Source organism: Phreatobacter sp., assembly GCF_022843985.1.
Taxonomy (GTDB): domain Bacteria; phylum Pseudomonadota; class Alphaproteobacteria; order Rhizobiales; family Phreatobacteraceae; genus Phreatobacter.
Genome location: NZ_JALHMP010000036.1, coordinates 1 through 41,268 on the forward strand (window position 1 = coordinate 1; position 41,268 = coordinate 41,268).

At 68.9% G+C, this 41,268-nt stretch carries 40 protein-coding genes; 19 read left to right on the plus strand and 21 right to left on the minus strand.

Translation table 11 applies throughout. The annotated features are described in order from the left end of the window. The coding region (locus tag Q0C57_RS18900; RefSeq protein WP_296578812.1) for a phosphonate C-P lyase system protein PhnH at window positions 1–204 on the minus strand (204 nt) is incomplete at its 3' end. After that, a complete protein-coding gene (phnG, locus tag Q0C57_RS18905) occupies window positions 204–665 on the minus strand; it encodes a phosphonate C-P lyase system protein PhnG (RefSeq protein WP_296578814.1) in 462 nt (153 codons plus the stop codon). The genes phnG and Q0C57_RS18900, both read right to left, overlap by 1 nt. Window positions 666–809: 144 nt before the next feature. Here phnG and phnF point away from each other — a divergent pair, with 144 nt between their 5' ends. Further along, window positions 810–1,529, plus strand: coding sequence for a phosphonate metabolism transcriptional regulator PhnF (phnF, locus tag Q0C57_RS18910; protein WP_296578816.1), 720 nt, complete (start codon window positions 810–812; stop codon window positions 1,527–1,529). Window positions 1,530–1,536: 7 nt separating this feature from the next. Here phnF and phnE (Q0C57_RS18915) read toward each other — a convergent pair whose 3' ends face one another. From phnE (Q0C57_RS18915) to phnC, 5 genes are read right to left on the minus strand one after another with little or no spacing between them, the layout of a single operon-like run. Beyond that, complete coding sequence (phnE, locus tag Q0C57_RS18915) at window positions 1,537–2,355, minus strand: phosphonate ABC transporter, permease protein PhnE (RefSeq protein WP_296578918.1); 819 nt, start codon at window positions 2,353–2,355, stop codon at window positions 1,537–1,539. 59 nt (window positions 2,356–2,414) lie between these two features. Then, complete coding sequence (phnE, locus tag Q0C57_RS18920) at window positions 2,415–3,311, minus strand: phosphonate ABC transporter, permease protein PhnE (RefSeq protein WP_296578818.1); 897 nt, start codon at window positions 3,309–3,311, stop codon at window positions 2,415–2,417. Window positions 3,312–3,321: 10 nt separating this feature from the next. Then, on the minus strand, window positions 3,322–3,558 hold the full coding sequence (locus tag Q0C57_RS18925; protein WP_296578821.1) for a hypothetical protein: 237 nt from the start codon (window positions 3,556–3,558) through the stop codon (window positions 3,322–3,324). Between the two features lie 26 nt (window positions 3,559–3,584). Next, window positions 3,585–4,502, minus strand: a complete 918-nt coding sequence (phnD, locus tag Q0C57_RS18930; protein WP_296578823.1) for a phosphonate ABC transporter substrate-binding protein — start codon at window positions 4,500–4,502, stop codon at window positions 3,585–3,587. 39 nt (window positions 4,503–4,541) lie between these two features. Next, complete coding sequence (phnC, locus tag Q0C57_RS18935) at window positions 4,542–5,348, minus strand: phosphonate ABC transporter ATP-binding protein (RefSeq protein WP_296578826.1); 807 nt, start codon at window positions 5,346–5,348, stop codon at window positions 4,542–4,544. Window positions 5,349–5,570: 222 nt separating this feature from the next. On the opposite strand from phnC, the gene Q0C57_RS18940 reads away from it, so the two are divergent. From Q0C57_RS18940 to Q0C57_RS18985, 10 genes are all read left to right on the plus strand, one after another. Further along, window positions 5,571–6,185, plus strand: a complete 615-nt coding sequence (locus tag Q0C57_RS18940; RefSeq protein ID WP_296578828.1) for a chloramphenicol acetyltransferase — start codon at window positions 5,571–5,573, stop codon at window positions 6,183–6,185. Window positions 6,186–6,359: 174 nt separating this feature from the next. Further along, a complete protein-coding gene (locus tag Q0C57_RS18945) occupies window positions 6,360–9,065 on the plus strand; it encodes a bifunctional acetate--CoA ligase family protein/GNAT family N-acetyltransferase (RefSeq protein ID WP_296578830.1) in 2,706 nt (901 codons plus the stop codon). A gap of 284 nt (window positions 9,066–9,349) precedes the next feature. Then, window positions 9,350–9,691 carry a DUF4258 domain-containing protein gene (locus tag Q0C57_RS18950; RefSeq protein WP_296578832.1) on the plus strand — a complete coding sequence of 114 codons (342 nt, stop codon included), beginning with the start codon at window positions 9,350–9,352 and terminating at the stop codon, window positions 9,689–9,691. Beyond that, window positions 9,678–10,313 (plus strand): hypothetical protein, encoded by a 636-nt coding sequence (locus Q0C57_RS18955; RefSeq protein WP_296578835.1) that lies wholly within the window; start codon window positions 9,678–9,680, stop codon window positions 10,311–10,313. The genes Q0C57_RS18950 and Q0C57_RS18955 overlap by 14 nt, the downstream gene beginning before the upstream one ends. Before the next feature lie 258 nt (window positions 10,314–10,571). After that, entirely contained in the window at window positions 10,572–10,883 is a 312-nt protein-coding gene (locus Q0C57_RS18960; RefSeq protein ID WP_296578836.1) for a GNAT family N-acetyltransferase, read from the plus strand. Between the two features lie 91 nt (window positions 10,884–10,974). Continuing rightward, entirely contained in the window at window positions 10,975–11,364 is a 390-nt protein-coding gene (locus Q0C57_RS18965; protein WP_296578840.1) for a hypothetical protein, read from the plus strand. Between the two features lie 129 nt (window positions 11,365–11,493). Next, window positions 11,494–13,131, plus strand: a complete 1,638-nt coding sequence (locus tag Q0C57_RS18970) for an acyl-CoA dehydrogenase family protein (protein ID WP_296578846.1) — start codon at window positions 11,494–11,496, stop codon at window positions 13,129–13,131. 156 nt (window positions 13,132–13,287) lie between these two features. Next, complete coding sequence (locus Q0C57_RS18975) at window positions 13,288–14,496, plus strand: efflux RND transporter periplasmic adaptor subunit (RefSeq protein ID WP_296578849.1); 1,209 nt, start codon at window positions 13,288–13,290, stop codon at window positions 14,494–14,496. A gap of 10 nt (window positions 14,497–14,506) precedes the next feature. After that, window positions 14,507–17,641, plus strand: a complete 3,135-nt coding sequence (locus Q0C57_RS18980) for an efflux RND transporter permease subunit (protein WP_296578852.1) — start codon at window positions 14,507–14,509, stop codon at window positions 17,639–17,641. Between the two features lie 96 nt (window positions 17,642–17,737). Continuing rightward, window positions 17,738–18,379: a response regulator transcription factor gene (locus Q0C57_RS18985; protein ID WP_296578855.1), complete on the plus strand. Its 642-nt coding sequence runs from the start codon at window positions 17,738–17,740 to the stop codon at window positions 18,377–18,379. 11 nt (window positions 18,380–18,390) lie between these two features. Here Q0C57_RS18985 and Q0C57_RS18990 read toward each other — a convergent pair whose 3' ends face one another. Both Q0C57_RS18990 and Q0C57_RS18995 read right to left on the minus strand, forming a co-directional pair. Next, entirely contained in the window at window positions 18,391–20,700 is a 2,310-nt protein-coding gene (locus tag Q0C57_RS18990) for an ATP-binding protein (protein WP_296578857.1), read from the minus strand. Between the two features lie 94 nt (window positions 20,701–20,794). Next, on the minus strand, window positions 20,795–22,906 hold the full coding sequence (locus Q0C57_RS18995) for a TonB-dependent receptor (RefSeq protein WP_296578860.1): 2,112 nt from the start codon (window positions 22,904–22,906) through the stop codon (window positions 20,795–20,797). A gap of 221 nt (window positions 22,907–23,127) precedes the next feature. Between Q0C57_RS18995 and Q0C57_RS19000 the strand changes: the two genes are divergently transcribed. Then, window positions 23,128–23,526 (plus strand): hypothetical protein, encoded by a 399-nt coding sequence (locus Q0C57_RS19000; protein ID WP_296578863.1) that lies wholly within the window; start codon window positions 23,128–23,130, stop codon window positions 23,524–23,526. 3 nt (window positions 23,527–23,529) lie between these two features. Here the strand turns inward: Q0C57_RS19000 and Q0C57_RS19005 are convergent, their stop codons facing one another. The 7 genes from Q0C57_RS19005 to Q0C57_RS19035 all read right to left on the minus strand — a co-directional run bounded on the left by Q0C57_RS19005 (window position 23,530) and on the right by Q0C57_RS19035 (window position 31,247). Continuing rightward, the gene (locus Q0C57_RS19005) at window positions 23,530–24,537 is read right to left on the minus strand and encodes a 4-hydroxyproline epimerase (RefSeq protein WP_296578866.1); all 1,008 of its coding nucleotides are present in this window, start codon (window positions 24,535–24,537) and stop codon (window positions 23,530–23,532) included. A gap of 65 nt (window positions 24,538–24,602) precedes the next feature. Then, a complete protein-coding gene (locus Q0C57_RS19010) occupies window positions 24,603–25,820 on the minus strand; it encodes a GGDEF domain-containing protein (RefSeq protein WP_296578869.1) in 1,218 nt (405 codons plus the stop codon). 133 nt (window positions 25,821–25,953) lie between these two features. Further along, window positions 25,954–27,183 (minus strand): diguanylate cyclase, encoded by a 1,230-nt coding sequence (locus Q0C57_RS19015; protein WP_296578872.1) that lies wholly within the window; start codon window positions 27,181–27,183, stop codon window positions 25,954–25,956. 97 nt (window positions 27,184–27,280) lie between these two features. Beyond that, entirely contained in the window at window positions 27,281–28,210 is a 930-nt protein-coding gene (locus Q0C57_RS19020; RefSeq protein WP_296578875.1) for a dihydrodipicolinate synthase family protein, read from the minus strand. A gap of 132 nt (window positions 28,211–28,342) precedes the next feature. Continuing rightward, the gene (locus Q0C57_RS19025) at window positions 28,343–29,326 is read right to left on the minus strand and encodes a TRAP transporter substrate-binding protein (RefSeq protein WP_296578877.1); all 984 of its coding nucleotides are present in this window, start codon (window positions 29,324–29,326) and stop codon (window positions 28,343–28,345) included. Between the two features lie 32 nt (window positions 29,327–29,358). After that, complete coding sequence (locus tag Q0C57_RS19030) at window positions 29,359–30,624, minus strand: TRAP transporter large permease (RefSeq protein WP_296578880.1); 1,266 nt, start codon at window positions 30,622–30,624, stop codon at window positions 29,359–29,361. Then, the gene (locus Q0C57_RS19035) at window positions 30,624–31,247 is read right to left on the minus strand and encodes a TRAP transporter small permease (protein ID WP_296578882.1); all 624 of its coding nucleotides are present in this window, start codon (window positions 31,245–31,247) and stop codon (window positions 30,624–30,626) included. The genes Q0C57_RS19030 and Q0C57_RS19035 overlap by 1 nt, the downstream gene beginning before the upstream one ends. A 196-nt stretch (window positions 31,248–31,443) precedes the next feature. Between Q0C57_RS19035 and Q0C57_RS19040 the strand changes: the two genes are divergently transcribed. From Q0C57_RS19040 to Q0C57_RS19055, 4 genes are all read left to right on the plus strand, one after another. After that, window positions 31,444–32,145 carry a GntR family transcriptional regulator gene (locus tag Q0C57_RS19040; protein WP_296578885.1) on the plus strand — a complete coding sequence of 234 codons (702 nt, stop codon included), beginning with the start codon at window positions 31,444–31,446 and terminating at the stop codon, window positions 32,143–32,145. 166 nt (window positions 32,146–32,311) lie between these two features. Further along, entirely contained in the window at window positions 32,312–32,698 is a 387-nt protein-coding gene (locus Q0C57_RS19045; RefSeq protein WP_296578888.1) for a DUF6481 family protein, read from the plus strand. A 194-nt stretch (window positions 32,699–32,892) separates the two neighbouring features. Next, window positions 32,893–33,828, plus strand: a complete 936-nt coding sequence (locus Q0C57_RS19050) for a diacylglycerol kinase family protein (protein ID WP_296578891.1) — start codon at window positions 32,893–32,895, stop codon at window positions 33,826–33,828. A gap of 10 nt (window positions 33,829–33,838) precedes the next feature. After that, on the plus strand, window positions 33,839–34,660 hold the full coding sequence (locus tag Q0C57_RS19055) for a metallophosphoesterase (RefSeq protein ID WP_296578894.1): 822 nt from the start codon (window positions 33,839–33,841) through the stop codon (window positions 34,658–34,660). Between the two features lie 11 nt (window positions 34,661–34,671). On the opposite strand, the gene Q0C57_RS19060 is transcribed toward Q0C57_RS19055, so the two are convergent. Then, window positions 34,672–35,808 (minus strand): alpha-hydroxy acid oxidase, encoded by a 1,137-nt coding sequence (locus tag Q0C57_RS19060; protein ID WP_296578896.1) that lies wholly within the window; start codon window positions 35,806–35,808, stop codon window positions 34,672–34,674. Between the two features lie 95 nt (window positions 35,809–35,903). Then, window positions 35,904–36,398 (minus strand): CYTH domain-containing protein, encoded by a 495-nt coding sequence (locus tag Q0C57_RS19065; RefSeq protein WP_296578899.1) that lies wholly within the window; start codon window positions 36,396–36,398, stop codon window positions 35,904–35,906. A 205-nt stretch (window positions 36,399–36,603) separates the two neighbouring features. Between Q0C57_RS19065 and Q0C57_RS19070 the strand changes: the two genes are divergently transcribed. Beyond that, on the plus strand, window positions 36,604–37,539 hold the full coding sequence (locus Q0C57_RS19070; protein WP_296578902.1) for an SMP-30/gluconolactonase/LRE family protein: 936 nt from the start codon (window positions 36,604–36,606) through the stop codon (window positions 37,537–37,539). A gap of 206 nt (window positions 37,540–37,745) precedes the next feature. Here the strand turns inward: Q0C57_RS19070 and Q0C57_RS19075 are convergent, their stop codons facing one another. Genes Q0C57_RS19075 through Q0C57_RS19085 form a run of 3 tightly spaced genes read right to left on the minus strand, consistent with a single transcriptional unit; the run spans window position 37,746 to window position 40,029 of the window. After that, a complete protein-coding gene (locus tag Q0C57_RS19075; protein WP_296578905.1) occupies window positions 37,746–39,050 on the minus strand; it encodes a long-chain fatty acid--CoA ligase in 1,305 nt (434 codons plus the stop codon). Continuing rightward, window positions 39,050–39,733 carry an SDR family oxidoreductase gene (locus tag Q0C57_RS19080; RefSeq protein ID WP_296578908.1) on the minus strand — a complete coding sequence of 228 codons (684 nt, stop codon included), beginning with the start codon at window positions 39,731–39,733 and terminating at the stop codon, window positions 39,050–39,052. Before Q0C57_RS19080 ends, Q0C57_RS19075 begins: the two co-directional genes overlap by 1 nt. Then, a complete protein-coding gene (locus Q0C57_RS19085) occupies window positions 39,730–40,029 on the minus strand; it encodes a hypothetical protein (RefSeq protein WP_296578911.1) in 300 nt (99 codons plus the stop codon). Before Q0C57_RS19085 ends, Q0C57_RS19080 begins: the two co-directional genes overlap by 4 nt. 120 nt (window positions 40,030–40,149) lie before the next feature. Between Q0C57_RS19085 and Q0C57_RS19090 the strand changes: the two genes are divergently transcribed. Together Q0C57_RS19090 and Q0C57_RS19095 are read left to right on the plus strand one after the other, a co-directional pair. Beyond that, window positions 40,150–40,971: an SDR family NAD(P)-dependent oxidoreductase gene (locus tag Q0C57_RS19090; RefSeq protein ID WP_296578914.1), complete on the plus strand. Its 822-nt coding sequence runs from the start codon at window positions 40,150–40,152 to the stop codon at window positions 40,969–40,971. A gap of 14 nt (window positions 40,972–40,985) precedes the next feature. Beyond that, on the plus strand, window positions 40,986–41,268 hold a 283-nt coding region (locus Q0C57_RS19095), incomplete at its 3' end, for a hypothetical protein (protein WP_296578915.1).

Here is a 41,268-nt window from a genome sequence, read left to right on the forward strand (position 1 = left end):
GAGCGGCGCGTCCAGCCAGAGCGGGGTCTCGTAGTCGGCGAGCGCGACGGCGACGGCGCCGGCCACCGGCGACAGCGGCGCCGGCGCCTCGGCCAGCCCGTCGACCGGCTGCAGGGTGCCGGGCCGGGCCAGGGCGTTCATCACGGCGCGGAAGGTCTGCTGGGCGCCGTGGACGGGATCGGCGAAGGCGCGGGCGAGGGCCATCAATTGTCTCCGCGGACCATGGTGAAGAAGTCGACGCGGGTGGCGGCGGCGCGCTCGCGCTTCACGGTGGCCTCGGCGGCGATGCGGTCGCGCACCGGGCGCAGCAGGGCCTCGACGGCGTCGCGGGTGGCGGGCGCCTGCCACAGGGCGTCGGCAAGGGCGGCGAGGCGCGCCTTGTCCTTGTCGCGGCCGAGCACGTGGCCGAATCCGATGGTCCCGTCCGGCAGCGCGACGGCGGCGCGGGTGACCGTGGCCTCGCCGAGATTGAAGGGCGCTCCGTCGCCGCCGACGCGGCCCCGCACCATGACCAGGCCGATCTCGGGGGCGCGCAGGACACGCACGGCGTCGCCGGCCAGGGCGTCGAGGCCCGCGAGCTCGGCAATGGTCGCGCGGGAAACCGCCGCCATGATAGCCTTGCGGGCGGTCTCAGAGGAATCGGGCACGTTGGCAATCGCTGTCATGATTTGTATATTGATCTATACAATTACGGTTTTATGACAGTTGGCGCGGCCCGGCAAGTGTGAAATTGACGGAGGCGGCGCACGAGGGGTGGGCGGTTCCGCATATCGGTCGCGGGCCGTGACAGGCGAATGACGGGAGAGGGCATGCTGGCGAGGGGCAGGGGGGTCACGGTCTGGCGGCAGATCGCCGAGGTGATCGAGGCGGAGATTGCCGGCGGCGGACTCGTGCCGGGGACGCGGCTGCCGACCGAGGCGGCGCTGACCGAACGCTTCGGCGTCAACCGCCATACGGTGCGGCAGGCGATCAAATCCCTGGTCGACAAGGGCCTGATCCGCGTCACGCAGGGCTCGGGTACCTATGTGGAGGCCAAGCCCCTGACCTATCCGATCAGCACGCGCACGCGCTTCTCGGAGATCGTGGTTGGCCAGGCGCGCGATCCCGCCGGCCGGCTGCTCGGCCATAGCCAGGCAGGTGCGAGCCTGGAGATCGCCGAGGCGCTGGACCTCTCGCCGGAGGATCCGGTGGTGATGGTCGAGAGCGCGCATTTCGCCGACGGGGTGCCGATCTCCTGGGCGGTCACTGCCTTTCCGCTGCCGCGCTTCGCCGAGGTCCCCGGCGTCTATGCCGCGACCGGATCGATCACCGCCGCGCTCGCCGCCTGCGGCGTGAGCGATTACCGGCGGGCCTCCACCAAGGTCGGCGCGGCCGTCGCCGATGCGACCGATTCGGCCCGGCTGGAAATCGCCGAGGGCCGGCCGGTGCTGGTCATCGACAGCATCAATGTCGATCCCGACGGAGTGCCGATCCAGTGGGCGCGGTCGCATTTCTGCGCCGACCGCGTGCGGCTGACGGTCGGCGGCTAGAGCCGGCTCAGGGCGCGGCGCGCTCGCCGATCAGGGCGAAGCGCAGCCGCGTCGAGACCTGGTCGATGATGGCGACCGTCACCAGGATCATCAGGATCAGCGCCGAGACATGCTGGTATTCCAGCACGCGGATCTGCTCGGCGAGATGCAGGCCGATGCCGCCGGCACCGACAATGCCGATGATGGTGGCCGAGCGCGTGTTGCTCTCGAAGAAGTAGAGAACCTGGCTGCCGAAGATCGGCAGGACCTGCGGCAGGATGCCGAAGCGGATGCCATGCAGCTTGCCGCCGCCGGAGGAGGCGATGCCTTCCGAAGCCTTGCGGTCGGCGGCCTCGATGGCCTCGGAGAAGAGCTTGGAGAACAACCCGAAATTGGAGCAGAGCAGGGCGAGGACGCCGGCGAAGGGGCCAAGACCGACGACGCCCACCCAGATCAGCGCCCAGATCAGTTCGTCGACGCCGCGGATCGTGTCGACGATGCGGCGCGACAGGAAATGGATGACGACATTGGGAACGATGTTCTTCGCCACGAGGAACCCGACCGGCAGCGCGAGAATGGCCGCCGTGAAGGTGCCGAGGAAGGCGATGGCCACGGTCTCGGCGAGCGCGTGGAGATAGACGAAGAATTTCGCCCAGGTGCCGGTGGAGGGCGGCAGCATGAACCAGAGGAAATGGCCGAGCTTGCCGATGCCGGAGACGAGGCGGGCGGGATCGAAGTCGAGGACGACGAGGCCATAGCCGAAGAGCCCGACCAGCAGGGCGATGATCAGTCCGGCGCGGATCCGCCGCGCCGGTGAGGGATGGAAAATGGCGGGATGGCGCTGCATGAGGCCGTCGCGGTCGGCGCGGGCGGCACTGCGCAGCGGATGTTCGGCGGCGGGCATGGTCATGAGCGTTGATCCAGGCCGATAAGGCGATGACGCAGCCACTCGGTGGCGAGATCGATGATCATGACCGTCGCGATGATCAGCACGAGAATGGCCGAGACGTCGGAATAGTAGAACTTGCGGATGGCCTCGACGAGATCCTGGCCGATGCCGCCGGCGCCGACGAAACCCATCACCGCGGCGCCGCGCACATTGACCTCGAAGCGCAGCAGCGCATAGCTCGCATAGTTCGACAGGACCTGCGGCACCACGGCGAAGCGCATGCATTCGCTCCAGGTGGCGCCGGTGGCGGTCAGGCCGTCCACCGGCTTCATGTCGATGTTCTCGGCGACCTCGGCGAACTGCTTGCCGAGGGCGCCGAAGGTATGCAGGGCGATGGCGAGGACGCCGGGCACCGGGCCGAGGCCGAAGGCGACGACGAAGATCAGTGCGAAGACGATTTCCGGCACGGTGCGGAAGAATTCGAGCCAGCGCTTGGCCAGGAAACCGATGGTGGAATTGGGCGTCAGGTTCCGGGCGGACAGGAAGGAGAAGGCAAAACCGCCGATGGCGCCGATCAGCGTGCCGACATAGGCGATGAGCAGCGTCTCCCAGAGGAGCTTCATCCACTTGTCGAAGCCCCACATCCATTCGACGACGTCGAAGAGAACGAAGCGGCCGGCGGCGGCCCCCTGTTCGAGGGTGAAGATGCGGCCGATATAATCAGTGAACCGCCACAGGTTGGTGAAGAAGGTCGTGGGACGGACCTCCGCGACGATCCCGGCGATGATGTAGGCGAGGATGAAGAGCGCGAGGCCGATATAGAGCTGGCGCCGCTTGGCGGCGACCGCCTCGGCATAGGCGCCGGCCAGGGCCGAGAGCTGGTGATCGGGCAGGCGGGGAACGGCGGTGGACATCGGGTCCTTCTCAGCTCCGCCGGCGGCGCGTCTGGTCGATGAAGCGCGCAAGATCGATCATCACCTGGTACTCCTCGGGCTTCACGGAAACATAAGGGGTGGCATTGCCATTGCTGATGCGCAGGAAGGCCTCGCGGTCGGCTGGCGCGGCGTCGATAGAAGCGCGGCGGACGGTGTCGCGAGCCGGCACGCGACCATGGCACTGATGTCCTGAACGGGCGCGGAACGATGAATGAGGCTCCCGCATGACGGCGGGAGCCTCTGATGATGCCGTCAGGAGCGGGCGCGGCGCATCTGGTCGACGAACTTCTGCAACTCGACGACGGGGATGTAGTCCTGATGCGTCACCTTCTGGAAGCCGCGATCCTTGCCGTCGGAGAGACGGTCGAAGGCGGCCTTGTCCTTCTGCGGGGCCTCGAGGAAGGCCTTCAGGATGGCGGCTTTGGCGTCAGCCGGCAGCGCGGTCAGCCAGGCATAGGGCGACCCGGCGATCAGCTCGGACTTGAAGATGATCTTGAAGTCCTCGAACTTGACCATGCCCTTGTTGACCATGCGCGAGAAATTCGAGTCCTGCTCGGAATTCCACCAGTTGAAGGCGGCGTCGCAGGTGCCCTGGGCGACGGCCGTGATCGCATTCTCGTGGCTGCCGGCATAGACGACCCGGGAGAAATGCTGGTCAGGATTGGGAATGCCCATGCGGCTCATGGCATAGCGCGGCACGTTGTTGCCCGAGGTCGAATTGGGGTCGACGAGGCAGAGGTTCTTGCCCTTCAGGTCCTGGATCGAGGTGGCCGGATTGTTGGCGCGCGTGTAGAGCACCGAAAAATAGCCGATGGAGCCGTCCGAGTTGATCGTCGTGACGAAAGGCTCGACAGCGCCGTTGGTGACAGTGTGGGCGCGCACATAGGACGAGGGGCCGTAATAGGCGAGATGGATCTGGCCGGAACGCTGGCCCTCGATCACCGCGGCATAGTCGTTGGCGATGCGCAGCGTGACCCTCACCCCGAGCTCCCGGGCGAGATAGGCGTTGAAAGGCGCCATACGCTCGGTGAGGCCCGACGCGTTCTCGGCCGGAACGACGGCGAAGACGAGTTCAGGAAAGCGCGTCTGCCAGGCGCCCTGGGCGGAAGCGGCGGCGGAGGCGAAGGGCAGGCCGGCAAGGCCGGCGACGATCGTACGGCGGTCGAGCATGGTGGTGGTCTCCGGGACCTCGGGTGAAAGGGCGGGCTGTCAGGCGAAGGCCGCCGCCGGCAGGGCCGGAGCGGGGGCGGGAACGGGCGTATGGCCGTCGAGGACATCGCCGGATTCGATGCCGTAGAGGTCGCGCGCGACCTCGTCGGTGAGGGCTGCCGGGGGGCCGTCGAAGACGATCCGGCCCTGCGCCATGCCAACCAGGCGGTCGCAATAGGACTTGGCGAGGTCGAGGGAGTGCAGGTTGCAGATGACGGTGATGCCGTAGTGCCGGTTGATCCGCTGCAGCGCGTCCATGACGATGCGGGTGTTGCGTGGGTCGAGGGAGGCGATGGGCTCGTCGGCGAGGATGATATTGGGCTCCTGCACCAGGGCGCGGGCGATGGCGACGCGCTGCTGCTGGCCGCCCGAGAGGCTTTCGGCGCGCTGCGAAGCGAGGGAGGCGATGTCGAACTGCTCGAGGGCGGACAGGGCGATGGCCTTGTCCTCGGCGCTCCACAGCTTGAGCAGGGAGCGGGCCTGACCGACATGGTTCAGACGGCCCATGAGCACGTTGGTCAGCACGTCCAGGCGGCCGACCAGATTGAACTGCTGGAAGATCATGGCGCAGGACTGGCGCCAGTCGCGCAGGGCCTGGCCCTTGAGGTCGGTGACGTCCGTTCCGTCGCAGATGATCCGGCCGGCAGAGGGCTCCTGCAGGCGGTTGACCATTCGCAGCAGTGTCGACTTGCCGGCACCGGACCGGCCGATGACGCCGACGAAGGCGCCCCGGGCGACCTCGAGCGAGACATCGTCGACCGCCGTCTTCGCACCGAAGCGTCGCGATATCCTGTCGATCGTCAGCATGCACCAGCCCTCGTCGCGCATAGGCATTCGGCGAGGGGACCAGACCCCTGCCTTCCTGCGCTCTAGGGCAGCCCAATTACAGTCGTGTGACAGTCGTCATTCAAAAGCGACTCGCGGATATTGGCGGGGATACATGGCCGATGTCGCGAAACCGTCATCACGCCGTCATCTGCCGTGACCACGTGCGGCGGGCGCCGCATGAACCATCAGGATGCCGTTCCCATGAGCAAGCTGGGCCTCGAACCCGCGATCCACGCCACCGCCACCGTGCGCGACAGCCGCCTCGGCGCCTATACGGAGGTCGGCGCCCGGACGGTGATTTCCGAAACGGTGATGGGGGACTACTCCTACATCGTGCAGGACGGGCAGATCGACATGTCGACCATCGGCAAGTTCTGCTCCATCGCCTCCCATGTGCGGATCAACCCCGGCAACCACCCGATGGAGCGGGCGAGCCAGAGCCATTTCCTCTACCGGGCGTCGCGCTATTTCGACGGCGAGCCCGACGAGGCCGGGTTCTTCGACTGGCGGCGTTCCCATGCCGTGACAATCGGCCACGACGTCTGGATCGGCCATGGCGGTGTGGTGCTGGCGGGCAAGCATGTCGGCACCGGCGCCGTGGTCGCGGCGGGCGCCATCGTGACCAAGGATGTCGCGCCCTACACCGTCGTCGGCGGCAACCCGGCGCGGGTGATCAAGCGCCGCTTCACCGAGGCGGTTGCCGAAAGGCTGGAGGCCCTGGCCTGGTGGGACTGGGATCACGCCCGGCTGCGCCTCGCCCTGCCGGATTTCCGGACCCTGCCGGTGGAGGCGTTCCTGGAGCGGCATGGCGGCTGAGCCGGCGCGGGGGCGTCCGTCTCCTTACCGTCACGGGTGCGATGCAACATTGATCCATGTCGTCGCAGCGCCGGGGCCTTCGCGGCGACATGGCGCCGCCGGCCTTCCAGCGCCTTCGTCCGACGCCTAGAGTGTGGCCCCGGCCTCTGCCCCCTGCACCGACGGAGACCTTCCATGTCCCTCTATCGCCTCGACCGGCTTTTCGCGCCGCGCTCGGTCGCCGTGGTCGGGGCCACCGACCGGCCGCATTCGATGGGGCAGGCGCTGATGGCCAACATGGTCAGGGCGGGCTTTGCCGGTCAGCTGCTGCCCGTCAACCCGAAACACCGGACGGTGGCGGGCCGCGAGGCCTTCGCCTCGCTGTCCAGCCTGCCGGCCGTCCCCGATCTCGTGGTCATGGCGACGCCGGGCGCAACCATTCCCGCACTGGTCGAGGAGGCGGCGCGGCTCGGCGTGCCGGCGGCGGTGGTCATCTCGGCGCTCGACCGGCAGGGCTATGAGACGGCGACCGGGCGTCTCGATGCCGCCGTGCGCGGCAAGGGGATCCGGCTCGTCGGGCCCAATTGCTTCGGCGTCATCGCCCCGCATGGCGGGGTGGATGCGAGCTTCGCCTCGCGCCAGACGCGGCCGGGCTCGCTGGCGCTGGTGTCGCAGTCGGGCGCCATCGCGGCAGCCCTGCTCGAATGGGCGGAGGTGCGCCGCATCGGCTTTTCCGGCGTCGTGACGCTGGGCGACCAGCTCGACGTCGATATCGGCGACTGCCTCGACTATTTCGCCGCCGACTACCGCACGCGCGCGATCCTCGTCTATATTGAGGCGATCAAGGATGTGCGCAAGTTCATGGCCTCCGCGCGTGCGGCCGCGCGCTCGAAGCCGGTCATCGTGCTGAAGGCGGGCCGCAGCCTCGCGGCGGCGAGCGCGGCGAAGTCGCATACGGGCGCGCTCGCGGGCGCGGATGACGTCTATGCCGCCGCCTTCGCGCGCGCCGGCCTGGTGCGCGTCAACGATCTCGACGAGCTCATCGCCGCCGCCGAGACGCTGTCGCGCTATCCCTCCTTTGCCGGTGACCGGCTGGGCATCGTCACCAATGGCGGCGGGCTCGGCGTGCTGGCCGTCGACGCCCTGGTCGACCATGGCGGCCGGGTTGCCGCGCTGGCGGCGGCGACGAAGGCCAAGCTCGACGCCGCCATGCCGCCGACCTGGTCGGGCGGCAATCCCGTCGACATCATCGGCGATGCCGATGCCGCCCGTTATGCAGCGGCCATGGAAGCGGTCTTCGAGGACCGCGACATCGACGCCGTGCTGGTGATGAACTGCCCGACGGCGCTCTTGCCGAGCCTCGATGCAGCCCAGGCGGTGGCGACGGTGGTGACCGACCGCAGGAGTCGCGGCGGCCGCATGAAGCCGGTCTTCACCGTCTGGCTCGGCGACCAGGAGGCGGCCACCGACCTCTTCGCGAAGGCGGGACTGCCGAGCTACCCGACCGAATCGGAGGCGGTGCGCGGCTTCATGCACATGGTGCGCTACCGGCGCGGCCAGGATGCGCTGATGGAGACGCCGGAAAATGCCGCCATCGTCTCGCCGGAGGACCTCGCCACCCTGCGCGCCGAACTCGACGCGGCGGTCAAGGCCGAGAAGCGCTGGCTCGATCCGCTGCTCGTCGACCGCATCCTCACCGCCTACGGCATCCCGACCGTGCCGATCGCCGCCGCCGCGACGCCGCAGGAGGCCGTCGCCTTTGCCGCGCCCTTCCTCGCCGCCGGCCAGGCCATCGCGGTGAAGATCCTGTCGCCCGACATCACCCACAAATCCGATGTCGGCGGGGTCCGGCTCGGGCTCGCCAGCCGCGAGGCGGTGGAGGCGGCGGTCACCGAAATGCTGGCGCGGGTGGCCAAGGCGATGCCGCAGGCGCGCATCGACGGCGTCATGGTGCAGCCGATGGTCTATCGGCCCGGCGCCATCGAGCTCATTGCCGGCCTCGCCGACGATCCGACCTTCGGCTCGGTGATGCTGTTCGGCCGCGGCGGCAAGGCGGTGGAACTGATCAAGGACCGCGCGCTGGCGCTGCCGCCGCTGGACATGCGCATCGCCCGCGACATGATCGCCCGCACCCGGATCGCGAAGCAGATGGCCGGCTACCGCGACGTGCCGCCGGTGGACACGCCGAAGGTCGCGGAAATCCTGGTGCGGCTGTCGCAGCTCGCCGCCGACCTGCCGCAGGTCGCCGAGATCGACATCAACCCGCTGCTGGCGGATGCCGCGGGGATCCTGGCACTCGACGCCCGCATCGCCGTCGGCGCGCCCAAGGCCAGGGGCCTGGTGCGCGGCGGCCATCCGCGCTTCGCCATCCGTCCCTATCCGAAGGAATGGGAGCAGGACCTCGTCACCGACAGCGGCTTCGCCTGCAAGGTGCGCCCGGTCCGTCCCGAGGACGAGCAGCTGTTCCGCAGCTTCTTCGAGCGGGTCGACCCCGACGATATCCGCCAGCGCTTCTTCGCCCCGGTGAAGGAGTTCTCCCACGCCTTCATCGCCCGCCTGACCCAGATCGACTATGCCCGCTCGATGGTCCTGGTGGCCCTCGACCCGGCCGGCGGCGACATGCTGGGTGCCGTCCGTCTCCATGCCGACCCGGACAACGAGAATGCCGAATATGCCATCTTCGTGCGTTCCGACCAGCAGGGCCGCGGCCTCGGCCTGTCGCTGATGCAGCTCATCATCGCCTATGGCCGCCGGCAGGGCACCCGGCGCATCTATGGCCAGGTGCTGGCGGAGAATGTCCGGATGCTGGCCCTGGCCCGCGAGCTCGGCTTCCGGGTCGGCACCGATCCTGATGACCCCGCGCTGCAGAAGGTGGTGCTGGACCTGGGCGAGGCGGGATAGATTTCGGCGCAAGGCCAGGCGTCGCCTGGGTCGGGGCGGAAAGTTATCCCCAGCGTCACGCTGCATGGCAGGATTTCGGTCAGGTTGGGGAAATGCGCCGGGAGGCAAAGAGGCGGACCATCACGCGGCCTTGGGGCGTGTGTCGAGGAGTAAGCGACGTTCCCCGAAAGCCCGCTTAACCCAGGCTCGCCCGAACGGACGATATCGCGTTGATCAAGGGTCATGTAGATATTGATCTTAGATCAATGATCTGTTAACGATCTCCTGCTAACAGGAGGCGTCGAATGCCGAGCCAGAGCCCGCGTATTCTGGAGTTCGAGACAAACTGGATCCGGGCGTATGCGGAAACGTATATGCCCTCAGATGCGCCTTTCAGCTTCAGGCCGGCTCAGCTGCGAGCGACAGGGTTGTCGCTGGTGGACATTCGAAACGTTCTGCGCTCCGGCCTCGTTGTCTTCAGCGAGAAGCACGATGGCCCGGGAGCGAGATGGGTTGTGGAGGGACACGACGACGATGGCCGACGCATCAGAGTCTGGTTGGAAGTCGAGTCATCATTGGTTCGTGTCGAGCTCCGCAAAATTGAAGTAGTGGCATCGAAAGAGGACGACAGCGATGGCGCGGCGTGAAAAGCACCTGAATACGGGGATCGTCGAAAGGTACGACATCGATACCCTAGGCGCGCCCTTCAAGGTTTCGCTCATCAACAGTGTTGAGGTTAAGTTTGACCCAGCCACCGGTGAGGAAATTGTGGAAATCCCCGATCTGTGTGGGCTTATCAATGCGGTGGTCAGGACACGTGTAATGCACCCGCGGAAGCTTAACGGGGCAGAGTTGAAATTCGTCAGGAAGTCCTTGGACTTGAAGTCGAAGGATATCGCGCGCTTTTTGGATGTGTCACTGGAGCATTGGTCGCGCTGTGAATCGAACGCGAAGGTGCTTTCCGGTGCCAGCGAGAAGCTATTCCGCTTGTTTGCGTTCATGGCCTCCTATTTTAGGAAGCCCAACGATACGCTTATTGCGGTTATGAACCAGCAAGCTAGCAAGGGGATGGACAAGGAGGAGCGGACTAAGATGGAGAATGAATTCGCTAACTTCTTTATCCGGATGAAGATAGAGTCCGTTTTCTCCGCGGACGATGACCTGGAATTTTCGTTTGTGCGACAGGTTCGCTCTAACGACAATAAATCGCCTCTGGGGAAGGGATCTCCTAATAGTGACGGGTGGAGCCCAAATCAAAAAGCAGCCTAAGCTTTTTGGCCGTCATTTCCGGGGTTGAATTTGTCCAGTCCACCCAATCCGGGTGGGCTGGGCTTTATTGTTGCGGTGCAGCCTCGCATCGTTGGTCGCTCTCCGGGGGCGTGGCATTGAGCGTGCAGAGGTTGCACTCTTTTACCCTCCGGTTCCCTTGCATCGGCGCAAGCCCGGCTTGGGCGCCGGCTGCTTGTCCCGGCGGGTCGATGGGAGGAGGTTTCATCCCACACCGTGTCCCCCGAAGAGGAGCCTCCCATGACCACCGCCGCCATCGCCGTCGTCGACAACCCCGAGGCGCAGCAGTTCCAGGCCCGCGTCGACGGCCACCTTGCCTTTGCCGAATACCGGCTGATCAAGGGCGCGATCATGTTCACCCACACCGAGGTGCCCGAAGCCCTCGGTGGCCGCGGGATCGGCTCGGCGCTGATCCAGGCCGGGCTGAAGGCGGCGCGGGAGCGCGACCTCAAGGTCATGCCGGTCTGCCCGTTCTTCGCCGCCTGGTTCGGCAAGCATCCGGAGGATCGCGACCTCCTGCATCCCTCCTACAGGACGGCCCTCGGACTGTGATCGCCCGCGGGCCAAGACGGCTCTGCGGCTGCTTTGCCAACGGACGTTCCACCCTCTAGGCTTCCCGTGCGACCTGAGCGGGGGCCTGGCCATGGTCTACATCGCAGTATTCGGTGTCACCGCCATCCTGTTGTTGCAGGCGACTGGCATGATCCCTCTGGCCAGTGTGGGCGGGCCGCTCACGATCGGCGCAGTCATCCTGGGGATCATTCTGGCCGTGGGGATCCACGAGGCCTGGACCAGGCGGCGCGGTCCTTTCGGCTGGCTCGTCAACCTCCTCGTCGCGACGATTGGGGGCCTGTTGGGCGCCCAGCTCGGCGGCTTCGCCGCAGCCATGTCCCTTCCCTATACGGGTTCGCTGGCGGCCGCCGGTGGTGTCGTCTTCGCCGTCGCGCTGGTGGCCAGCGTCCTGTGCGCCATTGCCGGGGCATGGGCTGCCATCGAACTCGTCAATCGCTGGCGCCAGGTCCCGGGCCGCTGACGGCCTCGGCGCCGGGCATCGGCCGAAGGACTTCAGGCGGCTCGCGTTTCGTACCATTCCTTCGGCCGATGGCCGGGGGGAGCCGCCCGTGGCAGTGTCGCCGGCCCGGACACCCGTCGGAGAGCCACCATGCCCCGTCACGCGCCGTCGACCCGCCTCGCCACCCACGAGGTGACCAACCAGCCGCCGGATTTCGCCGGCCGCAATCTCTTCACCGCCGATCCGGTCCTGCGCCACTGGGCGCTGCGCGAGGGTGGCGCCTGGCTGGACGCGCCGCTGACCGCGCTCGGCGCCGCGGTCGGGTCGGAAGAGGTGCTGGCCTGGGGCGAGGAGGCGAACCGCCATCCGCCGGAGCTGACGGTGTTCGATCGTTATGGCCGGCGGGTCGACGAGGTGCGGTTCCATCCGAGCTACCACCGGCTCATGGAACTCGCCATGGATCACCGCATCCATGCCATTGCCTGGGCCGAGGAACGGCCCGGCAACCATGTCGCCCATGCGGCGCTGCTCGCCCTGTTCACCGAGGCCGAACAGGGCACGATGTGCCCGATCTCCATGACCTATGCCAGTGTGCCGGCGCTGCGCCACCAGCCCGACATCGCCGCCGCCTGGGTGCCGAAGATCGTCGGCGGCACCTATGACGCGCCGTTGCGCCCGATCGCCGAGAAGCGCGGCGTGACCATCGGCATGGCCATGACGGAGAAGCAGGGCGGCAGCGACGTGCGCGCCAACACGACGCGGGCCTGGCGCGACGGCGCGGACTTCCGCCTCACCGGCCACAAATGGTTCTGCTCGGCGCCGATGTGCGACGCTTTCCTGACCCTGGCGCAGACCGACAGGGGCCTGTCCTGCTTTCTGGTGCCGCGCATCACCCCCGACGGGGCGCGCAACAGCCTCCATGTCATGCGGCTGAAGGACAAGCTCGGCAACCGCTCCAACGCCTCCGCCGAGATCGAGTATCACGACACCCATGCCGTGCTGCTCGGCGAGGAGGGGCGGGGCGTCTCGACCATCATCGAGATGGTCCACCATACCCGCCTCGACACGATCGCCGGGACGGTCGGCATCATGGGCATGGCGCTGGCCCAGGCGCGCCATCATGTCGGCCACCGGCGGGCCTTCCAGAAGACGCTGATCGACCAGCCGGCCATGCGGGCGGTGGTGGCCGACCTGTTGCTGGACTACGAGGCGGCGGTGGCGCTGACGATGCGGGTGGCCCGGGCCTTTTCCGGCACGGGGGAGGGCGAGAAAGCCTTTGCCCGGCTGGCGGTGGCCGTGGCGAAATACTGGCTGACCAAGCGCAACCCGAATTTCGTCTACGAGTGCATGGAGTGCCATGGCGGCGCCGGCTATGTGGAGGAAAGCCCGTTGCCGCGGCTGTTCCGCGAGAGCCCGCTCAACGCCATCTGGGAGGGGTCGGGCAATGTCATCGCGCTGGACATCCTGCGGACGCTCGGCCGCGAGCCAGCGGCGCGCGAGGCCTTCGCGGCGGAGGTGACGGCAGCGCGCGGACAGAGCCCGATCCTCGACGCGGCGGTCGAGGAGCTGTTCGTGCTCCTGCGGCGGGTGCCGGGGGAAGCCGAGGCGCGGCGGGTGGCGGAGCGGATGGCGCTGGTGCTGCAGGCCGCGCTGCTGGTCCAGGGCGCGCCGGCGGCGGTGGCGGACGCCTTCATCGCCACACGGCTCGGCGGCGCGGGCGGTCGCAGTTTCGGGGTGCTGCCGGCGGGGGCCGACATGGATGCGATCCTCGCCCGCGGCCTGGCCTGAGGGATGCGGCGAAGCGGCAGCGCGCCCACAGTCCGCGCTGAGGCGATGGCCTAGACCATCGGGCCGAATAGCCTTGTGGGCCCGGCGGTCTAGGGTGCCTTCTGGGAAAAAACGCGTCCGCCGCTTGCGGATCGCCCGAGCCGGATCGGAGGGCCCATGCTGCGCGTGATCATCGTCTTCGGGCTTCTGGCCGTCGTCGGCGGCATCGCCACCTGGCGTCCCGACCTCGCCGAGAAGGCCTATCTCCAGGCGCAGGCCTGGATGGCGCCGAAACCCGCCGAGGCGCCTGCGGCCCAGGGGCGCCGCCCCGGTGGCGGCGGACCGCCGGTCGCGGTGACGCTGGCGCGTGCCGAGAAGCGCAATGTGCCGATCATGGTCGAGGCCGTCGGCACCGTGCAGCCGATCGCGGCGCTGCAGATCAAGGCGCGGATCGACAGCCAGGTCGCCGCCGTCCATGTCGCGGAGGGCGCCTCCGTGAAGCAGGGTGATCTCCTGTTCAGCCTCGATGACCGGGTGCTGCGGGCCCAGCTCGCCCAGATCGAGGCGCAGATCCTGCGCACCAAGGCCCAGCTCGAACAGGCGGTGCGCGACCGCGAGCGTGCCCTCGACCTCAGCCGCCGCAATGTCGGCACCGAGGTCGCCCGCGACAATGCCATCACCAATGTCAAGGCGGTGGAGGCCCAGCTCGCCGCCGACGAGGCCAGCCTTACCAACATCACCACCCAGCTCAGCTACACCCGCATCACCGCGCCGCTGACGGGCCGCATCGGCTCGATCGCCGCCAAGGTCGGCACCTCCGTGCGCAATGCGGACGCGGTGGCGATGACGACCATCAACCAGATCAATCCGATCCACATCGCCTTTGCCGTGCCGCAGGCGACCTTCTACGAGATGCGCGCCCTCATCGGCGACGATCCGACCCGGATCAAGGTCGAGGCGAGCATTGGCGGGCGCACCTCCACCGGGACGATCGCCTTCATCGAGAATCAGGTCGACCTCGCCACCGGTACGGTCACCGCCAAGGCGCGGATGGAGAACGGATCGGAGCAGCTCTGGCCGGGATCCTTCGTGCCGGTGAAGGTGACCCTCGGCATGCAGGAGGATGCAGTGGTCATCCCCGCCGTGGCGCTGCAGGTCGGGCAGAACGGGCCCTATGTCTTCACCGTGAAGGAGGGCCGCGCCGCGGTCGTGCCGGTCAGGGTTGCCCGCACGGTCGGCGACACGGCGATTCTGGCGGAAGGCCTCGCGGGGGGCGAACAGGTGATCACCTCCGGGCAGCTGCGGCTCGCCAATGGCGTGCCGGTGGCGGCGCGCCAGGCCGGGACGGGCGACGTGCCGGCCGCGCCGCGCGCGCCGCAGAGCTGAGGATCAGGCCATGCTGTCGGAACTCTGCATCCGCCGTCCGGTGATGACCATCCTGCTGATGGTCTCCTTCCTCGCAGCCGGCATGTTCGGCTACCGGCAGCTGCCGGTCGCCGCCATTCCGCGCGTCGAATTCCCGACCATCCAGGTCAGCGCCCAGCTTCCCGGCGCCAGCCCCGAGACCATGGCGTCGTCGGTGGCGCTGGTGCTGGAAAAGCAGTTCTCGACCATTGCCGGCGTGACGTCGATGACGTCGACCTCCTCGCTCGGCAACACCTCCATCGTGCTGCAGTTCGACCTCAACCGCTCGATCGACGGCGCCGCGCTCGACGTGCAGTCGCAGATCTCCTCCGCCATGCGCCGCCTGCCGGCGGAGCTGACGACGCCGCCGAGCTTCAGGAAGGTCAATCCGGCCGACCAGCCGGTCATCTTCCTCGCCATCTCCTCCGATCTCGCCCGCCTGTCGGATGTCGACCGCTTCGCCAATTCGATGATCCTGCCGCGCATGGCCTCGCTGCCCGGCGTGGCCCAGGTTCTGGTCTTCGGCACGCAGAAATACGCCGTCCGCATCCGCGCCGACCTCGAACAGCTGGCGGCGCGCGGCCTGACGATGAACGACCTGCAGACGGCGCTGGCCGCGGCCAATTCCAACCGTCCGGTCGGCTCGGTCAACGAGGGCAGCCGTGCCGCGATCCTTGATGCGACGGGGCCGATCACCCGCGCCGCCGATTACGGCCCTGTCGTCATCGCCTGGCAGAACGGCGCGCCGGTGCGCGTCTCCGACGTCGCCACGCCGATCGACAGTGTCGAGAACGACCGGATCGCCGCCTGGCTGAACGGCAAGCGCGCCATCGTCCTCGCCGTGCAGCGCCAGCCTGACGCCAATACGGTGGATGTCGTCGACCGGGTGCGGGCGCTGCTGCCGCAGATCCAGCGGGACGCGCCGGCCGCCTACGAGATCTCGGTGCTGAACGACCGCTCCAAGTCGATCCGCGAGTCGGTCGCCGATGTCGAGTTCACCCTGGCGCTCGCCGCCATGCTCGTCATCCTGGTCATCTGGTTCTTCCTGAAGAGCTGGCGGGCGACGCTCATCCCGGCGCTGGCGCTGCCGATCTCCATCGTCGGCACCTTCGCGGTGATGCATGTGCTCGGCTATTCGATCGACAACATCTCGCTGCTGGCGCTGACGCTGGCCGTCGGCTTCGTCGTCGACGATGCCATCGTCATGCTCGAGAACATCATGCGCCACATCGAGGAGGGCATGGACCCCTTCCAGGCGGCGCTGGTGGGCTCGCGCGAGGTCGGCTTCACCATCATCTCGATGACGATCTCGCTCGTCGCCGTGTTCATCCCGGTGCTGTTCATGGGCGGCGTCGTCGGGCGCATGTTCGCGCAGTTCGGCGTCGTCATCTCCACCGCCATCCTGATCTCGGGCATCGTCTCGCTGACGCTGACGCCGATGCTCTGCTCGCGCATGCTCAAGCCGATCGACCACCACAAGCGGCCGATCTTCCCGCTGCGCTGGTTCGAGGCGGCCTTCTCCGCCATGACGCGCGGCTATGGCTGGTCGGTGCGCAAGGTGGTCAATGCGCCGGTGATCATGCTGGCCATCACCGTCGGCACCTTCGGCCTGACCTATGTCCTGTTCCGCGACATCCCCAAGGGCTTCTTCCCGATCGAGGACAATGGCCTGATCACGGCGGCGACCATCGGCCCGGACGATGCCTCCTTCGCAGCCATGGTGGCGCGCACCCAGGCGCTCGCCGCCGCCATCCGCACCGATCCCGACGTGGCGATGGTGATGGCCAATGCCGGCGGCGGCAATGCCGCCAACACCCAGAATGCCGGCCGGCTGTTCATCACGCTGCGCGACAAGCCGGAGCGCAAGGATTCGATTCAGGTCGTCATCGCCCGCCTGCGCCGGATCGCCGCCGAGGTGCCGGGCATCCAGATCTTCTTCGTGCCGGTGCAGTCGATCAATGTGGGGGCGGTGCAGAGCCGGTCGCAGTACCAGTACACGCTGACCGGGGCGGATCTCGACCAGTTGCGCCAATATGCGCCGCTGGTCGAGCAGCGCATGCGCAGCCTGCCGGGCATTCTCGACGTCAATTCGGACCTGCAGATGCGGGCGCGGTCGACGACGGTGGAGATCAACCGCGACGCGGCCTCGCGGCTCGGGGTGACCGCCGACCAGGTGCGCTCGACGCTCTATTCGGCCTTCGGCTCGCGGCAGGTCTCGACGATCTATGCCTCGGAGGACACCTATCAGGTGATCCTCGAGGCGGATCCGAAGTTCAACGACACCGCGAACATGCTGCGGCGGCTGACGGTGCGGGCGTCCACCGGCGTCATCGTGCCGCTTGATGCGGTGGCGAGCCTGCGTGAACAGCCGACCGCGCTCACCGTCGGCCACCTCGCCCAGCTTCCCGCGGTGACGATCTCCTTCAACCTGCCGCCGGGCGTTGCCCTGTCGCAGGCGGTGACGCTGATCGAGGGCGCGGCGCGCGAGGTCGGCCTGCCCGCCAGCATCGCCACCAGTTTCCAGGGCACCGCGCAGGTGTTCCAGCAGGCGGTGGCGAACCAGGCCTTCCTGCTCTTCGCGGCGGTGCTGGTCATCTACATCATCCTCGGCATCCTCTATGAGAGCTTCATCCACCCGCTGACCATCCTGTCGGGCCTGCCCTCGGCCGGCATCGGGGCGCTGCTGACGTTGCAGCTCACCGGCTTCGAGCTCTCGGTGATCGCCATGATCGGCCTCGTCATGCTGATCGGCATCGTCAAGAAGAACGCGATCATGATGGTCGACTTCGCCATCGAACGGCGCAACGAGGGCGCCAGCGCCAAGGAGGCCATCGTCGAGGCGGCTGTCCTGCGCTTCCGGCCGATCATGATGACGACGCTCTGCGCCATCCTCGGCGCTGTGCCGATCGCCATCGGCCATGGCGCCGGCGCCGAACTGCGCATGCCGCTCGGCGTCGCGGTGGTCGGCGGCCTGGCGGTGTCGCAGCTGCTGACGCTCTACATCACGCCGGTCGTCTATCTCATGTTCGACGGCCTGGCGGGCTGGATCTCGCGGCGCGGCAGCGCTGCCGATCCCGCCGCCAAGCCGGCCCCCGCGGGGGTCGCCCGGGGCCAGCCGGCGGAGTGATGCGCGGCGCGACATGGCAGGGTCGCGGGTCGGTGACCCGCGGCGCCGCGCCCGCGCATTGACAGCGCTCCCGCCGCGGTCCTACGCCTTGCGGCCATGTCGCGCATCGCCGTCATCGCCGACGACCACGGAATGTACCGGATGGGTCTCGCCTTCACGCTGAAGGACAGGCTCGGCTTCGACGATGTCGAGGAGGCCGCGTCCCTGGACGAGGCGCTGGCCAGGCTCGGCGAGACCGAAGGCATTGCCCTCGCCCTGTTCGACCTGTCGATGCCGGGCATGCAGGGTGCCGCCTCGCTCGCCGCCGTGCGCGAATGCTATCCGGCCCTGCGCGTCGCCGTCGTCAGCGGTTCCGACAACCGCGCCGATGTGCTGGCGGCGCTGGCCGCCGGCGTCAACGGCTTCGTTCCCAAGGGCCTCAAGGACGACGATCTGGTGGCGGCGCTGCGGTCGATCATGGACGGCGCGATCTACGTGCCGGCGAGCCTCGCCTATGGGGCCGGCTTCGCCGGCGAGAGCGCGCCCTCCGCCGGCATCGACCTGGCGCGCCTGACACCGCGCCAGCGCGACGTGCTGGGTCTGCTGGTCGAAGGCCGGTCGAACAAGGAGATCGCCCGGGCCCTCGATCTCGGCCACGGCACGGTGAAGATCCACCTCGCCGCGGTGTTCCGCCATCTCGGCGTGTCGAACCGGGCCGCCGCGGCGGCCGTCGCCGCGCCGCTGCTGGCGCGGGGCTGATCCTCCGCCCCTCAGTCGACCAGCCTGGCCAGTGCGGCGCGCAGCACGGGCAGGGCCACCGGCTTGGTCAGCCACGGCGTGCCGCTCGCCTGCAGCCGCGCCAGGGTCTGCGGATCGGTGGCTCCGGTAACGATGAGCGCCGGGCAGGCGAAGTCCTGCTGGCGGCGCCAGTCGGCGATGAGGTCGAGCCCGTCGACGCCGCGCTCGAGTTGCAGGTCGATCACTGCGAGATCGACCGGCCGGTCGCCGGCGAGTGCAGCGGTCGCTTCGGCGCTGCTGCAGGTGGCGGTGACGGTGGCGCCGTCGTCGCGCAGGGTCTGGGCGAGGGCGTCGACGATCATCGGCTCGTCGTCAAGGATGAGGATATGGCGGCCGGCCAGCGCCAGGTCGGGCTGGACGGCCGGGGCCTTCAGCCGCGGCAGGACGGCGGCGGCCAGCGGCAGCTCCACCCTGAACACGGTGCCGTGGCCGCGCCGGCTCGCCAGGCTGACGCGGTGGCCGAGCAGGCGGCACAGGCGCCGGACGATGGACAGGCCGAGCCCGAGGCCGTCATTCTGGCCGTGGGCGGCGATCCGGGTCCGCTCGAATTCCTCGAAGACGCGCTCGCGGTCCTCTTCGGCGACGCCGGGCCCGGTGTCGTGGATCTCCAGCACGGCGTGGTTGCCGCGCCGCCGCACGCCCACCAGCACCTTGCCCGCTGCAGTGAATTTCAGGGCGTTGCCGACCAGGTTGCGCAGGACCGTCTCGATCAGCACCGGGTCGGAGGTGACGGGCAGCGCCGAGGAGACGAGGCGGAATTCGAGGCCGCGGGCGGCGGCCTGGGCGCGGAAGCCGGCGGCGACCCGTTCCAGAAGGTCACCGATGACGAAGGTGCGCGGTGCGGCGACGACGATGCCGGCATCAAGGCGTGAGACGTCGAGCAGGGCGTTGAACATGTCCTGGAGCGAGCCGAGCGTCGTCTCCATATTGGCGACGAGGCGGCGCGGCTCGTCGCCCTGGACCCGGCGTGACAGGGCATTGGCGAAGAGCGAGAGAGCGTGCAGCGGCTGGCGCAGGTCATGGCTGGCGGCGGCGAGGAAGCGCGACTTGGCGGCGGTGGCCGCCACTGCCGCGTCACGGGCGGCGGAGAGGGCGTGATTGGCCATTTCCAGCTCCCCGGTGCGGACGGCGACCCGGTGCTCAAGCGTGTTGGCGAGGTGTTTCAACGCCTCCTCGTTGTCGGCGAGGCGATCGATCATGCCCTGCAGCGAGGCGGCAAGGGAGACGATCTCCTGTGACGAGCTCTTCGGCACCTCGATCGTGACGCCGTCCAGCGCTTCGGCGAGGCCGACGCGGTCGGCGCGGGCGGCAATGGCCTGCAGCGGGCTGGCGATGCGACCGGCCACCCACCAGCCTGCGGCGAGCACCATCAGGCCGACAATGCCGCCGGCGGCGATGATCTGCCGGCGCAATTCCTGTACCGGCGCGAAGGCGACGGCGGCGCTGGAGGTGACGACGATCTGCCATCCCAGACCCTCGATGCCGCGGCCGCCGGAGGCGCGGCTGGTGCCGATCACCATGGAGCGCCCGTCGGGCAGGGTGTCGATGGCGAAGCCGTCCGAGCGCTGGGCGACCCGGCGGGCCAGGGCGGCGCCGAGATGGTTCTGGTCGCCGATGACGGTGCGTCCCTCGCCATCCAGCACGATGACCTCGAGGTCCGACTGCCGGCCCTGGGACCGGTCGATGAGCGAGCGGCGCAGGTGGCCGAGCCAGTCCCAGCTCACCAGCATGCCGAGGACCCCGACCGGGCTGCCGGAGGCATCGCGGACATTGACGCCGATCTCGACGACCCTTTCGCCCGGCGTGGTCTGGATCGTCGGGCGTTCGGGCTCGCCCGGGGCGAGGGCGGGCCGGGCGCGGGCCGCGGCGAACCAGCGCCGGCCGGTGACGTCGCCGGATTCGCCGATGCCGCCGGAGCCGACGGTGACGCGGCCGTCGAGGTCGGCGAGGCCAACCCAGACGATCTCCTCGACGTTGGACTTGACCCGGTCGAGAATGACGCGCTTGCCCTGGTAGGGGCTCGCCGGATTGGTGAAGGCCGGCAGGGTCGAGAGGGTCCGGGTCGAGCGCCAGCGCTCGTAGACATCGCTCTCCAGCGCCTCGCGCATGAAGGCGGCGAGATCGCCGAGGGAGCGCCCGATGGAGCGCTGCGCCTCGCCGGTGGCGGTCCAGACGACCACGGCGGTGACCGACAGGATGAGGGCCGCGGTCAGGACCGCCAGCGTACCAGTGAGGATGCCGCGCAGGCCCGGCCGGGTCAGGGACGTCGCATCGATTGCCATGGCCGCACTGTCGGCCCTTCGCCGAAGGGCGGCAAGGGGCACGGCCCGCCCTTTGCGGCAGGGCGGGCCGGTCGGTGGGCGCCTTCAGGGGCCCTCAGAACCGGACGGTGGTGAAGAAGCGCAGGCCGCGGCCCGGCATCAGCACCTCGTCCTTCTTGAAGGAGACGTGGTTGCGGATGTCGGCATTGAGCAGGTTGGTGCCGACAAGGCCGAAGGTCAGGCTCTCGGCGCCTGATCCCGGCTTCAGCGCCATGCGGTAGCTGAGCTCGGCATTGAGCAGGTTGTAGCCGGGCGTCGGCGTCTCCTCCGCGGCGTTCTGGTTCTGGGCGAAGGCGTGCAGCAGGGTGACGCGGGCGAACCAGTTGGCGTCGCGCCAGAACAGGCCGCCGCCGAGGCGATGGGGCGGGATGCGCGGCACGTTGGCGCCACCGGCGAAGGTGGCGCGGACGAAGTCGTAGCGGCCCTCGATGCCGAAGGTGCCGCCGGCGATCTCGCCGAGGTCGACCTGGCCGCGCAGCTCGGTGCCGTAGAAGGTGGCGTCCTGCTGGGAGAAGGTGAGCTGGCGCAGTTCGGTACCGCCGCCCGAGCCGCAGGTGGCGAAATCGTCGTCGCAGGTGAGCCCGGTCAGGCGCTTATAGATGAAGCCGGAATAGCGCGTGTAGAAGGCGGTCGCATCGACCCGCCAGGCGCCCTGGGCCCGCCTCAGGCCGAGTTCTATGGTCTGGGCGCGCTCCTTGGAGAGGTTGGGATCGCCGATCTCGAAAGTGCCCGAAGCCTCGTGCGGGCCCTTGGAATAGAGCTCCTGGGCGCGCGGCGCGCGTTCCACATATTGACCGGTGAGGCTCGCCACCCAGCCGCCGGGCAGGTTCTGCAGCAGGCCGAGGCTGGCGCTCATCGGCGCGAAATTGCGCACCGCGGCCAATTCCGCCGGGGCGCCGCCGGCCGGGTCGAGGCCGGCGGGGAAGAGCGAGGCGGTGCCGCCGACGCGCGCCTGTTCGATGCGGGCGGCAGCCTGCAGGCGCGTCGTTGGCGACAGGGCGAGTTCGTTGAAGAGGAAGGCGGCGGCGGTGCGGGTATGGGTCGGCGCGAGGAGCCCGCCGGCCTCGCCGGAGGTGCCGAGGTTCTGGGCGCCGAACTGCACGCCGAACGTGGTGTTGAGGGTGCCGAAGCCGGTCTCGAACGGTCGGAACGCCGTCTCGACGCGTCCCTCCAGCTCCTCGTTGCGGAAGGTGGAAGCGGTGGCGAAGGCGCCCATGTCGAGCGCCTGCTCGTTGTGGCGGTAGAGCGAGCCGCCGAGCCAGAAGCGGACATTGTCGACGATCGCACCGTCGAAGCGGATCTCGCCCTTGGAGGTCAGGCGCGTCTGCACCATGTCGATGCGGACGCGGTCGGCGGCCGAGCCGGCGCCGGGAATGCCGTAGAGCGAGCGGAACTGCGCGATGGCGGCGCCGATATAGCCCTGGTCGAAGACATAGGAGGCACCGAAGGAGCCGCCGAAGGTGCGGGCGAAGGAATTGTCCTGCCGGCCCTGCGGGGTGGCGTAGTCGCCGGCATTGCGGCCGAAGATATCGGCGGAGAAGGCCCATGGGCCGGAGGAGCCGCGCACCCGGGCGGCGCCGTCGATGCCGCGGTCGACCGAGGACAGGCCGCCGGTCATCATGCCGCTGACGCCGGGCGGGCCGAGGCGGGTGGGGATGCGCTCGTTGGTGACATTGACCACGCCGCCGATGGCCTGCGAGCCGAAGCGCAGCGCCGCCGGGCCGCGGATGACCTCGATGCGCTCGGCGGCGAGCGGATCGATGGGCACGGCATGGTCCTCGGAGAGGTCGGAGACGTCCTGGGCGCCGATGCCGTTCTCCTGGATGCGGATGCGCGCATTGTCGAGGCCGCGGATGATCGGCCGGCTGGCGCCGCCCGGCGCGAAGCTCGACCCGGTCACGCCGGGCACAGTGTTGAGCTGGTCGCCGAGCGTGCCGCCGCCGTTGCGGCGGATTTCACTCTCGGGGATGACGGTGACCGGCACGAAGGCGCGGTCGATGATGCGCAGCTGGCCGTCGGTGAGGCCAAGGTCGCGGCTGGCGCCATCAGGGTTGCGCGGCGCCTCGATGAGGATCTCCGGCAGGGCCGTCTGGGCGGAAGCGGGGGAGGCGGCGAGGGCGAGGATGACGAGGCTTGCCGGGGAAAGGGCGTGGCGGTCAGGGCGCATGGCAACTCCGGCATGAATGCAATGTTACAACATTACTTATTCTGCCGTGAAATGTGGCCTGTCAACCCGTAACGGTGGGGCAGGCGGCGGAAGGGATCGGCGCTGTTGCTTTTCAGTGCTGAAACGCCGGCAGCGGCACGGGCCCTCCAGCTGAAATGGCGGCGCGGCACAAGGCGCCGACATGGCGGCGAGGCCGCCGCCCGCAACCCGGAGCTTCGACCATGACCGCCCTCACGCTGCGCCTTGCCAACCGCCGCCGGATGCTGGCCGGCCTCGCCGCCGGCGCCACCCTGGCCGGGGTCGCGGCTGTCGGCGCCCTGGCGCAGACGGGCCCCGAGGTCGCAGTCACCCTGTTCAACGTCGTCGGCCCGCGCGACACGGTGGTGGTCGGGCTCACTGCGGCGGAGATGGCGGGGCTCGGCACCGGCCAACCGGTCGAGGCGCTCGCCCGCAAGATCGCGGCGGAGGGCCAGATGACGGTCTGGCACTATGGCGTACGCCGTGGCGATGGCGGTGCGCTGGTGATGGCACCAACCGTCAAGGTGGCGCTGATGGCCGCCGGCATCGTGCGGATCGAGCCCTACCGCCCGGCCCATCCGGTGCTGGCGCCGCGCGGATGAAGCCTATCTGTCGGCGACCTGGAACCCCTGCCAGTAGGGGTCGCGGTGGTCGACGAAGATCGTGTTGATGCCGGTGACGCGGGCCCAGCCCTCGATGGAGGGGATGATGGCGTCAAGGCCGCCGACCGTCGTGCGCCCCTCGATGCGGCCGGTGAAGGTCGAGCCGATGATCGATTCGTGGACGAAGGCCTCGCCCTCGCTCAGCCGGCCGGTGGCGGCGAGCTGGGCCATGCGGGCCGATGTGCCGGTGCCGCAGGGCGAACGGTCGATGGCCTTGTCGCCATAGAAGACGGCGTTGCGGGCGGTGCCCCCATGCTTCGGCGTACCGGTCCACAGGACATGGGTCAGGCGGTCCAGCGCCGGGTTCTCCGGATGGACGATGGCGTGGCGGGCGTTGAAGGCCTTGCGGAGCAGGGCCGAGAAGCGGATCACCTCGGACGGCTGCAGGTCGTCGAGGTCGCCATAGCCGGGCTGCGGCTCGACGATGGCGTAGAAATTGCCGCCATAGGCGACGTCGACGGTGAGCGGGCCGAGGCCCTCCACCTCCACCGCGTAGCCGCGCCCGAGCAGGAACGAGGGCACGTTGGTGAGGCGGACGCTTTCGACATGCGGGCCGTTCTGGACGTAGCGCGCCTCGACGCGGCCGGCCGGCGTGTCGAGCATCAGGACGCCCGGCGTCTGCGGCGTCACCAGGCCATGCTCGATGATGGTCGTCACCGTGCCGATGGTGCCGTGGCCGCACATCGGCAGGCAGCCGGAGGTCTCGATGAACAGGATGCCGACGTCGCAATCGGCGCGCGTTGGCGGATAGAGGATGGAGCCCGACATCATGTCGTGGCCGCGCGGCTCGAACATCAGGCTGGTGCGGATCCAGTCGTGGCGGGCGAGGAAATCCTGGCGCCGGTCGAACATGGTGGCGCCGGCGAGTTGCGGGATCGCGCCGCCGGTGACGACGCGGACGGGATTGCCGCAGGTGTGGCCGTCGATGCAGGTGAAGGTGAAGCGGGACATGGCGCGGTTCCGGAAGGCGTGAACCCTGCCGGTATGCGGCGCGGCGCGCTACGGCGCAATGGCCGTCAGGACAGGGCGGTTGGCCGCTGCGCCTCGAGGGCAGGGGATATGCCCGCCAGCGGTGCGAGGGGCGGCGCGAGGGTCGCGGCGTCGGCCGCCATGACGACCCTGCAGGCGCCGCGGTCCTTGGCGACATAGAGGGCGGCATCGGCGGCGGCGAGGAGGCTGCGCGCATCGGCGCCATGGGCGGGCGCCAGGGCGATGCCGACGCTGACGCCGATGGCACAGGCCTGTCCGCCGACGTCATAGGTGCGGGTGATGGTCTCGGCCAGATGGCGGCCGAAAGCCAGGGCTCCGTCGCGGTCGAGGCCGTCGGCGAGGACGACGAATTCGTCGCCGCCGAGCCTTGCGGCGACGTCGCCGGAGCGCACGGCCATGGTCAGTTTCCCCGCGATGAGCTGCAGCAGCCCATCCCCGGTCGCATGACCGAACCGGTCGTTGACCGATTTGAAGCCGTCGAGGTCGAGAAAGAAGAGCGCCAGGCCGGCGGGCTGGTCGTCTGCGAGGCGATCGCCGAGCAGTCTGACGAGATGGGCCCGGTTGGACAGGCCGGTGAGATCGTCATGGGAGGCGCGGTGGCGGTTCTCCTGTTCGGCCACCATGGCCGAGACGACCATGGCGTTCATCTGGAAAGCCGCCGCACTCATGCTGAACAGGAACAGCGGGACCAGAAGCGTCACGCCGATGAGGGCCGGCTCGCCGACCAGGAGCGTCGCGACCGGGATCGGTGCCATCGACAGGACCATCATGGCCGCGGCCAGCCGCGGCGCCGCGAAATTGCGGAAACAGATGCCGCCGACCATGGCGGCGGCCGGAATGCAGGCGGCCATGGCGATGACCCAGTCACCCGAGAGGATGGCGAGGCAACAGCCGAGGCCGAGATTGGCGCTCCAGGCCAGCGCCATGAGGATGTGCAGGTCGGTATGGGTCCTGGCGCCCCGCCGCGCAGCCCGGCGGCCATGGACCAGCGCGGCCAGCCGCACGACGCTGATGACGGCCTCCGCCACCAGCCAGACGATGAACACCAGGCTCGGCTTGAAGATGACGACGCTGACCGGGCCGACCATGGTCGCGACGAGGCCGCCGTAGAAGACCGGCAGGTTGCCGAAGAGTTCGGCGATCAGACGCTGGCGGATGGTGTCGGGGGTACCTGCAGGTGGCTCGGCGAGCCAGCGGGTCAGGCGCCAGGTTGGAGCGGAATAGATGGCCTTGCCGGTCTGCATTCGCGCTGCTCCGCCTGGTTCGCGACGACTGATGCCGCGGGCGCCTCAACGTCAGGTAAATGACGTAACGTCAGTCGTGAGACGGTCCGGTCGGGGCCTGCCGCCCGCGATGATCGCCGGTGACCGGGATCAGCTATCCGGCGGCGGCGAACCGGTGATCGCGCGGGTCGGATTCGGCCTGGCGCCTGGCCTCCCAGAGCGCCCGGGTGTCGCCGTCGACCTCGCTGGCGAGGGCGACCTGGGCCTTGCCGCGGGACTTGGCGACATAGAGAGCGGAGTCGGCGCGTGTCATCAGCATGTTCCAGTCGCGGCCGTCGTGGGGCGCGATGGCGATGCCGATGCTGACGCCGATGCGGAGGGTCTGGCCGCCGGACAGCAGATAGGGGGCCGAAATCGCGGCGAGAGCCGCCTGCCCGAGAGCCAGCGCCTCGGCTTCGGCGCCGATCGCGGTGAGGATGACGAATTCGTCGCCGCCGAGCCGCCCGGCCGTATCGCCCGATGCCAGGAGGACCCGCATGCGCTCGGCCACCATTGCCAGGATGCGGTCGCCGACGAGGTGGCCATGGGTGTCGTTGATGGCCTTGAAGCCATCGAGGTCGAGATAGAGGAGCGCGAAGGGCGCGTCCTCGAATTCGCGTGCGGCCAGATGCGTCTCGAAGGCGCGGGTCAGCCCGTTGCGGTTGGCAAGGCCAGTCAGGGCGTCGACCCGGGTGCGCTGGAGGTTCTCGCGCTCGGCCATCATGGTGGCGACCAGCATGCGGTGGAGCTGGAAGGCGGCCATGCTCATGGCGAGGAGGAGAGCCGGCGCCTGGACCGCCGAGATCAGCAGGATGGTGTTGCCCGACATCAGCGCGCCGGCCGTGGCGGGCAGCAGCGCTCCGCCGATGACCGCGGTGGCGAGGCGGGGCGTGCCGACATAGCGAAAGCACATGCCGCCGATCATCCCGGCGGCGGAGATGCAGACGACGATGGCGGTGGGCCAATCGCCGGTGAGAAGGGCGAGACAGGCACCGAGACCGGTGGTGAAGCCCCAGGCCACGGCAAGGAGGATGGTCAGGTCGGTGAAGGTCCGGCCGCCGCGCCGCACCGCGCGCAGGGCGTGGATCATCACGGCGAGCCGGCCGAGGGAGATGGCGATCTCCAGGCAGCACCAGGCGATGAGCAGCGGCGAGGGGTGCCAGATCGCCACGAGGATGGCGATGGCCGTCGTGTTGACGATGCCGCCAAGGAAGATGGGCAGGGTGCCGAAGAGCTGGGCGATCAGGGCGGCGCGGACGTCGTCCGGCACGCGCTGACTGGTCGTCGCCAGCCAGCGCGTCAGCCTCCATCGCGGAGCACTGAACCCGTGCGTCTCGTTACCCATGCCTGCCTCGGATAGAGGCCCAGGAAGGCATGATGCAACCCAAGAATGCGTTAACGGAATATCACACGTGCATTCCGTAATTTTACGCAATCGCGGGTCAGGCGGCAGCCTTCAGGCCGACATCCGGCAGCTTCGGCTGGTTGGCGAGGGCCTTGGCCATCATCGCCTCGACCTCCGCCTTCTCGTGCGGCAAAAGGGCGAGGCGCGGCGGCCGGGTCAGCGCGGTGCCACGGCCCATGATGTTCTCGCAGAGCTTGATGCACTGCACGAGATCGGGACGGGCGTCGAGGTGGAGCAGCGGCATGAACCACTCGTAGAGCGGCATGGCCTCGGCATAGCGGCCGGCCCGGGCCAGGCGGAACAGGGTCTCACCCTCGCGCGGGAAGGCGTTGGACATGCCGGAGACCCAGCCGACGGCGCCCATGGCGACACTCTCGACGATGACGTCGTCGAGGCCGGCGAAGAGCACGAAGCGGTCACCGACCATGTTGCGGGTATCGATGAATCGGCGGGTGTCGCCCGATGAATCCTTGAAGCAGACGACAGTGTCGACATCGGCGAGCGAGACGAGAATGTCCGGCGTGACGTCGTTCTTGTAGATGGGCGGGTTGTTGTAGAGCATCACCGGCAGGTCGGTGGCCGAGGCGACCGTGCGGAAATGCTGCGCGGTCTCGTGCGGCTTCGAGGAATAGACCAGGGCCGGCATGACCATGATGCCGTCAATGCCGATGCGATCGGCTTCCTTGGCGGTCTCGACGGCGAAGGCGGTGGTGAATTCGGCGATGCCGCAGAGCACCGGCACGCGGCCGGCGGCGACGGATTTCGCCGCCTCCATGACGGCAATCTTCTCATGGCGGGCCAGCGAGGTGTTCTCCCCCACCGAGCCGCAGACGATGAGGCCGGATACGCCGTCGCGGATCAGGTTGTCCATCACCTTGGCGGTGGCGTCGATGTCGAGCGAGAGATCGTCGTGGAACTGGGTGGTGACGGCCGGGAAGACGCCTTCCCAGGAAATGCGGGGTGCCATGGGGTTTTCTCCGATGAAATGGTCGTTGCGCGGCTGCTGAGGGGCGCCGCTGGCTTGGATAGAGGTTGAAGGACCGGGCCCGGTATCGTCATGCCCGGGACAGACCCGGGCATGACGACGGCGGCGGCGATCTCAGAGCGAGGCGCCGGCCTGGCGCAGTTCGGCGAGGATCGGCGCCTTGGGAAGCCAGATCTTGTCGAATTCGGCGACGACCGCCGCTGCCTCGCGCGGATCGGCGTTGCGGAAGGGGATCCCGGTCGCCTTGAACTGCTCGACCAGCTTCGGTTCGTTGCCGGCGAGCTCGTCGATCTGGATGTCGAGGGCTCCCTTGACGGTCTTGGTGATGAGCTCGCGGTCTGCAGCGGAGATCGTCTGCCAGACGCGGCCCGAGACGAGGGCGATGACCGGCATGAAGACGGCATTCATCTGCAGGATCGACTTGGAGGGCCTGTCGAAGCGCTGGTTCCAGGAGAATTCGAGGTCCGCCTCGAGGCCGTCGACCTGGCCGTTGGTCATGGCGTCGAAGACCTGCGGCGTCGGGATCGGCGTCGGCGCGGCGCCGAGCAGCTGGTAGAAGTCGCGATAGACCGGGGTCGGGTTGATGCGCAGCTTCATGCCGCGGATGTCGGCGACCTTCGAGATGTCGCGCGCGGCGAAGATGGCCCGCATGCCGGTGATTCCCCAGGCGAGGCCGATCGTGCCGGTCTCGCGCGGCAGCACGTCGAACAGCTTGGCTGCCACCGGATGGCGCACCAGCTTGGCAATCTTCGGCGTGGAATCGACCACATAGGGCGCGGTGATGGCGGCGATGGTGGGGACGCGCGAGCCGAGCTCGGCGGCCATGATCCAGCCCATGTCGAGGGCGCCCGACTGCATCTGCTGCAGCATGGCGGCCTCGTTGCCGAGCTGGCCGGAATGGAAGACGGTCAGAGTCAGGCGGCCGTTGGTCGCGGCCTTCAGGTCCTCGCCGACCTTGAGGGCGGCGCGGTTCCAGGGATGGCCGGCAGGGGTGAGGATGCCGAGGCGGAACTCTTTCGCCTGGGCGAGGGCGAGCGAGGGGGCGGCGAGCGGCAGGCTGGCGCCGGCGGCGATGAGATGGCGGCGGGAGAGGGACATGGTCATGCTCCTTTGGGGTTCGAGGACGGCATTCACTTGAGGAGGGCGAGGGACAGGAAGGGGTAGATCGACAGCAGCACCAGCAGGACGCAGGCGATACCGAAGAAGGGAAGGGTGACGAGGAACATCTTGCCCGGCTTGGCGCCGGTGACCGCGGCGGCGACGAAGAAGCACAGGCCGACCGGCGGCGAGAGCAGGCCGAGGACGAGGTTGATGACCACGACGACGCCGAAATGGCGGGGATCGATGCCATAGATCTCGGTGGCGATGGGCAGCAGGATCGGCACCGTCATGATCAGGCCGGGAATGCCGTCGATCACCGTGCCGATGACCAGCAGGATGACATTGGTCAGCAGCATGAAGGTGATCGGGTCCTTGGCGACCGTCTGGATCCAGGCGGCGGTCTCCTGCGGCACCTTCCCGTAGATGAGGATCCACGAGAAGACGGCGGCGGCGGCGACCAGGAACAGCACGACGGCGGAGTAGACGCCGGCGCGGAGCATCATCTCCGGCAGGCGGGAGAAGGCGAACTGCCGCGTCCAGAAGCGGCCGACCAGCGCCGCGGCGACGGCGCCGATGGCTGCCGCCTCGGTAGCGTTGGCGAGGCCGCCGAGGATCGAGCCGACGATGATGATGGGGATCGACAGGGTCGGGAGCGCGGCGAGGATCGTGCCGAGGCGCTGGCGGGCCGACTGCTTCTCCGCCCGGGGATAGTTGTAGACATAGCCCATCAGGGCGATGACGGCGAAGAACAGCGCCGTCAGGATCAGGCCGGGCAGGATGCCGGCGATGAGCATGTCCGAGACCGAGACCTGCGCCAGCACCGAATAGACGACGAACATCACCGAGGGCGGGATGATCGGGCCGAGCATGCCGCCATAGGCGGTGAGGCCGGCGGCGAAGGTCTTGTCATAGCCCTGCTTCTCCATTTCCGGGACCATGATCTGCGACATGATCGCCACCTGGGCCGTGGCCGAGCCCAGGATGGAGGCGACGAACATGTTGGCGAGCACGTTCACATAGGCGAGGCCGCCGCGCACCGAACCGATGAAAGCCATGGCGAGATCGACGATGCGCCGGGTGATGCCGCCGCCGTTCATGATCTCGCCGATGAGGATGAAGAGCGGGATGGCGATGAGGCCATAGCTGTCGACGCCGCCGAACATCTGCAGCGGATAGCTCTGGAAGAGGAGCGGATTGCCGGAGACGAGGATGAAGACGATGCCGGCAATGCACAGGCACAGGCCGATCGGCACGCCGACCAGCATGATGACGAAAAAGGCGGCCGAGGTGATCATCAGTTCACCCCGTCGATGTCGGACAGGACGAAGCCCCGGATCGGCGCCGGCGGCACGAGGCCGACATCCTCGACCAGATTGGCGAGGCCGTGGACGGTCATCGACACCGCGAAGATCGGCAGGATCATGTAGATCACCCAGGTCGGCCAGTTCAGCGTCTGGGTGCGCTCGGTGTAGAGGAAATTGAACGTCTCTCCGGCGAAGGCGCGGGCATCGAAACCGGCCGCGGCGATGCCGAGCGGGTCCATCCACAGCCAGCACATGGCGGCAAGCGACAGGCCGAAGGTCACGACCATCCCGGTGGCGATGATCTTGGCCAGCCGGCGCCAGCGTTCCGACAGGCGCTCGGTCAGCATCGAGACGGCGAAGTCGAGCCGCAGGCGCGTCATGGCCGAGGCGCCGATGAAGGTCAGCCAGACGACCGAATAGACCGAGGATTCGTCGACCCAGTAGATCGGGATGCCGCTGTAGCGGGTGACGACGTTGAGAAGGATGAGCCCGGCCAGCAGGGCCATGAAGCCCATGATGGCCAGCCGCTCGATCGCGAGCAGGCCGGCCGACAGGGACTGCAGGGCCCGGGCCGGCGCAAAGGCCTGCGCGGAGGAACTGGCCTGGGTCGTCATCGGTGGCACCCCGATGTGCTTTTGCTCTGGAACTCTGTTAGCGTAGATTTTATACAATCGAGGAGTCAATGGCTTTCCACAGAGTTTTCGCACAGACCGTCGCTCACTGGCCTGGATCCCATCCCCGTGGCGACGGATGGGCAAAGGCGGGTTTTCGTGGTCGGATGGTGAGGTTCGCAGCATTGTCGGGAATCGGATGACCGCGCCGCTCAAGCACCGCACCCTGTCTGCCGCCATCGTCGACCGCCTGCGTCAGGCGATCCTCGCCGGCACCTATCCCGCCGGCTCACAGCTGCGTCAGGACGCGATGGCCGAGACCTATGGCGTCAGCCGCATTCCCGTCCGCGAGGCGCTGTTCCAGCTTGAGGCGGAAGGCTTCGTGCGCATCGTCCCGCACAAGGGCGCGATCGTCTCCGAACTGTCGCTTGACGAGATCAACGATGTCTTCGACCTGCGCTGCCTGCTGGAGCCGCGCCTGCTGTCACAGTCGGCGCCGCGGTTCTCCGCGTCCGATTTTGCCGCGCTCGATGCCATTCAGGCGCGGTTCGAGACGGCGATCGCGGCAGGGGATGTCGGCCAGTGGGGCGTCATCAACGCCGAGTTCCATATGGCCCTCTACACCAAGGCGCGGCAGCCACGCACCCAGTCGATCGTCGCCGCGCTGCTGCAGACGAGCGACCGCTACACCCGCCTGCAACTGTCCAACACGGCGGCCATGGGAATCGCCGAGCAGGAACATGCCGAACTCATCCGGCAATGCCGGGCCGGGCGGTTCACTGAAGCCGCCGCCTTCCTGGTCGGCCATATCGAGGCGGTGCGCGCCGACCTCCTGCGGGTCGTGGCCCGCTCGGGCGCGGCAGGCGGCGCGACGAATTCCCGGTCGGTGGCTCTGGAATAGCTGCCAAGCGTCAACCATATGTCATGATGTGGTGGTTTGACGTTGACGTTCGGTGAAGCTTTCTGTACCCGGATGCAGTCGCGACGAGGCCTTCGGCATTCCGGGGTGCGCCTCCCGCCTGCGACGTTCCCGAACCGCCCCTGAACGAACCAAGGATCACTACCCTTTGTCCATCCATACCCAGAACGGCCTGTCCGAACGCCTTGAGACTGCCCAGAAGGCTAAGCAGGCATTGTTGGAGAAGTTCCGTTCGCGACCGGGTCCGGATGATCCGGACTTCCAGAAGCGCCAGGCCGAGCGGCGCGCCATCGCCGAGGCCCGGGCCAAGCGGGAAGCGGCCAAGGAAGCCATTCGTCGCGCCGAGGCCGAGCGTTTCGCCGCCGAAGAGGCGGCCCGCAAGGAAGCCGAGCGGATCGCCGCCGAAGAGGCGGAACTGAAGCGTCTCGAAGAAGAAGAGGCCCGCGCCAAGGCGCGTCCGAAGCAGATCTACCGCGAAATCGCCGCCTATGCCGAAGCCCGCGCCAAAGCGGCCGCGCGCGGCGGCCGCCGCTGAGCCGCGGATTTCCGTCCTGACGAGCCGAGGGCCGCCCGCGAGGCGGCCCTTTGTCGTCCGGGGGTCCGTTTCCGGCTGACCGGCCTGCGGCGAATCCCGGAGCGGCGACCATTTGCCCTCTGGAACTCGTCGCCGTCCTGCCCGTTGTTGTCTCCGCGTCCGGCAGCGGCGCGTCATCCCGGGGGCATCTCATCATGGCCGAGAGAGACCTGTTCGGCTTTGGCGGGACACCGTCGGTCGCCGTGCTGGCGAACAAGCGGTCGGGCCTCGGCGGCCGCGGCGGGCAGGCCGTCGACACGGTCGTCGCGGCGATCTCCGCCCATGGCGTCTATCCCCGCATGTTCATGGCCGGCTCCGGTCACCTGGCGGAGGCCGTGGCGGCCTGCAAGGCGCATGATCCCGACATCGTGGTGGTGCTCGGCGGCGACGGGACGATCCTCGCCGCCGCGGAAGCCTTCATGGGCACCCATACGGCCCTCGCCATCATTCCGCAGGGCACGGTCAACCAGCTCGCCCGGGACCTGCTGATCCCCCTCGACACGACCCTCGCGATCGCAGCACTGGCGACCGGCACGCAACGCGCCATCGATGTCGGCACCGTCAACGACCGGGCCTTCCTGTGCACCAGCGTCATCGGCCCGCTGGCCAAGCTGCAGCGCTACCGCGAGGAGGCGCGGGGGCGGCTGCTGGCGACGTTCCTGTCGTTCCTGCGGACAGGCCTGAAGGCGATGACGCTGCGGCCGGCCACGCTGGCGATCCACGACGACCGCAGTGCCTGGACCGAGGAGACGCGCGGTGTCATCGTGTCGGTCAATCCGCTGGCCGAGATCGTCTCGCGCGTGCCCTTCCGCGAGCGGCTGGATTCGGGACTCCTGGCGGTCTATGCCGCACGCGAGCGGGGCTATCTGACGCTGTTCAAGCTGGCCGCCGCGATCTTTGCCGGGCGGGCGCGGATCGATCCCGACATCGCCTTCCGCGAGACACCGGTGCTGACCATCGACGCCCGCCGCGAATGGCTGACCATCCTCAACGACGGCGAGATCCGGCGGCTCCGGACACCGCTGCATTTTGCCGTCAGGCCGGGCGCGCTCAGGGTCGTCGTGCCGCAACCTCCGGGCCCGGCGTCGTGATGCTCCCGTCATGACGGTCATCGCCCATGTTTCCGACATCCATTTCGGCCGCGAGGTGCCCGAGATTGTCACTGCGCTGCTCGCCGACCTGGCGGCTGCCGCTCCCGACCTCGTGGTGATCAGCGGCGACCTCACCCAGTTCGGCAGCCATGGCGAATTCGCCGCCGCGCGCGCCTTCCTCGACCGCATTCCGGCGCCCTGTCTCGTCGTGCCGGGCAATCACGACATCCCGGCCTTTCCGGTCTGGGAGATGCTGTTCCACCCCTACCGGCGCTGGCGGCGCTACATCACCCCGGGTCTGGCGCCGGAATGGTCCAACGCCGCGGTGCTGGTCAAGGGCGTCAACAGCGCCCGGCCCTACGGCCCCTATCTCAACTGGTCGCGCGGGCGGATCGCGCCGGCCCAGATCGCCGCCGTGGCAAGCGCCGAACGGGACCCGCGCATCCTCGTCGTCACCGCCCACCATCCCGTCGCCTATGGCGACGATACCGGGCGCGCCTATGATCTGGTGACGCGCGGCGACGCCCTGCTGGCCACCCTGGCGGCGCGCCCGCGCAGCCTGATCCTGCTCGGCCATCGACACCGCAGCCATGCGAGCCTGTGGAACCCCGCGACCGGCGAGCGGCCGGCAGTGCCCGGCGCGGCCATGGCCCGCGACGACGTGCTCATCGTCCATGCGGGCACGGCGACCTCCGACCGGCTGCGCGGCCAGGTCAACAGCTGGAACCTCATCACCCTCGCCGAGGCGGGGGTCGGCATCGCGATGCGCCAGTACGGGGCCGGCGGCTGGGCCAGCGCCGCGCGCCTGGACCTGGGCTGGCCCGGCGGCTGAGCCCCGCCCCCTCAGCGCACCAGGATGTTGCCGTCCACTGTCCTGATGTCGCGCAGGCCGCAGAGCGCCATGGTGATGTCGAGCTCCTTGCGGATGATCTCGATCGCCGTGGTGACCCCCTCCTCGCCCATGGCGCCGAGGCCATAGAGGAAGGCGCGGCCGATATAGGTGCCCCTGGCCCCGAGCGCGACCGCCTTGATGACGTCCTGGCCGGAGCGGATGCCGCCATCCATATGGACCTCGATCTTCGAGCCGACCGCCGCGACGATGCCGGGCAGGGCCTCGATGGAGGACATGGCGCCGTCGAGCTGGCGGCCGCCATGGTTGGAGACGATGAGCGCGTCGGCGCCGGAGCCGAGGGCAAGTTCGGCATCCTCCGCGTCGAGGATGCCCTTGAGGATCAGCTTGCCGCCCCAGCGGTCCTTGATCCACTTCACGTCGTCCCAGTTGAGCGCCGGATCGAACTGTTCCGATGTCCAGGACGACAGCGATGACATGTCGTCGACGCCCTTGGCATGGCCGACGATGTTGCCGAAGGTGCGCCGCTTGGTGCCGAGCATGCCGAGGCACCAGCGCAGCTTGGTGGAGAGGTTGATCAGGTTGGTCAGCGTCGGCTTGGGCGGGGCCGAGAGGCCGTTCTTGATGTCCTTGTGGCGCTGGCCGAGGATCTGCAGGTCGAGGGTGAGGACGAGGGCCGAGCAGCCCGCCTTCTTCGCCCGGTCGATGAGATTGGCGGCGAATTCCCGGTCGCGCATCACGTAGAGCTGGAACCAGAAGGGCTTGCCGGTGGCCTCGGCGATGTCCTCCAGCGAGCAGATGCTCATGGTCGACAGGGTGAAGGGGATGCCGGCCTTGTTGGCGGCGCGGGCGGCGAGGATCTCGCCATCGGCATGCTGCATGCCGGTGAGGCCGGTGGGCGCCAGCGCCACGGGCATCGAGACCTTCTCGCCGATCATCTCGGTGGCCAGGGTGCGGTTGCGCATGTCGACCGCGACGCGCTGGCGCAGCTTGATCTTGGCGAAGTCCGAGGTGTTGGCCCGGTAGGTGCTCTCCGTCCAGGCGCCGGAATCGGCATAGTCGTAGAACATGCGCGGGACACGCCGCTTGGCGAGGATGCGGAGATCTTCGATGCTGGTGACGACGGACATCCGAGCCTTCTTTGGGTTCTGGCGATGCGGGTAACCTTGGGCCGTTATCGGTCTAGCACCGGTCTTGGGCCACGACCAGACGCCCTTCCCGCCGGTCAGCCCGCGCGGGGAAGGCGGCAGTCGGTTTCAGCGGGCAGGCCCGCCAGGCCGCTGCGGATCAGGGCGGAGTTGCGGTAGCGCCGGTCATGGGTCACCTCGCGGCCGATCCAGTCCGGCAGGGTGATGACCTCGTTGGCCCGCTCCAGCTCGACCTCGGCGACAACGAGCCCCGCCAGCGCGCCCTCGAAGGCGTCGACCTGCCACAGCTTGCCGGCATGGATGAGCTCATGGCGCTTCTTGACGATGGGTGGCTCCGGGCAAAGGCGCAGCAGGGCCTCGGCATCGGCCAGCGGGACGGGATATTCGAACTCGTCGCGTACCAGGCCCTCGACCTCGCCCTTGATGGTGAGGGTGGCGTCGCCGTCCTGGATTCGGATGCGGACGGATGCCGGGAGGGCCGCGAGATAGCCCTGGGCGATGGCCCGTACGCGCGGTGCCTGCCTCCAAGCGTTCCCGACGACCAGGAACTTGCGCTCGATCTCGATGGCCATGCGGTCTCCAGCATTTCCTCGTCGGCCGGCATCAAGCCCGAGCTGGCGGCAGGACGCAATCGCGACCTTTCGTGGTGCGGCGACCGGCACCGGGCTGCCTTGCGGGAGACGGCCTCGCCTGGCGCATCGGCCGGTGGTCTGATGGGACCAGCCGCCGGGTGACGCTGCGGCCAAGAGCCCTTGAGGGCCGGCATGGGAGGATGGCATGGATCTGGACTTTCGCGAACTCGCCGCGGGCCTTCTGTTCCCCGAGGGGCCAGTGGTGCTCGCCGACGGCTCGGTTCTTGTGGTCGAGATCGGCCGCGGCACGGTGACCAAGGTCGCGCCCGACGGGACGGTCAGCTATCTCTCCCGCCAGGGCGGCGGTCCCAACGGCCTGGCGCTCGGCCCCGATGGCAAGCTCTACATCTGCAACAATGGCGGCTTCAAATGGACGCCGCCGGGCGATGCCCGCGGCCTGCTGCCGATCGGCCAGGCGGACGATTATTCCGGCGGCCGGATCGAGCGGCTCGACCTCGTCACGGGCGCGCTCGAAGTGCTCTACACCGCCACCGCGGCCTGTCCCTTCAGGGGGCCCAACGACATCGTCTTCGACGATCAGGGCGGCTTCTATTTCACCGATCTCGGCAAGGCGCGGCCGCGCGACATGGACCGCGGCGGCGTTTACTACGCCAGGGCCGACGGCTCCTTCCTGACCGAGGTCGTCCATCCGATGGTGACGCCCAACGGCATCGGCCTGTCGCCGGACGGCTCCGTCCTCTATGTCGCCGAGACCGAGACGGCGCGGCTCTGGGCCTTCGATCTCGACGGCCCGGGAGCCATTCGCCGCCATCCCTTCCCCTCGCCCCATGGCGGGCGGATCGTGGCGGGGATCGGCGGCTACTACCGCTTCGACTCGCTGGCCGTGGACGCCGACGGCAATGTCTGCGTGGCCACGCTGGTCAATGGCGGCATCACCGTCATTGCCCCGGACACGGGGGAGTTCAGGCACATTCCGGTGCCGGGCGAGCGCTGGGTGACCAATATCGCCTTCGGCGGACCGGAACTGCGCACCGCCTATATCACGTTGTCCTCGACCGGGCGGCTGGTGGCGACGGAGTGGGAGAATTCCGGCCTGCTGCTGAACTACCAGCAGGCGTGAGGGGCTATTCCCAAGGTTACCTGCGGCTTCACCCCGAAAGCCCCACCCGCACCCTCCCCGCTGGCGCGGGGCGGGGACTACGGCGTCCCGCCTGTCCGCGATCGGCAGCGCCAGGCTCGACGGCCGAGGATCGGACGCGAGGCGGAAGTCCCCCTCCCCGCGCCAGCGGGGAGGGTGGAGGTGGGACCTCACTTCTTCGCGCCAGCCTAAAGCCGCTTGAAACGGTGCCCGACCGCCACCTCGCCGAAGCGCACGCGGTGGGGGTGCAGACCCGGCGGAAGATGCGCCCGGAAATGGCGCATCATGTCCTCGCGCGTCAGGCTCTCGCCGGGGCGCAGCTGCACCGTGACCTCGATATGCTCGCCGGTGATGGGGTTGCGCCCGCCCCAGGCATGGGCGAGGTCGACGGAGGGGTGGAGCAGCGCCACCCGCTCGATCTCGCCGGGGAGGATCTTCTGGCCGCCGACATTGATGACGTCGCTGGTGCGGCCGATGATCCGGACGAGGTCGCCCTTCACCTCCACAACGTCGCGGGTGTCGTACCAGCCGTCTTCGGAGAAGGGCGAGGGGGCGTTGAGATAGCCGATCATGCGGTTGGCGGCGCGGATCTCCAGCACGCAATCGGCGCGCACCCGCGTCTCGACGCCCTCGCCGCCAACCTTCATGAACAGGCTGTCGCGGGCCTCCGACTTGACCCGGAGGATGCCGAGTTCGGACATGCCGTAGGTCTGGCGGAAGTCGACGGCGGGGAGCGCCTCGCAGAGCCGCAGCAGCGTCGGCTCGTCCATCCGCTCGGTGCCATAGGTGACGACGCGGAGTGCCGAGCCGGCGAGGTGTGGTAGCAGGCCGCTCATCAGCGCCATGCGCAGGAAGGTCGGCGTCGTCGGCAGGAGCTCGACGCCGTGCGCGATGATCTCGGCGACCACCGCCTCGGCGGTGCGCTTCGACGGCACGACGATGCGGCCGTTGTTGAACAGCGTGTGGAGAAGCGTGTTGATGCCGCCGATATGGTCGAACATCAGGAAGCTCATGGTCACCAGCGCCTCGCGCGGCGTGCGGAACCGGGCGAGGAAGGGCGCGAAATCGTGGAGGATGGCCTTGGGCCGCCCCGTCGTGCCGGAGGAGAAGAGCACGAGGCCGGCATGATTGCGGGCGCGCAGTGCGGCGAGCATCGGATGGTCGATGCCAGCGGGGGCGCTGCGCGTCACGGAGCCGCCGTCGATGACGGCATTCACATGGGCTGCGGCGCGGAAATAGCCATGGTCGGCGGCGGTCTGGCGCGTCAGCGGCACGATGATGGCGCCGGCATCGATGAGGCGCAGCAGGGTCGCGACGCTGTCCGGCTCGAAATCGCCGACCAGGGCGACCACGTCGCCGGGGGCGATGGCGGAGAGGTCCGGCCCCTTCGCCGCGGCGATCTCGGCAAAGGCGAGGCTGCCTGCCGCGGCGACCAGGAAGGGCCGTGTCGGATGAGTCTGGCGGGTGAGGATCTCGTCGACGAGCCCGGCCATCACGCCCCGCCGATGGCCAGGACCTGGCCGGAGATCATCGCGGCCGCGTCGGAGAGCAGAAAGGCGGTGACGTCCCAGACGTCGTCGGGCGTGCCCTTGCGCTGCACCACCTGGCGGCCGACGATCCGGTCGATGGCCTCCGCCGGCACCTTGGCGATGAGATCGGTGTCGATGGGTCCGGGCGCGATGCAGTTGACGGTGATGCCGAAGCCCGCGACCTCGCGGGCGAAGGTGCGGGCAAAGCCCTCGACGCCGGCCTTGGAGGCCACATAGACCGCCTCGCCGGCCAGGCCCAGCGGCACGGCGATGGTGGAGAAATGGATGATGCGGCCCGCCTTGGCCCGCACCAGCGCCGGCGCGAAGGCCTGGGAGACGTGGATGGCGCCCATCAGGTTGGTGGCGATGACGCGCTGGACGGTGGCCGGCGGCGTCATCAGGGCGAGGTTCATGGAGGCGATGCCGGCGGCATTGACCACGCCCCAGAGCGGCGTCGCGCGGGGAAGCGTCGCGGCCAGTGCCTTGACCGCCGCGGCATCGGCGACGTCGCAGGGATGGATCGGGAAGGGCGCCGCGGCCGGCGACCGTGCGAGGCCGATCACATCGTAGCCGGCGGCGAGCGCCCGCTCGGCGATGGCGCGGCCGAGGCCGCGGCTCGCGCCGGTGACGAGGAGGGTGCGCCTCACGCGCCCTCCACCATCTGGTCGGCCATGTGGGCGGCGAGCGTGCCGATGGTGCGGAAGGGGCTGCGGGCGGACGAGAAGGCGGCGTCGTTCATCCAGTCGAAGGGCTTGCCGAAGCGCTCGCCGGCGAATTCCTCCAGCGCCAGCATGACCTCCAGCAGCCCCTGTGAATCCACCACGGCCTTCTCGCCGATGAGGGGAGAGGCGGTGTCGAGGCCCGCCGCCGCCTCGCCGGTGATGAAGGCGACGAGGTCGCGGATCTTCGCCTCGATGTCGCGGGCTGCCGCCTCTGCCGTCATGTCCTGCCCCGATTCGCGCCGGGCCGATGATAGTCGATCCGCCGGCGCACCGCTGCCCCCCGGCCGGCGGGCTTGCCAAGCGCGCGGCCCGGCGGCGGAGTGTCGGCGGGGAGACGGGCCATGAACGCAACGACGGAGCGGCCGCTGGCGGGCCAGGTGGCGCTGGTGACGGGGGCAGGCCGCGGCCTCGGCCGGGCCTTCGCCGAGACGCTGGCGGCCATGGGCGCCGCTGTCGCCATCCATGGCATGCGGGAGACCGGTCCGGCCGAATATGGCGAGGGCACCACGCTGACCGCCGTGGCGGCGGATGTGGCGGCGGCCCATGGCGTCCGGACGCTGCGGGTGCTCGGCGACCTGACCCGCGCCGCCGAGATCGACCGCGTCGTCGCCGAGACCGAAGCGGGCCTCGGCCCCGTCGCCATCCTCGTCCACAATGCCGGCGGCGACATCGCGGCCCGCGGCGGCAAGCCCGATCCGAACGATGCCGTGGGCATTGCGGAAGAGGATGTGCGCGCCGTGCTGGAGCGCAACCTCCTCTCCACCATCCTCACCTGCCAGGCGGTGGCGAAGGGCATGATGGCGCGGCGCGCGGGCCGTATCGTCACCCTCGGCTCGGTCGCCGCCTTCAAGGGCCGCACCAACGGCGCCATCTATGCCACCGCCAAGGCCGGCGTGACGCATTACACCCGCTGCCTCGCCGACCAGCTCCGTCCCTATGACGTCACCGTCAACTGCATCGCGCCCGGTGACACCCGGACCGGCCGTTTCCTCGGCACGCGCGCCGTCGATCCGGCGCGGCTGGCGGAGGCGGGCACCCTCGACCGCATCGCCACGGTGGACGAGGTGGCGCGGGTGGTGGAGATTTTCGCCGGACCGCTCGGCGCCTTCGTCTCCGGCCAGGTGCTGCGGGTGGATGGCGGCGGCCAGTGCTGGCCGGCGTAACGGGGACGACAGCGATGCAGGACGCGACCATGACGCCCGACCAATTGCCGCGCGTGACCTATTCCAACATCGCGGAGGATTTCTCCGGGGTGCACGCCCATCTCGACCGGGTGATCCCGGAGGTCGCGGTCGGGATGCTGGGCCGCGAGCGGGCCAACTGGATCGCCGGCCGGGACGATCGCAGCGGCGCGGCCTTCACCGCCGTCTCGCCCATCGACCGCGCACTCGCGCTCGGGACGTTTTTCGCGGCGGGGCCGGAGGCGGTGGACCGGGCGGTGACGGCGGCGCGCGCCGCCC

Bases quoted from the DNA above. Each gene is read 5' to 3' on its own strand.
- phnG (WP_296578814.1), bottom strand. From the start codon at position 665: ATGACAGCGATTGCCAACGTGCCCGATTCCTCTGAGACCGCCCGCAAG.
- phnF (WP_296578816.1), top strand. From the start codon at position 810: ATGCTGGCGAGGGGCAGGGGGGTCACGGTCTGGCGGCAGATCGCCGAG.
- phnE (WP_296578918.1), bottom strand. From the start codon at position 2,355: ATGCAGCGCCATCCCGCCATTTTCCATCCCTCACCGGCGCGGCGGATC.
- phnE (WP_296578818.1), bottom strand. From the start codon at position 3,311: ATGTCCACCGCCGTTCCCCGCCTGCCCGATCACCAGCTCTCGGCCCTG.
- Q0C57_RS18925 (WP_296578821.1), bottom strand. From the start codon at position 3,558: ATGCGGGAGCCTCATTCATCGTTCCGCGCCCGTTCAGGACATCAGTGC.
- phnD (WP_296578823.1), bottom strand. From the start codon at position 4,502: ATGCTCGACCGCCGTACGATCGTCGCCGGCCTTGCCGGCCTGCCCTTC.
- phnC (WP_296578826.1), bottom strand. From the start codon at position 5,348: ATGCTGACGATCGACAGGATATCGCGACGCTTCGGTGCGAAGACGGCG.
- Q0C57_RS18940 (WP_296578828.1), top strand. From the start codon at position 5,571: ATGAGCAAGCTGGGCCTCGAACCCGCGATCCACGCCACCGCCACCGTG.
- Q0C57_RS18945 (WP_296578830.1), top strand. From the start codon at position 6,360: ATGTCCCTCTATCGCCTCGACCGGCTTTTCGCGCCGCGCTCGGTCGCC.
- Q0C57_RS18950 (WP_296578832.1), top strand. From the start codon at position 9,350: ATGCCGAGCCAGAGCCCGCGTATTCTGGAGTTCGAGACAAACTGGATC.
- Q0C57_RS18955 (WP_296578835.1), top strand. From the start codon at position 9,678: ATGGCGCGGCGTGAAAAGCACCTGAATACGGGGATCGTCGAAAGGTAC.
- Q0C57_RS18960 (WP_296578836.1), top strand. From the start codon at position 10,572: ATGACCACCGCCGCCATCGCCGTCGTCGACAACCCCGAGGCGCAGCAG.
- Q0C57_RS18965 (WP_296578840.1), top strand. From the start codon at position 10,975: ATGGTCTACATCGCAGTATTCGGTGTCACCGCCATCCTGTTGTTGCAG.
- Q0C57_RS18970 (WP_296578846.1), top strand. From the start codon at position 11,494: ATGCCCCGTCACGCGCCGTCGACCCGCCTCGCCACCCACGAGGTGACC.
- Q0C57_RS18975 (WP_296578849.1), top strand. From the start codon at position 13,288: ATGCTGCGCGTGATCATCGTCTTCGGGCTTCTGGCCGTCGTCGGCGGC.
- Q0C57_RS18980 (WP_296578852.1), top strand. From the start codon at position 14,507: ATGCTGTCGGAACTCTGCATCCGCCGTCCGGTGATGACCATCCTGCTG.
- Q0C57_RS18985 (WP_296578855.1), top strand. From the start codon at position 17,738: ATGTCGCGCATCGCCGTCATCGCCGACGACCACGGAATGTACCGGATG.
- Q0C57_RS18990 (WP_296578857.1), bottom strand. From the start codon at position 20,700: ATGGCAATCGATGCGACGTCCCTGACCCGGCCGGGCCTGCGCGGCATC.
- Q0C57_RS18995 (WP_296578860.1), bottom strand. From the start codon at position 22,906: ATGCGCCCTGACCGCCACGCCCTTTCCCCGGCAAGCCTCGTCATCCTC.
- Q0C57_RS19000 (WP_296578863.1), top strand. From the start codon at position 23,128: ATGACCGCCCTCACGCTGCGCCTTGCCAACCGCCGCCGGATGCTGGCC.
- Q0C57_RS19005 (WP_296578866.1), bottom strand. From the start codon at position 24,537: ATGTCCCGCTTCACCTTCACCTGCATCGACGGCCACACCTGCGGCAAT.
- Q0C57_RS19010 (WP_296578869.1), bottom strand. From the start codon at position 25,820: ATGCAGACCGGCAAGGCCATCTATTCCGCTCCAACCTGGCGCCTGACC.
- Q0C57_RS19015 (WP_296578872.1), bottom strand. From the start codon at position 27,183: ATGGGTAACGAGACGCACGGGTTCAGTGCTCCGCGATGGAGGCTGACG.
- Q0C57_RS19020 (WP_296578875.1), bottom strand. From the start codon at position 28,210: ATGGCACCCCGCATTTCCTGGGAAGGCGTCTTCCCGGCCGTCACCACC.
- Q0C57_RS19025 (WP_296578877.1), bottom strand. From the start codon at position 29,326: ATGTCCCTCTCCCGCCGCCATCTCATCGCCGCCGGCGCCAGCCTGCCG.
- Q0C57_RS19030 (WP_296578880.1), bottom strand. From the start codon at position 30,624: ATGATCACCTCGGCCGCCTTTTTCGTCATCATGCTGGTCGGCGTGCCG.
- Q0C57_RS19035 (WP_296578882.1), bottom strand. From the start codon at position 31,247: ATGACGACCCAGGCCAGTTCCTCCGCGCAGGCCTTTGCGCCGGCCCGG.
- Q0C57_RS19040 (WP_296578885.1), top strand. From the start codon at position 31,444: ATGACCGCGCCGCTCAAGCACCGCACCCTGTCTGCCGCCATCGTCGAC.
- Q0C57_RS19050 (WP_296578891.1), top strand. From the start codon at position 32,893: ATGGCCGAGAGAGACCTGTTCGGCTTTGGCGGGACACCGTCGGTCGCC.
- Q0C57_RS19055 (WP_296578894.1), top strand. From the start codon at position 33,839: ATGACGGTCATCGCCCATGTTTCCGACATCCATTTCGGCCGCGAGGTG.
- Q0C57_RS19060 (WP_296578896.1), bottom strand. From the start codon at position 35,808: ATGTCCGTCGTCACCAGCATCGAAGATCTCCGCATCCTCGCCAAGCGG.
- Q0C57_RS19065 (WP_296578899.1), bottom strand. From the start codon at position 36,398: ATGGCCATCGAGATCGAGCGCAAGTTCCTGGTCGTCGGGAACGCTTGG.
- Q0C57_RS19070 (WP_296578902.1), top strand. From the start codon at position 36,604: ATGGATCTGGACTTTCGCGAACTCGCCGCGGGCCTTCTGTTCCCCGAG.
- Q0C57_RS19075 (WP_296578905.1), bottom strand. From the start codon at position 39,050: ATGGCCGGGCTCGTCGACGAGATCCTCACCCGCCAGACTCATCCGACA.
- Q0C57_RS19085 (WP_296578911.1), bottom strand. From the start codon at position 40,029: ATGACGGCAGAGGCGGCAGCCCGCGACATCGAGGCGAAGATCCGCGAC.
- Q0C57_RS19090 (WP_296578914.1), top strand. From the start codon at position 40,150: ATGAACGCAACGACGGAGCGGCCGCTGGCGGGCCAGGTGGCGCTGGTG.